The sequence below is a fragment of the Corynebacterium sp. LK33 genome (genome assembly GCF_014334955.1).
Taxonomy (GTDB): domain Bacteria; phylum Actinomycetota; class Actinomycetes; order Mycobacteriales; family Mycobacteriaceae; genus Corynebacterium; species Corynebacterium jeikeium_D.
The window spans coordinates 113,866-171,536 of sequence record NZ_PDGU01000011.1 but is presented as its reverse complement, the minus strand read 5'-3'; the positions used below and the strand labels follow the sequence as shown (position 1 = coordinate 171,536).

The window sequence follows — 57,671 nt, the reverse complement described above, 5'->3', positions numbered from 1 at the left end:
GGGAAGTCACCGGTGGCCTCCAGGATTGTGCGCGAGTAGGGATCGTCGGCAAGCGAATCGGTCGCGCAGGCACTGACGGTGAGCCCGGCGATGGCGAGTGCACCAAGGACGGCCCTGCGCCGCCAACCGGCGAGACTGTGGAGCGACGGGGAGAACGAAACAATCATAGGTACTCCAGAAGCCGGTGTCGGAAGCCGAAAACAACCAGAACTGCCGCGATGACGGTCAGCGTAACCGTGGCGAGGGACAGTGCCGCGATAGCGCGACGGGATTGGTCGAGGTTCTCACGGGCGGTCAGGCGGGACTCGGCGATGGAATTCTGTAGCGACTCATCGACCTGGTTGAACGCAGTCGCCGACGAGCTGGCATTATCCACATCGGTCGCGATGCGAACCGCACCGGCGTAGTCGCCTGAACTCAAGTGCTCCATCATCAGGTTGTGGCCGGACTCCCAGCTGTAGATACCGTGGATGGCGGCTCTGACATCGTCGTCCGGCGCGTTGGCGTCCACTCTTTCCAGCTCGCCGACCAGGGTGCGCACCGACTGCGAGAAGGACTCCGCATCCGCGGGCTGACGGCGCACTAAGCCGAGGGTTTCGCTGGCGCGTAGCTGCTGGGCATCAATGCGTACTTGGGTTAGGGCATGAACGTCCGGGCGCTGCTCTCCGAAGAGGGAGTTAGACTGCCACGGCTGAGTGGTGGCGATTCCCACACCGACAAGTGCGATGGCCATCAGCATGGTTGCACCAAACAGGCCGACGTTGAATAGTCGACCGGTGCGGCGAGTCAGCCACCACTGTGTGATTAGCAGCATCAAAATTGCCGCTGCCAGGCCTGACATCGGGAAAAGAGGTGGCTTCGATAGTTCGCGCTGCTCCTCATTAGTCGTGGTACTGGTGCGTTCGTAGAGCGATTTTGCAGCTGGCAGAATCTGGACCTGCATCAAGTTTGAGGCAGAGGCGAGGTACGCGACACTGACGGGGTTGCCCTGGCGCGCATTCGCGCGAGCTGTCTCGACCATGCCGGTGTAGACCGGCAACAGTCGCTGTACAGTCGCGACATCCTTCATCTCTGGATCATCGACGTTTTCAATGCCCGTAGCTGCGCGGGTAGCGGACATGGATGCTTGTGCGATGACATCGTCGAAGTTGCTGACCAAGTCCTGGCTGCTGTTGAGTGTGCCGCGGGAAAAAGCGGTGTTGGCGGACGCATCGGCAATCGTCAGCGAGGCATAGAGATTCTGCGAGGCATTGGCCATCGGCTCGCTCAGCTGCGAAATGCGGGTGAGCTGCTGCTGGCGTTGCGAGGTTGTTTGCCACATGGATAGGCCGGCGGCCAGGATTGCGACGATGAGGATGAGGGCGACTATGGTCAATCGGCCCGGCGACGTTATCAAAAATGACGCTGACCGGCGCACATACGTGGCCGACGGGCCGAGCTTGTCGTAGAGGCGCTCACCGAGAAAACGTGTCAATCTCCGGTTGCGCGGGCCAATCTCCAGGGCATCCACGCGCAAGTCTGTATCGCGCGGAGAGTCTGCCAGGGCTGTTGGGGTTGCGGCCGTTGCTGGGGCATTAGCCGAGGACTCTGTAGTGTCCAGAGCAGTTGATGGTGCCGCGCTCTCGGGAGCCGGGGCGGAGGCGGGAGTATCTTTCGATTCCTTTGCCGCCTGAGCCGCAGTGTGTGTGTCTAAGCTTTCGCCACCGGGAGTGGTGCGACCGCTGAAACGAGTTCGGCGTGGAGCGCGATTCTTGCGGTGGAATGGGTTTCGGTTTTTGTCGTGGGCGCGGGAATGAGGCGCACTTGAAGTGGTTTCACCCATGTGCACGTGTCCTTCCGACGTGACCGAAGTCGCCTGCGACAATCTCTCCGCTCAGAGCAACGTTAGTTCCCTGCAAATCTTAGTCGCTCGAGCTTGTGACGGAAAACACAAGGGTATCTGGCGTAGGGTGGAGACATGCTTCAGGATGGAAATGGTTGGGCGGCCGGCCCCAACGGTACGCGCTGCTGGGGACGCTTCGGAGCTGCAGGACTGCTGATTGTGAGCCCTCAGCGCACTGTGCTTATGCAGTATCGAGCTGACTGGACATCGTTCCCCCTAACGTGGGGTGTTCCTGGTGGGGCTTGTGATTCTCATGAGACTCCTGAGGCGACCGCGCTGCGTGAAACGGCTGAGGAAACTGGGCTGCTTGAGCATCAGCTTCGCATCCTCGACACGCAGGTCACCACTGGCCCCTTCCCGGCCGATCCGGACCGCCCCGAGCTCGCCGGCGGCTGGAAGTACCACACGGTTTACGCACTAGCTGCCGAAGAGCTGGAGACGCATCCGAACGAAGAGTCCCTGGAGCTGCGCTGGATTCCGCTTGGCGACGTCGACAGCCTCGATCTGCTGCCGCCTTTCGTGGAATCGTGGCCCCGGGTGCGCGCGCACCTCGAGAAATTGCTGGAGGGCCTTGACTAGGTGGCTAAGGCCTGAGGTTTACACCGCCCATTGAGGCTGCACGCTGAGATTGGCACACCAAAGCCGCTCCCCGGCGCGACTTTTAAGTCGGGAGAGCGGCTTGCCTACTTGTTGCTTACTTGGAGTCGGCAACTGCTGCTGCGCCAGCAGCCAGCGCGGTGACGGTCAGGACGGACGGCCATGCGCCAATCTTCTTAGCCAGCGGGTGTGAGAGGCCGAAAGCGCCGAGGTAGGCGGCCACCAGACCAGTGGCTCCCAGGGCGCCGGTCTTTGCGTTCCAGGTGCGTGCTGCATATGCGCCGGCGGCGCCCAAGATGACGCCACCGAGCGGGCGAATGCCTGTTTCGCGAGCGGTGAGCCAGCCGCCGATGAGGCCGGTGGCCACCAATGGAGCGGTCTTTACGTCTTTTGCCTTCTTCAAAGTAATAGCCATGAGCATCATCGTACCTAGTAAGAAGGGTTTAGCGGCGCGCTTTTAGAACGGCTCCTGGCGGCGCTGGTGCTCCTCAACATAGCTTTCCGAGTGTTCCGCCAGCTTCAGCAGCGAAGGCAGTGCCTTAATTAGCGCACGCACGTCCTTTTGCGACATTGTCCGCACAATTTCGTACACCAGCGCACCCCAGTGGTCGATAAGCTGCTCCAGCAGGGTCTCGCCATCGCTGGAGACATAGAGGTTCTGCGCACGGCGATCCTTTGCATTGTTCTCGCGTTCAATTAGCCCGTTGTCGAGTAGACGGCGGACTGTTGCCGAAACGTTGGACGGGCGCAGGAAACGCAGGCGTGCAATGTCGGATACGCCGCAGCCCGGGTGGGTCGAAATAAAGTGCAGTACTTCCATTTCCGACTGGGAAATGTCCATCCTGGCATTCGGGCGCTCACCGAGGCGGCGAGTCGACGCAAGGAAGTCATACAGGCCGATGGAAATCTTCTGCACGCTTTCGCGCAGGGATTCATCGGACTCAGTTGAGTCATCCGCGGTGGGGAAGCCGCTCGCTGGCTCCGGGGTGGTGGTGCGCTGAGGGGAGCGTGCAGAAGTCATGATCTTCCTTCCCGACGTAATGAATTGATGTTCTGAATAAACACCTTATATCGTCGAAATAACTTTCTGTGGTGAAAATTTGTAGATTGAACAAAAAGTTAGACTCATAAGTGTTGTGCGGGTGCTTTATCGCACATTTCTGCCCCTGATTTTAGGGGCTGGCAGCAAGGACTCCGCTTTACGACGGCCCCAGCGACACCCCCTAGTAGGAACTAGGCCTACGCGCTTTTCCGCCGCGTTTATCTACACTTCGTAATCCACAATCACCGGAGCATGGTCGGATGCGCCTTTGCCCTGACGCTCTTCGATGTCGATGAATCCGGCGGACGCCTTTGCCGCGAGGGCGGGGGAGGCGAGCTGGAAGTCGATGCGCATGCCCTCATCTTTGAAAAAGCGGCCAGCTTTGTAATCCCAGTAGGTCCACTGGTTTGGGGTGAATTGGCGAGTTACCTCCTTCATGCCCGCCTGCTCCAGCGCATAGAAGGCTGCGCGTTCAGGTGGTGTGACATGTGTTTTCCCCGCGAAGGCTGCCATTGACCAGACATCGCTGTCGGTCGGGGCGATGTTGAAGTCGCCGCCCATCATGAAGGTGGCCTCCGGGTCGTCGTCAAGCGTGGCGATGATGTGCTGACGGAGCTGCTCCAGAATTTCGAGCTTGTACTCGAAGTGCGGGTCGGTGATGTCGCGGCCATTTGGGATGTAGAGGCTGTGGACGCGCACGCCACCGCAGGTAGCGGCGATATGGCGGGCCTCCAATGCGGGAGTTGCGTCGGGGTCCTTGTTGAAACCGGGCTGACCGGGGAACCCTGCCTGGATATCGTCGAGGCCGACGCGGGAGATGATGGCAACGCCATTCCACTGATTCAGGCCGTGGTGGGCGACTTGGTATCCCAGCTCTTCAAAAGCAGCGGTGGGGAACTGGTCGTCCTTGCACTTGGTTTCCTGGACAGCCAGGATATCAATGTCATTCCGGCGCAGCATTTCCACCATTCGGTCGAGGCGGGTTCGAGCCGAATTGACGTTCCAGACACAGATTCGCATATCAACGATTGTAAAAGGGGAACGAAACGGCGGCCTCATGCGTTGAATAAAGCAGTGACAAAATAGGCGGACAAAAGCGGACTAGGTGGGCGGAAGCCCGGTAGGAAAGGGAGTTTCGAGGTTGGCTAACTGGGACGATCGCCGTTACGGCGGCGAGTACAGTCCGGCGGATTACCTGAGTAGTAGTGGCAGGAATGCTTATCGGGAGCACGACACATATGCGGCGTACGGTGCGGCAATGCCGTATCAGGATGTGCCATATCCGGTAGAAAACTTTCCGGTCGGCTACGAGAGCGGGTACCCCGCTAGCTACGGGGTGTCTTCCTTCGGTGAGCTCAGCACTAACCCCAAAGTTGCACCGCTGACCGCTCAAATGGCAGTACACCTGGGCTTCGACCCCAATCTGGCCAATGCCCCTGTGGTGCGTCGTGGTGGTGCGCTGCTGGTGGATTCTGTCATCTACACTGCGTTGATTGCCTCTATTGCAGTTCTCGCTAGCATCGTGGGGACATCGGACAGCGGCGTAATGGTGATGCTGATCAGCCTCTTCCTCGGTCCCGGTGGTTTTTACCTCTACCGCGTGGCGGGGGACTCCATCTTCGACGGGTCGCCGGGTAAGCACGCCATGGGCATGAAAATTGAAGGTGCACACGGGATGCCAGTTTCAGCCCGCGATGGTTTTGTGCGCAATGCCTGGATTCTGCCGTCGATGATTCCGGTCGCCGGTTGGTTTGTCTCTGCGGGCCTGGCTGGCTGGATTGCGATGGCTGCCTCACGCGATCCGCTGGGGAGAGGTCGTCATGAACTCTCGGTTCGCACTCGAGTGGTGGAAAAGCCGGAGACGCGCGAGCTGCAGCGCGGACAGCGCCGCATGGACAATCGCATGGGCAGCAAAGAGCAGCAGGGCAACCAGCTGAAGCGGACTAAACGGGTTAAGCGCGGGAAGTAGGGCGATTAGGGCGAGCAGGGCAGGGCCGAAACGTAAGCCCCCGGCCCCTAAGCCCCTGTCAGCTCCGCGTAGCGGTGCCGGTGGTGCTCGGTGAAACCGAGCGTCCGGTACAGCGCGATGCCAGCCTCATTCGAGCCCAATACCTGCAGATATGCAGAATCCGCCCCGTGCTGCGCACCCCAGTGCATCATCTGAATTCCCAGTAGGGTGCCAAGTCCTCGGCGGCGCATATCGGCTGCGACTTCCACGGCGGAGAATCCGAGCCACACGCGGCCGTCCTCCGATTCGGTCAGTGTGCCGCGCGTAATAGCTACTGTGCGCATGCCCTCAGGTGCACTGTCATCAGGGACTTGGAGCCGCCCGAAACACATGCGGCCGTCAATTTCATTGCGCAGGAACTGCAGCGCATGCTCGGGCAGTGTAGTGCCGCGGAAGTGGTAGAGCTCCAGCCAGTCGTCGTCAGGCTGATCAGCGATGTCCACCTGCACGTCTGCCAACTCGGTGGTGTTGGATTCAGCTGCCAATTCAGCAGGCGGCAAGTCCCCATCGAGCGAGCGCGTCATAACCACAATGTCCGGCCCGACCGTCCACTCTGGCCCTGCGACCAGTGCCTGTGCAGGCTTGGCGATCCGGTCCGGAACCGCAATCCGTACCGGCAAATCGTGGGAATTGTAAAACGACTTAATCTTCTCCAACGGCACCGGCTGAGTGCTGGCTCCGGGTTCGAGCGGCAGCGCGGAGTTGGAACGCTCCGTGATGCCATCGCCCGCACGCAGTAGCCAGCCCGACTCCACCACGTGCGCGATACCCGGGAAGGCCTTTGCGGTCGCAGTTTCCACGGCGCGAATATCCGAATTGCGCACCGGATGATCCGGCAGGGCCTTCACAATCAAAATGTGCTTATCGCTAAAGTCCACCGCTGCCACGGACTCGTCGGCACGCACGCCAGCACGAACCTGTGGACGCACGACGAACGGATCCATGCTGAGCACATGCCCAATGACATCCGTAGTCTTCTTGCCGCTGGCCAGCGCCTCTTCATCGGTTAGCGCGCGCCGCACAATGACACGACGTCCCACCGCCACTTCACCGACGCCCCAGCGGGAAATCGGGAGCTTCTGTGCTGCATTTTCGCTTGCCGACGACTCCAATTGCCTATCCGCCACGATCTAATCCTCGTGGCCGAACGGATCCGGATCCACGCCCGGCATCCAGGTCAGGCCGCCCTCGGTCCAACCGGCGCGCTTGATTTCCTTCTTGGCCATGCGCTTCCAACGACCGGTGAGGCAATCGGTGTAGAGGAACCCATCCAGGTGGCCGACCTCGTGCTGCATGCAGCGGGCGAAGAAACCGGTGGCCTCGATGCGGACCTCTTCGCCGTTTTCATCCAGGCCGGTGACAACAGCCTTCTCCGCACGGTTGGTGGGGAAGGACAGGCCGGGCACAGAGAGGCAACCTTCGTCATCGGAGCCGTCGTCGTTAGGCATGGTCTTCGGGATTTCACTGGTGGTCAGCACCGGATTGATGACGCAGCCGCGGTGCCAGACATCGTCGTCATCGGGGCAGTTGTAGACGAACAGACGCTTGCCGACACCCACCTGGTTGGCAGCCAGCCCCACACCGTGGGCGCGGTCCATGGTTTCGTACATGTCCTCGATGAGCTCGCGCAGCTCGGAGACGTCCTCGGTTACCGGCTGGGTAGGAGTGTGGAGAACGGGGTCTCCGGCAATCACAATGGGACGGATAGTCATGCCGCTGATTCTACTCGGCGTCCATGTTTTCTAAATCGCCTGGTGATGTCTGAGTTGTGTCAGGGAGTTGTAGGTGGGGCGTAGGTGAGGTGGGGGCTGGGCCTTACTATGTATCTTCACTAAGTATCTGCATAGGCAGTGTCGTGCAGAATAGAGGATCAGCGCGAGTGAGAAGGAAAGCGGGGTGCGGAAAGTGGTGAGCAAGAAGCCCATAGGTGGCAGCCACGAACCTGAGGCCGAGCGGCGGCTTGACTCATCCGAACATCTCGGACTCGTGGGTGATACCAGCGGCATTGAACCCGTTTTGGCTCAGAAAATGCTGGATTTTGAGAAAGAATGGCTGAAAGTTGCCCGCCGCGGACCGCGTATGGCCGGTACGCGGCAGGAGGCAATTCGGCGTCGCTTTGCCGAGGACTTTGGAAACAACACAATCCGCTACCACCAGGTACTTTCGCGACTTCTCGACTCTCCGGCAGCCGAAGCTGCCGAACCCGTGTTGGTTCATCGGCTGCGCGCCGTGCGGGACAACCAAGACGCGTAAGGTTCAAGTTTCACTTCACGGTTCGGCGGCAGAACATATAGGATGTGGGATGTGTCTGACCAACTAAACCCTCAGAATTCGCCGCGTCCGGGCCGTCATCGACTCGATGACGACTACGACGACTTCGATGAGTACAGCGATTACGCGGAGGCTCCCGCCGCTGGCGGCGCTCACGCGTACTCCGAGCCGTCGGATGCTCAACACGCAGCTCCCAGATCTGCGGCCCCGGCCGCCGGCGCAGCCGCTGCTGGTGCCGCCGCTGCCGCCACTACCGGTGCTGGCACTCGGGCTGCTGCTAGCAATTCCGCAGCTGCTGATGGTGCTGATGACGGCGACATCGGCGACGGTGCCGGTGATGGCCGCTACATGCGCGTTCTCGCTATCGTGCTGCTCGCTATCGGCGTGTGCCTGGTCGCCTACGGTGCTTACGCACTCAGCACGCGTGGCGACGATGCTGAGAACACCAGCCAGAATGACACCTCTGCATCCGCTCCGGCTGACTCTGGTGCGCCTGCTGAATCGGCCAACGGCAGTGATCCGGCAAAGGATGGTGCTGCTGGAGATGCTGACGGCGAGGTCCTGCCGCCACCGGCAAATGAGCCAGGCAAACCGGTTCCTCCCGCGGAGAATCCGCCGGAACAGGATGAGGCCAACGAAGCGCCACAGATTGACCGCAAGACTGTCAAGGTCAGTGTCCTGAACAACTCTGAGGTCGTGGGCCTTGCCGATGACCTGTCCAAGCAGATGGGCGAGCAGGGCTGGGGCGCCGGCGAGACCGGCAACGCTCCTGAAGAGAAGATGGGTGTGTGGGAGAAGACCACCGTCTACTTCGACCCGCAGAACGAAGAGGAAAAGGCCGCCGCTGAGCAGATCGCGCACGACAACGGTTGGGAAGCCGCACCGCGCGATGACCGTCTCCGGGACGCTCCGGCGGGAATCGTCGTGGTCGCCACTGACCCGGCTCACTAGACTCCCGGCCCACCGGACTTCGGTCTCTCACTAAGGTCTGCGGCCTAAGCGTCAAGACCTGCCGTCGTGGTATGAAGCCTCCCCATAGCTTCCCAAGCCCCGCGTAAGCCACACATTTCATGGCTTACGCGGGGCTTTTGCATATTTTGCAGTCTCAAACAGATCACGGCTGAAAAAGGGGTACTAGTATTCTGCTAGTAGCCAGTGAGGTCTGTGAGGTTTTTATGTTCGCCGTAATGCGTCGTCGCGTTGCTGTCGCCACCGCGTTGGGTTGTGCTGCAACACTGTTGGTTTCCTGCTCAGGGGTTGAATCCAGCAGTGACAAAGACGGGAACGCGGACGCGTCGTCAAGCACTGCGCCAGTGAGCGTAGATCCGGCTGCACCGAAGCTGACCGAGCGAGTCAGCGCCTATAACTTCATCCGCACAAACGACGACGGATCAATGAAAATGCTGGCAACTGTCCAGGTTATGAGCGCCAAGGGGTGGATGGGCCTTTCCGACGAAAAAGGTCAGTTCACTACCTTGGATAAGGGCAAGTACACAGTGCAGGCGCGCGGTGCATCTGGCTGCAGTGGCATCGGAAGCCCCGCAGCTGAGGGGTTAGGTGTCATCGGCGAAGTGCACGTCGATGACAAACGGAATGCAGATGTCTGGAACGTGCCGTCCAAGGTGGATGAAGACAGTTTCACCACAGTTGCGCTTGTCGATTCCAACGGTGACCTTGCCTCCTGCGCAAAAACCGTCACCTGGACGGAGCCCACTGAGGAAAACGACTCCTAGTGTGAAAAAATAGCGGTATGACTGAGCAATTTTCCGGATCGGCGCAGCCATCTCTGGGAGTGGAATGGGAAGTGGCGTTCGTTGACCGACGAACGCGCGACACCGCCCCCGCTGCCGCCGAGGTGCTCGACATCATCGATGCGGAGCATCCCGGACATGGGCTCCAGCGCGAGTTCCTCGCCAACACCGTGGAGCTCGTCACCGGTGTGCACATGAACGTGCCCGATGCCGTAGCGGAGCTCCAAAGCCAGCTGGATATGGTTCTCGACGCCGCTGACCGCGTTGGGGTGGATGTGTGGTCATCGGGCTCGCATCCGTTCGCCCGCGGTACTGCTCAGCAGGTCAGTGCCAAGGGGCACTACTCCGAAATCATCAACCGCACTCAGTGGTGGGGGAACCAGATGATTATCTGGGGAGTCCACGTCCACGTAGGCATTAAAGACTCCGAACGCGTTTGGCCAATCATTCAGGCCCTGGCAACGAAGCTGCCGCACATGTTGGCGCTGTCTGCCTCCTCACCGGCCTGGAACGGCGAGGACATGGGTTACGCTTCCAACCGAAGCCTGCTCTACCAGCAGCTTCCCACCGCGGGTCAGCCGCCGGCGATTTACACCTGGCCCGAGTGGGAGTCCTACATGCACGACCAGTCCCGCTCCGGCGTCATCAACCACACCGGCTCGATGCACTTGGACATCCGCCCGGCATCAAAGTACGGCACCATTGAGATTCGTGTCGCCGACGCCACCTCTAACCTGCAGGAACTCGCCGCTATCGTGGCATTGACGCACTGCCTGACGGTTTACTACGACCGCATGTGGGAGGCTGGCGAGGAACTACCGTCACTGCAGTCCTGGCACATCGCCGAAAACAAGTGGCGCGCCGCCCGCTACGGGATGGACGCGTTGGTCATCGTCAATCGCGATACCGACGAGCGGTGGGTTCGCGATGAACTCCGTGAGCTTGTGGTTCAGCTCGCCCCGCTTGCCGACGAACTGGGCTGCCGAGCCGAACTGGAATTCGTCAACAACATCGTGGAAATGGGCGCGGCATACGAGCGTCAGCGCACTGTGGCGGATGCGGCCGGGGCGCTGCCTTCGATGGCTACCGAGGACGACGTACGAGCGAACGAAGAGCGCATTGGCCACACCCCGTGGCGGGCCGCTGTGGATCTTGCAGTGCAGGAACTGCGCGCCGGGCATCCGATAGCGCCTGCAGATTTCCACGAGCAGGTGAGCGACTAGCCGTCGTTAAGCGGTGTGTGCCTAGACCCGCGGTTCCCGGCTGTCATCGCGGGCCAGGCTGTCCTCGTCGACGAGCCTCTCCTTGAACGCCTCGTGGCCAACGCGGTTACTAACAATCGGCGATGTACCCAGAGCAAACAGGATAATCAGGGTCAACAGAGCCAAGTCACTGCTAGTAGTTGTGTGAGCTGACGCGTGCGTGGCGACGTGCACAAGCGAGCCCGACAGCGTCAAAATTAGCCCCAGTGTTTGTGGCTTGGAGGATGCGTGCATCCGACTGATGGTGTCGCGGAAGCGTATCAATCCCACGGACGCTGCAACGCACAGTAGCATTCCGGTGAGAATCAGTGTGATGGCGATAATGTCTGCCACGAGAATCATTTGGATTCTCCCTTCGCTGTTTTCGGAGCCGTTGTCGGTGTTGCCTTAGGCGCCGCTTTCTGTGCGGTTTTCTTTGTGGCGACCTTTCCGGTTGCTTTCGTCGCACCCTTCCGGGAGCTCTTTGCGGGCTGCTTTCCGTCATCTGGAACACGGAACTTGGCGACCGCCAGCGAAGACAGGAAACCGAGCAGCGCAATGATGAGCATTGGGTAGACCACCGAAGTGTCCAAGCTCCAGGCCATGAACGCAGCGAGCATGCCCTGCAGCATTGCAGTCGTCGACTCCAGCGCCACCAGGCGGTCCAGCGAGTTTGGACCGGCAATCATGTGCCCGAGGGTAATCATCACCGCAATGAAATAGCCTGCGGCAGCCACTCCGAGCAGAGTGTTAAAAACTTCCGGGTTCATCGGCTACTCCTTTCGCTGCTCTTGTCACTGCTCTTCTCGCTGCTCACCTGGTTGTCACTTGGCACCGACTTGGTCGGTTGCTCGTTGACATCGCGGTTTTCAAACGCCCGAATAACCCGACGCTCGATTCGAGTCAGCTGGTTGATTTGCTCGGCTACCTTGCTCGTCGACGACGCGTCGAGAATGTGCATGGTCAGCGTCTTTTCCCGCTTGTCGATGTCCACGATGATTCCGCCCGGCTGCAAGTTAATCAGTGCCATTGCAGTCGTGAGCGAAATATCGTCATTGGTGCGCATAGGGACCTTGATGATGGCCGTCGGTGGTGGATCAGCTCGTCGGATGGCCAGCCAGGAGACACTGATTGAGGCCTTCACAAAGTCGATTGTCCAGGAACCGAACAGTCGCACCATGCCACCGAAGTTGATGTCCAGCGCGCTGTTTGGCGGGATAGGCATGGCGAGGTTGAGCAACGTGGCTACCAGGATTCCCGAAAGCACATTGGCAAATGTCACTTCGCCCCACAGCATGACCCAAATAATCAGCGTGAACAGGAACAACAGGATTGAAATACGCGGTGGTCGTTTTGCGGCCACCCTGGCGCGAGCTTTACTCATGAGCTTTCACCTGCTCCTTCCAACGTGCTGGTGGCATGTTCGGTCACCGGGTCCGACTCCCACGGGCTCTTGGTGCGGCCTGGGTTCTTCAGCTGCTCCAGTCCCTTGTCATCGGCCGATTCGATACCGAGAACTGCCGCGCGGTAGTCATCAACATTCGCGACGTTGCTCGCCGCTTCGGTAGCCACATTAGACAGCGGTCCGGCCAGAAGAGTCACGCCCACAGAGGCAATCACCAGTAGGGCCGTCGGCATCACCATGCCGAGTGGCATCCGGCCGACGTCGTCACGTTCTGCGATAGCGACCATCTGCGTCCTTTCCCGGAGTGCAGCTGGTTGCGCCAGCACGGTGTCACCCTCGGGGGCATCGGAACGGTCACGCCAGAAGGCTTTCGACCAGACGAGAATCATGGTGTAGAGGGTCAGCAGGCTAGTGATAATCGAACCCGCAACCAGAATCCACGCGGTGGCGGAGCCGTCTTGGGCACCCGCCTCAATCAGCATGACCTTGCCCAGGAAGCCCGAGAACGGTGGGATACCACCGAGGTTGAGCGCGGGCACGAGGTATAGCAGCGCCAGCAGCGGCGAGGATTTGGCCAGGCCACCGAGACTGCGCAGGGAGGAGGAGCCCGCCTGGCGTTCGATAAGTCCGACCACCAGGAACAACGCCGTCTGCACCAGAATGTGGTGGACGATGTAGAAGATTGCGCCGCCGAGCCCCAGCGTATTGCCGACGGCAATACCGAAGATCATGTATCCGATGTGGGACACCAGCGTAAATGACAAGAGACGTTTGATGTCATTTTGGGCCATGGCGCCGAGAATGCCCATGAGCATTGTCGCTAGGCCGGCCCACATCAGGACGTCGTCAAGCCTGCCGTCGGGGAAGACGACACTGCGCGTGCGGATGATCGCGTAGACACCCACCTTCGTCAGCAGACCCGCGAAGACCGCGGTGACCATCGACGGTGCGGTGGGGTAGGAGTCTGGCAACCACGCCGACAGCGGGAACACCGCTGCCTTCACTGCGAAGGCGACGAGCAGCACGGCGAAGATCGCGGTGCGGGTGCCATCGGGGATGTCCTCCATACGCAGGGAAATATGCGCGAAGTTCACCGTGCCGACCGCTTGATAAACCAGGCCGATCGCCAGCAGGAACACCATCGAGGACAGCATGTTGACCATCACATACGACACGCCTGCGCGAGTGCGTGACGACGATGCCCCCAGCGTGAGCAGCACGTAGGAGGCTACGAGCAGAACCTCGAAACCGACATACATGTTGAACAGGTCGCCAGCCAGGAAGGCCATCGAGACACCCATGTTGAGCAACATGTACGTCGGAACGAAGACGGAGATCGGTTCATCTTCGTCACCATCGCTAATACCCTGGCCGATGCCGAACCACATCACGGCAAAGAGGACCAGCTGAGAGACGGTAATCATCAGCACTGCGAGGTTGTCGGCTACGAGTGTGATGCCGATTGGTGCGTCCCAGCCGCCCACCTGGACCGTGTGGATGCCGTGTGCGTAGATGAGGTACACCAGTGCGCTGGCGACTCCCAGCAGGCTGCCGAGTGAAAACAGCGCGATCGCTTGCTGTGCTTTAGGGAAACGTGCCAGCAGCAGAGCAATTGCGGCGGTGGCGGCGGGGACGATGATAGGCAGCGGGATTAGCGCCAGGATTAGTTGCTCAGTCGTCATCGTCGTCACCTCCTGGGGTGTTGGATGGTGGGGTAACTGGTTTTTCGAAACAGACCGGACCGAAGTTATCTCCGGCCTCCGTGGGGCGACCGGTGGTGGGGTCGTCGGATTTGTCGTGATCCGGAGCAGCTGATGGGTCGCTGGCGCGACGCTGTGCCAGGCTGCGGTCCTCGTGGTCATCCTGCACGTGATCGCCGATGTGGTAGCGGTGCTGGCGATAGAGCAGAGCCAACAGGAAGGCGGTCATGCCCATAGAGATAACAATCGCGGTGAGGATGAAGGCCTGAGGTAGCGAGTCGGCCTGGGCATCGCTGACTAGCGATTCTCTATCCCAGATTGGTGGTTGCCCCGGTGCACCAGAGCCAAGCAGGATGAGCAGGTTGATACCGTTGCCCATCAGCAACAGTCCCATGAGCATCCTGGTCAACGAACGATCGAGGAAGAGGTACACCCCGGCGGCAATCAGAGTGCCGACAGTAGCTAGCAGAACAAAATTGAGAATCACTGGTGAGTGTCCTTTCCTTCGGTCCTAGCTGGGGCTGTCGGTTCTGAGGCCTCCGAGGTGGCCGTGTTGGCAGTGCCTGCGGGTTTAATGCCTGCAGGTTTAACGCCTGCGGGCTTGACACCTGCGGGGTTAGCGCCTGCGGACTTAACACCTGCGGGCTTAGCCGCCGCCAACTTGCTACGCAGCTGGCGGGACTGGCCGAGTGCGGCTCGATTCACACGACGTGAACGATCACGCTCAGCGCGAAGGTTTATCTGAGCATCGATGCCGCCGCCCAAACTGCGCAGGATGTAGACAATCGTGCCAACGACAATCATGTACACACCCAGGTCAAAGAGCATAGGGGAGACAACGGTGACGTCGCCGAGCAGCGGAATTTCCCGCGAGCCGTACCAGGAAGTCAGCGGAGCCCAACCCACGAACAGTGGCCATACGGCGCTAAGAGCCGACACCAGCAGACCGCCGCCGAGAAGTACCTCGGTAGGAATTGGCAGAGTTGCTGCCAGTTCACGATGCCCACCGATGAGATAACGCATGGTCAGTGCCAGCGCAGCCACGAGGCCACCTGCGAAGCCACCACCGACATCGTTGTGGCCGGCGAAGAAGAGGTAGATGGAAACCACCATCATGGCGGGGAAGAGCGCGCGCGATGCCACCAGAACCATGATTGGGTAGCGCAACCGCTCGGCTTCACCGGACTCATCGATGGTGTTCAACCAGCGGGTGTTGCGGCGAGCACGATTCCGCTGTGGCTTAATCTTTGAGCGCATGTGCATCGTGTGCGTGCGGAATACCAGCGAGGTAATCCCCAGCGCCACCATCACCAGCACGGTGATTTCACCGAAGGTATCCCAGGCGCGGATATCGACAAGAAGTACGTTGACCGCATTCTGGCCGTGCCCAATGTCGTGAGCCAGCGGCGGAATGTCGCCGGAGATTGGCTCAGTACGACGGGAGCCCATAGCGTAGGCGGCCAACACTGGGACAGTGACACCGACTGCGATGGCCAGCCATGCACGGTGTCGTATCCACCTCGGATTTGATGCCGGTGCCCGCGGCGAGAGCGTGCGCAGCACCAACACGAAAACAATCATTGAGACCGTCTCAACCAGCAGCTGCGTCAGAGCCAAATCAGGTGCACCGTACATGGCGAAGATAATGGCCAAGCCGTAGCCGGTCACACCTACCAGGATGACACCGGAGAGCCTGTTTTTCTGTTGGGTGGCGGCCAGAGCCGCGATGATCATAATCAACGCGACCGCGCCCTGCGGTGCAGAGTCCCACAGTTCCATTCGGAGCTCATCACGCTCACCGAGCAACAAGGCACCGATGGACAGCACGATGAGGGTCAGCAAAATGACCGCCTCATTCAACGGAAGGGAACCACGCTGGGTCGCAGCAGTGGCACGGAGAGAAAGACGGCGGGCCAAGTCCAGGATGCCGTCGTAAAGCGCATCGGCACTACCGAGAGCCGGCTGTTCAAACTGTAGCTGACGCACCAGTTTGCGCTGCCAGTGCATGATGCCACCTGTGATCAGAATTGTGGCTGTCAGCGCCAGAGGAAGGGTGAAACCGTGCCAGAGAGCCAGGTGCGATTCTGCTTCCGCATTCGGGTAGGCATTGGTGAGGTAGGGCGAGATAGTCGAGTCGAGGACCCGCGGAATCAGACCGAAAACCAGACCTACCAGCGCCAGCAGCCATGCCGGGCCAATCTGATCCCAGGTCGGGGAATCCATCTCGGCGACAGCGGGGGAAGTGCCACCGCCGCTGGCGTGCGTGCTGGGCTTGGTCGCAAATGCGGCACGTAGCAGGTAGAGCGAGTACGCCACGGTCAGAATCGAGCCTACGACCAGGCCAATAGTGGTGAACACCGCCGGCATACCGTGCAGTGGTTCAGCATTGAGCGTGGCCTCGAGCGCCGCTTCCTTGGCGACAAAGCCGAAGAACGGCGGCACACCCATCATCGAGGCGGCAGCGAGAATCGAAATCACCAGCAACTGTGGCGACTTCTTGCCCAGGCCAGAGAGCTTACGGATATCGCGCGTACCAGTCAGCCTGTCAATCGTTCCCGCCGTCATAAACAGCGTGGCCTTGAACATGGCGTGGCCAAGAGTCAGCGCCAGGGCCGCCAGCATCGTCGCACGCGTGCCTATCGACGCTACCGTGATGATGAATCCCAACTGGCTGACAGTGCCATACGCCATGATCAGCTTGAGATCCTTCTGGCGCAGAGCCATCCAACCGCCCATAATCATGGTCAAAAGGCCGAGCGGGATGATGATTGGTTGCCACGCGTTGGTGGCATTGAAAGTTGGCGCAAGTCGGGCGACCAGGAACACACCGGCTTTGACCATCGCTGCCGAATGCAGGAAGGAAGAAACCGGGGTAGGGGCGGCCATTGCGCCGGGCAGCCAGAAGTGGAAGGGCGCGATAGCGGATTTAGAAAGTGCGCCGATGACCAGCAGGATTGCGGCGGTGGAGATTGCTGTGGAGTTCAGCTGTGACGTGGTCAGCGCGCCAGGTGCTGTGAGGTCGGAGAAGTTCCAGAACCCGGTGGTCACTCCCATCAGGACGATACCGACCAGCATGATTAGCCCGCCCAGTGTCGTGACCAGGAGTGCCTGGCCTGCTGCGCGACGGGAGGAAGCTCGCTCGGCGTAGTAGCCCACCAGGAGGAAGGAAAGAACCGAGGTAATTTCCCAGAAGACAAACATCAGCATGATGTTGTCGCTGATGACCAGCCCGTACATAGCCGCGGCGAAGGCAACCATTTGGGCTGCGAAGGAGCCTATTCGACGACGTTTTCCGGGCGGCGGATTGACGAAGTATCCGGAGCAATACACCAGTACGAGAAAGCCGATGGTCAAAACCAGTGTGCCGAAGAGCGATTCAATAGGACCTAATCGCAGGTTTACATCCAAGTGGATAATGGGCATCCACGAAAAATGCGTGACGGCGGGTTGCGTGGTGGCGGAAGTTTCCCCGTTTCCATTCGCTAGAGCTAAGCGAACCAGATGGGCGCCGGTGTAGATAGCGCCACCTGCCAGAGGGAGGCTGAGAACGAGGAACCCGCGGGTTCCGAGCCACTTAATCGTCCATGGTGCAATCGCTGCCGTAAGGAACAGGATGCACAGGAGAGAAGTCACCATTCCATAATGAATGGAACACACCGGTTCATGCAACCCCGTTTTAGGGACTTAAGTATTCAAAACGGGGTTAACCGAGTGTGAGAAAACGGGAAATTTTTTCCGGTGTGGTGAAAATTTGGGGGTGAGGATTTGGGCATTTTTTAGGGCTTGGCAATCGACTGCCAAGCCCCAAGATTGGCGCATTTATTACTCGTGCGCTACTCGAATGTCAGCTGCACATTAGCCATGCAAGCGGTTAGCAGCACAGACCAAAGCGGAGAGCACGGAAGCTTCCGGAGTCTGGCCAAAGCCCATGGTCCACACATGGTCATTGTTGTGACCTGCGTAGACAAAGGTAGCTGTAGCCTCGAAAATCTCGAACTGGTGGAACTCCACGATTTCAACGCGGCAACCTGCATCAGCCAGCAAGTTGGTGCAAGCCGACACCGGCCCCATAGCGGTGATTTCCTGGGTGAAGGTACGGGTACGGCCGTCCTTGTCGGTCAGCGACAAATCAGCGTTGAAGTTCCAGCGGCCCAGGGTGCCACGAGTTGCCTCGAAATTCTTGATTTGAACCGGGCCGTTCGTGGGGGAGTAAATGTCCTTGAACTTCTGCCAGTTCATGCCACGAGCTTCCTGCCTCAAGCCACGAGGCAGGCGATGTCCGAAGCGAGCCCTAAACGGATCGTCGGAATAAGTTCGCACATTTCCGTTGTCCTGGTGCTCCAACGAAGGGCGCTTGCCCGTGAAGGTCGTCGAAGTGGACATGTTCTTCTGGGTGCGAGTGGAAAACATTCTTTTCTGGTCCTTTGCTTAATCGCTTTGTTGTGAGTGGCGGACCAACCAAGTGCTTCGAGAAGTTGCGGCCAGAGACCCCGCGTGGAGGGGTCAGTCCTGTCGGCCTCCACCGGGGTTCGTAGCCTTCGCTACTCGAATAAGAATGTTCTGCTGCATGGGTCGAACCTTACTACAGAAAAAAGATGTGACACAAGTCATTCATCTAATAATCTGGCAGATTTTTTGATGTGCCCGTTAAATTCCGTTGACGGAAGCTAGGAAAACCGCCTCGCCAATAGCGATGTCGCGAATCTCGTTCGGGTCCACCGATTCGTCAGCCGAGTGAATGCGGGCCTGTGGCTCTTCCACACCGTAGAGTGCGATGTCAGCACCTGGTACGGCCTCCAGCAAAGTGGCGCACAGCGGAATCGAGGCTCCCTCGCCCATGCTTGCCGTCTCCTTGCCGTAGGCGGCCGACAGGCTGTCGGCAACCAGCTGCACAACCTTGCCCTCAACATTGGCCCGGAATGGGTTCGCTAGCTCGTCGCGCTCGACCGTCACCTTCACGCCCCACGGAGCATGCGCGCGCAGGTGATTCTCCAGTGCCTCCTGTGCTTCGGCCGGGTCGACGCCGCCTGGGATACGGAAGTTGATGTGCGCCATAGCAGTCGATGAAATTGCGTTGACAGCATTGGTCGCTGGTGGGCAGTCGATTCCGGTCACAATCACAGACGGGCGAGCCCAGGTCAGGTCAGAGACGGAAGCGTCCTCGTTGCTAATTAGGTCCACGCCGTCGAGTACACCTGCGTCGGCGCGGAAAGTCTCTGGCGCGTAGTCCAGCCCCTCCCAGCGCTGCGAGCAGTCCAGGCCGTCAATAGAGGTAAAGCCATTTTCATCGCGCAGGCTGTCGAGCATACGAATCAACGCCGCCAGTGCATCCGGAGCTGCGCCGCCGAACATGCCCGAGTGCACCGGCTGCTCCAGCGCATCGACGCGAACTTCCACATCGGCGGTGCCGCGCAGGGTGGTCACGAGTGTCGGCTGGCCAACCTCGGCATTGCCGACATCCGCAATGAGGATGACGTCGGCGTCGAAAAGCTCCGGCTGCGTGGCGATGAGGTTGTTCAGGCCCGCCGATCCGCGCTCCTCGGAACCTTCCACGATGAGCTTGATGTTTGGCATGTCGACGCGGCCCGCAAGCGCGTCGTCACGCAGCGCGCGCAGCGCAGCTAGGTGCATGACCACGTTGCCCTTGCAGTCGGCGGTGCCACGGCCGTACCAGCGACCGTCGCGCTCGTCGAGCGTCCACGGATCTGCGGTCCAAGCGGATTCGTCGCCCGCCGGCTGAACGTCGTAATGGGAGTAGAGCAGTACGGTCTTCGCGCTTTCCGACGACCCGGGGACGAAACCCGACAGTGCAATCGAGCCGTCGACGGTGTGGTACGCCTCCAGTTCGATGCCCAGCTCTGCGTACATCTCAGTAACCGCCTGAGCTGCGTCAATGCAGGCCTGCTTGGTTTCTTCGGTGCCGTGTACGGAGGGGAAAGCCACCAGCTCGGTCAGCTGGGTGCGGATGGTCTCGCGTTGGCTGGAGATGTGGTCTCGCAGGGTCTCCGTGAGTTCCTTATTAATAATGCTCATGTGCGACAGTGTAGGCGCACAACCATGATGGCGTTGGAAGTGGCATAAGGAGTGACGCCAGGAGTGACATTGCTTAACCTTGCACTCGATGGGGTTGAGTGCTAGAAAAGTGAATTAGCACTTGCTCTAATTGAGTGCTAATAGAAACAACTTCACACCTTGTGTATGCGTGTGCTGAAACAAGTGTTGAAAAGTCGTTAAAAAGTACAGTGTTGACTCCGGTGATGGAGAGGGCGGCGCTTCCCTCGAATCACATGCCGTCGCGGGCGCCTGGGTCAACTTCCAATGTAAGTGCCACATAAATAGACGGAGGATTCTTCAAACCTCATGGCTAAGATGATTGCATTTGACGAGGAGGCCCGCCGCGGTCTCGAAACGGGTCTGAATACCCTGGCAGACGCTGTCAAGGTCACGCTGGGCCCGAAGGGTCGCAACGTAGTCCTCGAGCGCAAGTGGGGCGCACCGCTGATCACCAACGACGGTGTCTCCATTGCACGTGAAATCGAACTTGAGGATCCTTACGAGAAGATCGGCGCTGAGCTGGTCAAGGAAGTTGCCAAGAAGACCGACGACGTCGCTGGTGACGGTACTACTACCGCTACCGTTCTGGCTCAGGCTCTGGTTTCCGAGGGGCTGCGCAACGTTGCTGCTGGCTCCAACCCGATGGGCATCAAGCGCGGCATCGAGAAGGCTGTCGCGGCTGTTACCGAGAAGCTGCTGGAGTCCGCTAAGGACATCGAGACCAAGGAGCAGATTGCTGCTACCGCTGGTATCTCCGCTGCTGACCCGGCTATCGGTGAGCTGATTGCCACCGCTATGGACAAGGTCGGCAAGGAAGGCGTCATTACCGTGGAAGAGGCCAACACCTTTGGTCTCGACCTGGAGCTGACCGAGGGTATGCGCTTCGACAAGGGCTACATCTCCGGTTACTTCGCCACCGACATGGAGCGCCAGGAGGCCGTTCTGGAGGATCCGTACATCCTCCTGGTTTCCGGCAAGATCTCCAACATCAAGGACCTGCTGCCGTTGCTTGAGAAGGTCATGCAGTCCGGCAAGCCGCTGCTGATTATTGCTGAGGACGTCGAGGGTGAGGCTCTGTCCACCCTGGTCGTCAACAAGATCCGCGGCACCTTCAAGTCTGTCGCTGTGAAGGCTCCGGGCTTCGGCGACCGCCGTAAGGCAATGCTGCAGGACATGGCTATCCTGACCGATGGCCAGGTCATCTCTGAGGAGGTCGGCCTGTCGCTCGAGACCGCTGACCTGCCGCTGCTGGGTCGCGCTCGCAAGGTCGTCGTCACCAAGGACGAGACCACCATCGTCGAGGGCGCTGGCGAACAGTCCGCTATCGAGGGCCGCGTCAACCAGATTCGCGCTGAGATCGAGAACTCCGACTCCGATTACGACAAGGAGAAGCTGCAGGAGCGCCTGGCTAAGCTCGCCGGCGGTGTCGCAGTCATCAAGGCTGGCGCCGCAACCGAGGTCGAGCTCAAGGAGCGCAAGCACCGCATCGAGGATGCCGTCCGCAACGCAAAGGCTGCTGTGGAAGAGGGCATCGTCGCTGGTGGCGGTTCCGCACTGCTGCAGGTTTCGCACGTGCTTGACGACGAGCTGGGTCTGACCGGCGACGAGGCAACTGGTGTCCGCATCGTGCGTGCGGCTCTCGCAGCTCCGCTGCGCCAGATTGCTCTGAACGCTGGTCTCGAGGCTGGCGTCGTCACCGAGAAGGTTGCTTCCCTGCCGCAGGGCGAGGGTCTGAACGCTGCTACCGGTGAGTACATCGACCTGATGGAAGCCGGAATCAACGACCCGGTGAAGGTTACCCGCTCCGCACTGCAGAACGCTGCTTCCATTGCGGCTCTGTTCCTGACCACCGAGGCTGTTGTCGCTGACAAGCCGGAACCGGCTATGCCGGCAATGCCGGGTGGCGACGAGATGGGCGGCATGGGCTTCTAAAAGAGGTCCCAACTGCTTGAGTTAGCCTTAAAAATCGCCGCTGAGGGGTGTCCCTCAGCGGCGATTTTGCTCTGTAACTTGAGAAAGTTTAAGTCCCCGAACCCACCCTCGTCGCATCAGATGCCTCAGCGCTTGGTAGTGAAAAATAACCGATGATCTGTACCCATGTACGCAATGCCGAGGACTGTCTGTTATTAATCCTGCTGCCTCAGTACAGGTGAGATCTTTAGGTGTCCCTTTAAGGCCAGAGACAGGCCGTCGCGCTCGCCGACAATCTGGATGCAACTACCGACTTATCAAAGTGTGAAATTCTTCTGGTCTCGCTACCGAACCCTGCTTGCTATTCGGCCGGCTTATCCGCGGCCTCGATAAGCTCGGTTGACCAGTTCGCCTGCTGAATACGGGTATCCAAGTCCCGGTATTCCTTCGCCGCCTTGTCGGCTTTCTGGCGCAGCGACCGGATATCCACAGTGGCGACATAGCGAATCTCCGAAGCTGAGTATCGATCCCGCCGACCCGAGCCCTGATCGGCTGCGGAGGTGTAGAACCGCCGCCGTGTTAGCAGGTGGTCGCGCTTCGCAAGTGCGTCGCTAAGCGTTCCGTCCTCGAAGGCAGTAGCGGAATTCGTTGCGTTAATCGAGCGCACCAGCCATTCGAAGCGCGCCATCAGACGCTCGGCTTCGGCAATAAGCGCTTGCGGATCTTCATCAGGCGTATCGCCTTCCTGCACCTGCGCTACTAGCGAAAGACGGCGATTAATCTCAGCCAGCCGGTCGGAAACTTCGGATCGTGCGGCAAGAGCTTCGGATAACAACATGGCATTTATTGTACGCGCAGTGCTTATCGACGGTCGATGCGTGCAGTCCCACCCCTCAATTTCGGTAAGACGGAACGTTAACTACTGGGAAATTGCAGGTAAGGGCACCCGCATGGGGGACGCGTGGCAGAGAAATTCAGTAGGATAAGGGGTATGGCTGACAAGAATGAAGAGGAATTCCACATCGTCGATTTGGCGAAGACCGAAGGTTACGTCGTCGATGATTCTGATGAGGACGATCCGGTACTGGTCACTCCAGACGGTGAGCGGGTTGATACCTGGCGCGATGGCTACCCGTACGAGGAGCGCATGACTCGTAAGGAATATGAGTCTATTAAGAGGAAGCTGCAGATTGAGCTTCTGAAGTGGCAGAACTGGACCAAGGAAACTGGTCAGAAGCACATCATCCTCTTCGAAGGCCGTGACGCCGCTGGTAAGGGCGGTACCATTAAGCGTTTTAACGAGCACCTGAATCCGCGTGGTGCTCGTACTGTGGCTCTGGAAAAGCCGTCTCCGCGTGAGTCCACATCGTGGTACTTCCAGCGCTACATTGAGCACTTCCCGTGCGCTGGTGAAATCGTCTTCTTCGACCGTTCTTGGTACAACCGTTCGGGCGTTGAGCGCGTGATGGGTTTCTGTACTGAGTCGCAGCACGCAGAGTTCCTGCGTGAGGTCCCGATGCTGGAGAACATGATTCTGGGCTCCGGTATTTCGCTGACCAAGCTGTGGTTCTCTGTGACCCAGAAGGAGCAGCGCACTCGCTTCGCTATTCGCCAGGTTGACCCGGTACGTCAGTGGAAGCTCTCTCCGATGGACCTCGCATCGCTGGACCGTTGGGGTGACTATACCCGCGCAAAGGAAGAGCAGTTCCGCTACACGGATACGGATGAGTCCCCGTGGATTACCATTAAGTCCAACGACAAGAAGCGTGCCCGCATCAACGCAATGCGTTATGTGCTGAGCAAGTTCGAGTACACGGAGAAGGACCACGAGCTGGTTGGTACTCCGGACCCGAAGATTGTTAAGCGTGGCCGTGACCAGATTGGTGACTAGTTCGGTGGTCCGTGACTGACAAAGTTCTTGTCTAGAAGAAACGCCCGCAGGAGTGCTCAGGCACTCGGCGGGCGTTTTCTTATGGCTGGCGGCGGTGTGTGACGACGCCGGGGCGATGCCCTTATGGCTGACGACGGCGGGCCAGTGCGAGTTAGTGACTGAGTTTATGACAAAAACGGCCAGAAATTTTGCCCGAAAGTGTCATAAACTAGGACAGTTTCACATTTGCAGCCCGCCAGGTTTTAGTCCGCCAGCTTGCAGCCTCTACCCCTCAATCAACTCCTGACCCCAGTAGGAATCCGGGGTAGTGCCAGGGGCGATCCAATACACAGCGGAGCCGATGTGACGGTTCCACTCATTGAGCAAATCGCCGCGATCCAAACGGGCCTGGATTGCGCTGAACTGGTTGTCCGGGTTCTTCTGGAATGCAACCCAGACCAGGCCAACGTTCGGTCCTTCGAACGGGAAGGCCGGCTCACCGGGTTGGTCTTCGTAGGCATAGGCGCGGCGACGCAGGGCGTCGTCAGGCTGACCATCCTGCTCACGGGAAAGCGCCAAGTGAGACTGGCGGTGGATGAGATACTCGCCCTGGTCATCGACGGCGTCCATGTCCTCTTCATCGAACTCGTCATTGCCGCCGGAAAGAGGAGCGCCGGTGTGGAAGTCACGACCGATAACGATGGAGCGTTCGTCGGTGCTGAGCTCATCCCAATTGTTCAAGTCGAGCGCAATACGGCGAACAACCATCATGCAGGAGTTGTTAATCGCCTTGTCCTTGGAGTCAATCCACACCTGTTCGGACCATTCCTCCGGAGTGGACGGGTTGACGGTGCCGTCGAGCTGACCCAGCGGGTTGCGTGGGGTAGCGCCGTGAGGCTGCGAACCCCAGGCGTAGGAAAAGCCCTTCTGGAACCACTTCACGCGAGCCCACGGAGCCGCCTTCTTTTCCAGTAGACGGGACGCGGCCGAAACGGTGACGAGATCATCACCGCACAACTGCAGAGCGAAGTCAGACTGACCCCACTCAGGGCGGAGCATGTCATGCTGGAATGACGGGATATCGTGCAGACCAGCCGGCTTGCGCTCTGGCTTGCCGAGCACATCGAAGATGCGCTCACCGAAACCTGCGGTAATGGTCAGGTTTGCAGTGGCTGCAACCATTTCCGGTTCCAGATACCCCTCGATGTCCTGGCCTTGGGTGAGGCGGCGGGCAACGTCGGTAAGTGAGGAGAACAGTGCCTTCAGATCTGCTGCGTCGACGCCGTCCTTCAAATCGAATGCGACGAGGCGGAGATGTGCTTGGCCGGGCTGTTCAACGCCTGACTGGACCGGGCCATCGAACGGAATCTTGGCGCCCCTCAGGGAAGTTTCGGAAGCCTGTGTCACTCGAGGTCACTCCTTGAAAAGAGGTGGGATAGATAGCTTTTATGACTACGAGCTTAATCGCATTCGACTGGCTATGAGTTCCAAAGTAGAAGCTCCGCAGGAGCAATGACCTCGACCCTCTGTTACCCCTTAATGCGCGTCTTTTCGCTTGCCCAGGCTAGGTCGCGCAGCTCATTCTTGCGCACCTTGCCGGTGGAGGTTCGCGGCAACTCATCAATTACGACAACATCGCGTGGAATCTTGTAACCGGCGATATGAGCGCGACAGTGGGCAATGACAACTTCGGCCACGTTCTTATGGTGCTCGGCAACTTCTTCCGCGGTGCCCTGGCAGCGAGCCTCCGGGCGCAATACAACGTAGGCGCGTGGACGCTCGCCCCACTTGTCATCCGGCACGCCGATGACAGCACAGTCGGATACATCTGGGTAGCTGACCACAGCCTGTTCGACTTCAATAGTAGAGATGTTCTCACCGCCGGAGACGATAACGTCTTTTGCGCGGTCGAGCAGCTGAATATAGCCATCCGGATGCATAACACCAAGGTCGCCGGTGTGGAACCAGCCGCCGCGGAACGCGTGTTCGGTGGCCTCGGGGTCCTTGAAATAACCATTCATGACACCGTTGCCAGTCATAATAATTTCGCCGATGGTGGCACCGTCGTTAGGTACGTCAATCAGAGGTGTATCGAGTGCGTCGGATTGTTCGACGATGCGAACGTCCTGGTTAGTTACGGTAGCGACACCCTGGCGAGCCTTGAGGACGGCGCGGCGACGCACGGTCATGTCCTTCCAATCGGGTTGGGACTCGCAGACCGTGAAGGGGCCGTAAGACTCAGTGAGACCATACACGTGCGTGATTTCGACGCCAATATTTTCACAGCGCGTGATGATTGTCGGACTCGGCGGTGCGCCTGCAGTCATAATGCGCAGGTTGGTGACGCGACGCTTGTTATCGTCATCGACGAGTGTGGTCAGCACAGCAGGCGCACCGCACATTGAGGTAACACCCTCCTCTACAATAAGGCGCCACATTTCCGGCCCGCGGACGGCGCGAATCGCAACTTGGCGAGCACTGGTCGACATCGCTGCCCACCCGGTACACCAGCCGGAACAGTGAAACATCGGCAGAGTCCACAGGTAAACGGTGTAGTGATTGAAGTGCATAGTCTGCACCTGGCCAAGCGCATTCAGATATGCGCCGCGATGCGTGTACACCACACCTTTCGGTTTTCCCGTCGTGCCCGAGGTGTAATTGATGGCAATGGGGTCGTGCTCGTCATCGACGCTGTAGGGCAGGTTCGGACGATTCTTCCCACGCTTGACGACGTCGTCCCCAGCCAAGTACTGGCTAAAGGTAACAGCGGCCGTATTCTCAGCCTGGTATGCCGAGGTGCCAACAATCTCGGGTTCGTTGCCTTCGCCGTCTGCGATGTAGATGACCTGCTTAAGTAGGTGCCCGACTGTCGGAAGCGCTTGGTCAATCAAAGCTTGTTCACCGAGCAGCGTGGTGATTTCAGAATGCTCGAGGATGTATTCGATTTCCTTCGCAGCCAGGCGAGTATTAATAGCGACAACGACGCCACCTGCCAATGGAATAGCGAACTGTGCGAGGAGTGCCTCGTAACTATTTGCCGCGAGCACGCCGACCCGGTCGTTTTTCTGCAGGCCATCGTCGATAAGTGCATGTGCGAAGGCCTGCGCGTCGGCGGCCATTTCGGCGAAGGTGATGCGACGTGGGCCGTCGACGAAGCCAACTTTGTTCGGGTGGACGCGGGCACTGCGCTCTAGAAATCGCAGTGGGGTAATTGGCTGATCCAAACCATTTTTGTCAGGGAAAATAGTCATAGGAATTAGGGTAAATGGTTGGATTGCAATACGAAAGGATTTCACAAAATAGGGGAAGAGTTTTCGCGGGTGGCTTTCACTCCACCCGCGCAGCCCTACTTCTTCTTGGCCACTACTGGCTCAATTGGGTTACCTCGCCAGGAGGTGTGCGCAGGAACGTGGTCACCGCGCATGACGAGAGAACCGGGCTCGACGCGGCAGCCGTCGTCAAGCACAGATGCCGGCAGTGCGACTGAGTGCGGTCCCAGCACGGAGCCGTGTCCGATGTGGACGGTGTCGAGCGTCATTACACGGTCGGTGAACAGGTGCGTCTGAACGACACAACCGCGGCCGACAGAGGCACCCCGCTCGATGGTGACCAGGTCGGTCTCGGGCAGCCAGTACGTCTCCAGCCACACGCCGTGGCCGACGTTCGCGCCGAGCAGACGCATTGCGCGTGCGATACCGCCGGTGGCCATCGCCGGGTTCAGGTACCACGGCGCGGCGACCATTTCGACGAATGCATCCTGCAGCTCGTTGAGCCAGACGAACTTGCTCCACAGCGGGTGATCACCGGGCTTGTGCTTGCCGACGCACACCCACTTGGCCACGACCGTGACCAACAGCCCCAGCACACCAACAATCAGCAGCACGGCAGGGGAGAGCAGCCACGCGACCACCAGGCCGAGCAGGGCAGCGTTGACGCCACCTGCAGTGACCAACTCCGCGGTGAACATGCCAATTCCCTGCAGACTAAACAGCGTGATCGTCGCCAGCATGAGAGAGACCATCGGCGCCAGGACGCGCAGCGTTTCCACAATGCTGCGGGCGACCTTCAATCCCGTAGTTGGACGGTAGGTCTGCGCCGACTCATCGCTGGAGACGGTGCCCACGCGGCGCATGCGCTCCGGCGGCGAACCCCACCAGTTGGAGCCGGACTTGGTCTTCTTCGGGGTAGAGGACAGCACGGCCACCAGCGAGTTCTTCGCCAGCTTGCGTTCTGGAAGCGTGATGCCGGAGTTGCCCAGGAAGGCGCGCTTGCCGATGCGGGAGTCGCCCACCAGCAACCAACCACCGCCGAGCTCGTAGCTGCCGACCATGGTGTCGTCAGCCAAGAAGGACTCGTCCTTGACGTGCAAGAACTTCGGAATACCAATCGCGGTGGAGACTTCGCTGTCGTGACCAATTTGGGCGCCCAGTGCACGCAGCCACAGCGGCGTCAGCATGGAGGCGTAGATGAAGAACAGGTCGTGACGGGCAGCGTCCATCAGGCGAATTGTCGCCCAGGACTGCCAACCCACGCGCGAACGCACCGGGAACACTCCCGGCTTCAGACCGATGCTGAACAGGCGCACGAGAATCAGCGTCAGCAGGGCATACACCGCAACACCGACGAAGGTGGCGGGAATAGTCCACAGCACGGCATTGCCCAGCGTTGACCAGAGATTCGAGGTGGCTAGCTCGGTGGTGCCGTCGATAAGCCCCGTGCCCCAACCGATGACAGCAGCCATCGCGACCGCAGCGGACAGCGGCACCAATGTCAGCAAGACAGCGGTAAGACCGTAGATAGCCACCCAGTGGCGGCGAGCCGGCGGAACTTCCTCCGGGAAGCGGTGCTTGGACCGACCGACCTTGCGAGCCGGGGAACCCGACCAGCGCGCGCCAGCCTTGACCTTCTTCTCACCGGTGACGGTGGAACCCGCCTCGATGTGAGCGTCATTGCCAATACGCGCGCCGGGCAGCAGCGTTGAACGGGCACCGATGCGGGCGTGCTTGCCAATAGTGACCTCGCCGACGTGGACGACATCGCCATCGACCCAGTATCCGGACAGGTCTACCTCCGGCTCGATCGAGCAGTAATCATCCAGTTTGACCAGACCCGTCACCGGCGGCAGCGCGTGCAGATTCACACCCTTACCAATGCGGGCACCCAGCATGCGGGCGTACCACAGCACGAACGGAGCGCCCGCCACAGAGTGGGCGCCAGAGCTCTCCGCCAGGCGTTCGGCCGCCCATAGCCGCAGGTGTACCGAACCGCCTCGCGGGTAATCACCCGGGGTGATGTTGCGCGTGAGCAGGCGTGTCGTCGCCGCGTTGATGGGCATGACCCCCAGCGGGGTCAGGAACAGCACGGCCAGTACGGCCACCAACCAGCCTGGTAGCGCCAGCGGTCCGCCGATAACCCAGTTGATAATCGCAAGCCACGTTACCCAGCGCATGCCACGTGCCCACTGCAATGGCACCATGAGGCCCACCTGGGCCCAACGGGTCTTACGGGAGACAGGCGTCGGCTCGGGTACCTTTTCTAGGTGCGCGGTGGGGTCGCTGGCGTCGTCGGCAAGCATGTCGTCGCTGATGAAACCGCGCGCGACCAGCTCTTCGGCGAGATTGCCCAGGCGCGGGTGGTCGTAGAGATCGCGCACGGCGACCTGCGGGGCGCGCTGGCGAATGCGCGCAATGACGCTCGCCGCCGCCAAGGACGTGCCGCCCAGGGCGAAGAAGTCCGAGGCCGCGCCGGGCGCAGGTACGGACAGCACGTCCGCCCAGATGTCGGACAGCCACTTCTCTACAGGGCTCAGCTTGTCGACGTCGCCCTCACCCGCACGCGCAGGCAGTGGCCACGGCAACGCCGCCTTGTCGACCTTGCCGGAGGTACGAACCGGCAGCTCATCCATGATGTGCAGGCGTGGCACCATCGCGGCTGGCATGGCATCGCGGAGAGTATCCATGCACTTGTCGTAGTCCATGGCTGCGGCGTCGCCACCGGCGCCGACGTAGCCGACCAGGATGGAATCGCCAGCACCGGTCTTCTGCACCACGACAGTCGCCTGAGTAGCGCCGGGGAGGGCAGCCAGGTGCGCCTCGACCTCGCCGAGCTCTATACGGCGCCCGCCGATTTTCACCTGATCGTCGACGCGGCCGGTGAAGTACAGTCCGTCCTCATCCATGATGACGTGGTCGCCGGTGCGGTACGCACGCTCCCAGCCGAGGGCTGGCAGCGGCGCGTACTTCTCGGCGTCCTTCTCCGGATCCAGATAGCGTGCGAGTCCCACGCCGCCGATGACCAGCTCGCCCTTGGTGCCCGGTGGGACGGGGTTGCCCTCTTCGTCGATGACGGTGAGGTCCCAGCCGTCCAGAGGAAAACCGATGGTTACGGGCTTGCCGGGCTTCAGCTCGATGCCGGAGGCCACGACGGTGGCCTCGGTGGGGCCGTAGGTGTTCCACATTTCGCGCTCTGGGGTGGACAGACGCTCGACCAGCTCTTGCGGGCAGGCCTCGCCGCCGACGATGAGCAGGCGCACGCTGTCGAGCGCCTCGGCGGGCCACAGGCCGGCCAGCGTCGGAACTGTGGAAACAGCGGTGATGTGGCGGGAAATCAGCCATGGGCCCAGGTCCACGCCGGAGCGCACCAGCGAACGCGGAGCCGGCACCAGGCAGGCACCATTTCGCCAGGCCAGCCACATTTCCTCACAGGAGGCGTCGAAGGCGACGGATAAGCCGGCGAGAACGCGGTCATCCGGGCCGAGCGGTCCTTCCGGGTGGTTGGCCAAGAACCAGCGGGCCTCCGCATCGACAAAAGCGGCGGCGCTGCGGTGGGTGACCGCCACGCCCTTGGGCTTGCCGGTGGAGCCAGAGGTGAAAATAATCCAGCAGTCATCGTCAGGAGTGGGCTCCTGCGAGATGATCTCGCGTGCGCTCGGCGGCGTCGGTTCCGTCTCTTCCTCGTCGGAGTCGGCGTCGGAGTCCAGCGGGCGGGGGCGATTACGTGCCGTGGAGCCAGCCAAATGCAGGCCTTCAGCATCGAAGTAACCGGCAATCCCGGCCTCGCCGAAGACCATTTCTGCACGCTCGTCGGGGTCATCCGCATCCACCGGAACGTAGGCGGCACCGGCGGCCATGATGGACAAAATTGCCAGGTAGAGCTCGCGGCTTCCCGACGGCATCCGCACACCAATGCGGTCGCCGCGACGGATGCCCTGTTCGTAGAGCCACGTAGCTGTGGAATCAATCTCGTTAATCAACTCCGCATACGTGACGACAACCTCGCCGTCATCGATGGCCTCAGCCTCGGGGAACCTTCGCGCGGTCGCCCGGACAATGTCAATGAGTGTGCGCTCAAGCGGCTGTTCCGTAGCGCGTAGGAACTTCGCTTCAGTGGTTGTCACTTAGAAGACCCCTTCTTATTCTTCTTCTTGCGCTTTTTCTTCTTCGACTTCTTACGTTTAGGACGTGGGGCATCGCTTGACGACGTCGCCTGCGTCTTATTCTCCGCCATGTCCTTGGTGTCTGTCTCAGCGGCCGTGACCTCTGGGGTAGCGGTCTCGGGGTTCTTTGCGCCGGCATTGTCAGAAAGCGGAGTGCCGGAGTCAGTTTCGGGGCTTGCAGCGGAGTCGTCGGCAAGCGATGCAAGCAGCGCGCGTACCTCGGGTGCGCATTCGGCGACGGCGGCGCGTTCGGCTCTGCGGAGTGAGCGTCGCAGAGATGCGCGGGTGGTGTTGCCCGTTTCTGTCAGCGCGATGAGCTGGCGGCGTCGATCCTTGGAGTCTCGGGTGCGTTCGACTAGATTTGCCGACTCCAGAGAGTCAATCAGGCGAACCATGTCAGAGCGGTCCATGCCGAGCAGCGCGCTCAGCTCGGTTTGAGCCATGTCGCCGCCATCGGCGATGGCCTCCAGAACCCAATACCCGCGGTTGGAAATCGACTCAATCTGAGTGCGGCCCAGAGCCGCGTTGACACTGGCGCGGACAGCCACATCGAGCTGTGCCAGGCACCAGGACGCGGATTTGCGCAGGGCGGCCGGTGTGACGGCGAGTTCGCTTGCGGAGCCGGGCTTGCACTTGGACTTAGTGCTGGACTTAGCGCTGGCCTTGTTTTTGGCTTTCGCCCCCTTGCGAGCCTTCTTCGCCTTGGTGCCGCTCTGTGCGTCGACAGTAGGCACCTTCGCGTCTACGTCGGCTGCCACGCCACCGCTGGTGTCGGCTGAGTCCGCCGAGGAAAGTACGGATGAATCAGACATACTTCCCATACTAGACAATCTGGGGAACCATCAATAATGGGACATGGCCAACTAATAATGCCCATGTTTGCCTGCGGATTGTTAGAAGGTCGGTGCTTTGGGGTGGGTAAATAAATGAAAAACTGCCCTGCAGGTAGGCAGGGCAGTTGTAGTTGATTTAGTTGGCCTTCTCCATTGGGCGGCCGAAGTGCTCCCAGTCGATCATGCCGCCGGTGATGACGATGGTGTCGATACCGTTCTTCTCCAACCAGGAAGAAACCTGAGCGGCACGTCCACCGGAGCGGCACATCAGGTAAATGTCGGAATCCAAATCTAGCTCGCCGTAGCGGGACGGAATCTCTTCCATGGGGATGTGAACGGCGCCGGTGGCGTGGCCGTCATCCCACTCCATCTGTGAGCGGACGTCAATGATCTGTGCGTCTTCGGGTACTTCGGATACGTTTACGGTTTCCATAGTGCGCACTATACGCAATCTGGCCTTATCGCCGGAAGCACAAAGGCCGCCGGAGGAAAACTCCGACGGCCGTAGCGCTGAATCACAGGAATTGCGTCAAAGGTGTGAGCCCCAGGAAGGGGGATTGGCTAGCGCAATTCTTAATTGTGGCTCTTACTTGTGGCGCTCGATAGCCTCAGCCAGGATGCGCTCAGCCTCAGCCTTGTCGCCCCAGCCCGAACCGGAAACTTCCTTGCCCGGCTCCAGGTCCTTGTAGTGGACGAAGAAGTGCTCGATCTCGTCCTTGGTGAACTGGGAAACATCGTCGATGTCCTGGTAGTGATCGAAGCGGACATCATCCAGGACGCACAGCAGCTTGTCGTCGCCGCCGGCCTCGTCGGTCATCTTGAAAACGCCGAGCGGACGAGCCTTGACAATAACGCCCGGGAAAACCGGCTCCGGCAGAATCACGAGAGCGTCCAACGGATCGCCATCCTCGCCGAGGGTTTCATCGATGAAGCCGTAGTCGGCCGGGTAGGCCATTGGGGTGAACAGGTAACGGTCGAGGTAGACCTTGCCGGTCTCGTGATCGACTTCGTACTTGTTGCGCTGACCCTTCGGGATCTCAATAGTGACCTCAACGCTCACGGCGATGACTCCTTATAATCGGTGTACACTTCTCTGACGGCTATCTTATGCGAAACCCGCTCAAAACCGTTTATTTGTGCACCTTAAGTGAGGTTTTGTTTCCAGGAAGAAGGTGTTTGTGACCGTGGGTAGTACCGACTCTGACAGCTCCAAAACCGCCGCTAAGGGCACGCAAAAATCGCCCAGTTCCGTAAAATCCGGCAAGTCCAAGAAGTCGCGTGGACTGAAAATCGGCGGTGCCATCGCCGGTGTTCTCGTTATCGCAGCGGGCAGCGGCGTAGCGGTTGTCGTCAATAACAATCGTCAGATTGTGGTCGATGCGCCGCCCGCCGTCAGTCATGCTTCTGTTCCCGTGACGGCTGCGCAGTCTTCGCTTGACGACGGCACTCTGGCCCAAAAAGTCAGCGCCATCATGGACGCTGCTGCGGCTGATCCAGCCTTCGGTGAGCTGCATGGAATTGTCAGCGATGCTTCGACCGGCCAGAAACTGTGGGGGATCAATGACACCGCGGTGGCCTTGCCGGCGTCCAGCATGAAGATTCTCACCGCGTCTGCCGCACTGTTGGACTTAGGTGAAGATCATCGGGTTTCCACCCGCGTCTCCCGGGTTACGGGGACTAATGACATCGTTTTGCACGGCGGGGGCGACCCTACCTTAAGCAAGGACGGGGAAGGGTTCTTCCAGGACTCGGCTTCAATCGCTGAGTTGGCGAAAAAGATTTCCGTGGTCATTCCGGAGGGGGTCGGCAAGGTTTATCTCGACAACTCTCTATTCACCGAGAGTTTCCACGAGACCTGGGAGCGCGAGGGGTTGGAGGACGGCTACATCGCACCGGTGGAGTCGGTGATGATGGATGCCGGTCGTATCGATCCGACGAATGAAGAATCGCAGCGCAGCGCCACGCCCGCTGCGGATGCAGCTGATGCGCTGGCCAAGGCGCTTGGTGCGGAAAACGGAGGCAGCCTGAGGGATGCAGCCAAGGATGGTCAGTCACTACCTCTGGACCCAGACATTGTTGCGCTCGTGCAGTCGGCTCCGCTAGTTACCCGTGTGCACGAGATGATGATTTACAGCGACAACGTGCTCGCAGAGTCCATTGCCCGTGAGGTGGCTATCTCTCGCGGTCTGCCGCCGACCTTTGAGGGGGCCGCACGTGCCGTGCGTGACACTCTCGCGGAGCACGGTTTTCCTCTCGATGGTGCGGTGCTGTCGGACTCCAGCGGCCTGAGCACGGATAACCGTATTTCTCCGCAGCATCTCTCCGAGGTGCTCAATTCCGCCGCGGGGCCGGTGGAATCGGCTGAGCAGGGAGGACTGGCGGAGTCGCAGGAGTCGTCGGAAAGCACGTCGTTGCGCCCACTGCTGGATAGCCTGCCGGTGGCGGCGGTGTCCGGCACTCTGGCGACGCGCTTTGCTGGCCAGCCCGGAGCGGGCATCGTACGTGCGAAAACCGGCACACTGAATAAGGCCTCGGCGCTGGCGGGGTATGTGGTGACGAAGTCGGGGCAGGTGCTGACGTTCGCATTTATTTCCAATGAAGCGAGCCTGTTGCCAGCAAGAGCTGCGGCGGATAAAGCAGCGAGCGCACTGGCAGATATCTAAACTGAGATTCATTTACCACTGAAAATAATTTGAGGAGATGAATCCGCAATGGCCTCTCACACTTCCGCGATTAGGAACTTGCCAACCGTTCACGAGGTTGCCGCACAGGTTCGTGAGGGAAAGCTAAGCCCGGTGGACAGCGTGCAGCGCAGTCTCGACGCTATCGCCAGACTGGATGGAGGGATTCATGCCTTCCGTGAAGTGTGGGCGGATAGGGCTCTGCAGGCTGCGCGGGAACTCGAGCACAGCGAGAACCTCTCGGAGTTGCCGCTCGCAGGTGTGCCATTCGCGCTGAAGGAAAACACTGCTCTAGAGAACCCGTTTGTCCAGCAGTTGACTAGCGCCGGTGCAATCGCAGTGGGAACTACGGTGAATCCGCAGTTCTGTACGTGGGGGACGACGACGCTGCCGGGGCTGGCCGTCGACAATCCGATTCTGCCGGGGCACACTCCGGGTGGGTCCTCCGGCGGATCCGCAGCGGCTGTCGCCGCTGGGATGGTTCCGTTTGCGCAGGGCAACGACGGCATGGGGTCACTGCGTATCCCTGCAGCGTGCTGCGGGCTTTCGACCCTGAAGGCGACCCCGGGAACAATGCCGGGGCGCGTGGGCGGCAATGACTGGTACGGAATGTCTGTCCAAGGGGTGCTCACAGTCAACAACGAGGACTTGCGCCTGATTACCAAGATCCTCACAAATGGCATGGTGGATGCGGAGGATCCGGCGAAGACCCTGCCTGAAAACTTCGCCGTCAGCGTGGACACCACTGCGCCCGTATTCGGGTTAAAGGCTGCACCGGAGTACGTCGATGCGGCGCAACAGGCAGCGAGAGTATTCGCGGACAAGGGCTTTGCCGTCACGGAAAAGAACATGCCGTACCCGCTGAACCCACTGCCGATGCTCGCGCGCTGGACTGCGGGGGTGGCGGATCAGCTTCGCGACGAGCCGCGCCCTGATCACCTGGAGTGGCGCAACCGAGTCCACGCTGGCATTGGGCGCTTGCTGCGTTTCACAATCAATGGCCGCCAAGTGGCACGCGATGGCGCCCGCATCGAGCGTGAGCTGCCGGGTGACACCATCTTGATTACTCCGGCTCTGGCCAAGAATCCACCGCGGATCCGCGCATGGCATCGCATGCCCTGGATTGTGAACCTGTTGTCCAATCTGCGCTTCACCCCTTACGTTTCGACGTGGAATTACCTGGGATTCCCGGCCGGCATCGTTGTGGAGCCGACTTCTGGATTGCCGGTGCAGCTGATTGCGCGCCCGACTCAGGAGCGAATTCTGCTCACGGCGATGGAAACCATCGCAAGTGGTGGGCGCGTTGGCTAGACCTTTTTGGCCGGACCGCAGCCCTCATTTCCTCATCATTCGCCAAGCTGTCCGCGCGATAGTGCAGCAGGTGGGGCAGGAGTTGGGCAGCGGTATCGTCATTGGGCTTTCCGGCGGTGCGGATTCGCTCGCCCTGACCGCCGGGGCCTGTGCGGAAGCTTTCGGGCCCAAGGGGGCACTGGCCGGCCGCAACGTTCACGCCGTCGTCGTTGATCATCAGCTTCAGCAGGGCTCTGCAGAAGTCGCTGAGCGCGCCGCCCACATAGCTCGGGGGATGGGGGCTACGGCCGAGGTTATCGCGGTCGATATCAATAACGATTCCGACCGCGGTCCCGAATACGAGGCGCGTTTGGCTCGACACCGAGTTCTACGGCAGATCGCCCAATCTCGAGGTGCGGCACTGATGCTCGCCCACACGTTGGACGACCAGGCGGAAACAGTTTTGCTGCGACTGGCCAGAGGGGGCGGCCCGCAAGCGCTGTCCGCTATCCGAGACAATCTCACGTGGTCGGACGGGACTCGGATTCTGCGTCCGCTGCTCGGTGTGCGACGCACCGACACTCAGCGCTGCTGTGAAGAGCTGGGCCTAAAAGTCTGGCATGACCCACACAACCAGGACGACCATTACGCCCGCGTCCGGGTTCGAAAGACGATTTTGCCGCTGCTGGAGCAGGAGCTGGGTCCGGGAGTTGCGGAAAACCTTGCTAAGACCGCGGGGATTGCAGCAGTCGACAATGACTTTTTGGACGCTCACGCTGAGTCGGCTCTGGATGCGCTGCTGGGGGAGGAAGTGGCGTCGGCAAGCGGGAGCCTGTCTGTGCGAGGGGTCGCTGAGCTTGACGACGCCATCGCGGTGCGCGTCCTCGCTCGTTGGTTGAGGCAAGCGGGTGCCGAGCCCAGCAGTAAACAGATCGACATGGTTATGGCGCTCGTGCACCGCTATCACGGCCAGGGGGAAGTGCCGGTGACCCGCGGGCGCGATGGTGCTGACAGAAATGCCAGGTTGGTCGTTGAGCGAAAAGATGGCACTCTACAATTGGTAATGAATCGTCCCGCGGTGTCTTAAGAAAAGGTGCCGCAATCCAACTTTCGGCGGCTGAGAACAATCGGTTGCCTTAACCCTGAACTTGCACTGGGGCAGTTACGCTCCATCGACACGCCGCCATAGAAGTGCGGAAAGGAAATGCGATGCATGATGTGAAGGATTTCAACGTCCCCGCAAACCCCTACGGCGATGAGGTAGAGGCAGTTCTCATTGGCGAAGAGGAGCTGCATGCTCGCATTGCCGAGATGGCGCATCGTGTGAATGAGAAGTACAAGGATGCCGACAGCGATCTGATTCTGGTCGCAGTGCTCAAGGGCGCGGTGTTCTTCCTGACTGACTTCGCCCGTCAGCTCAGCATTCCCAGCCAGATGGAGTTTATGGCGGTTTCCAGTTACGGAAACTCCAGCTCGTCGTCAGGCGTGGTGCGTATTTTGAAGGATCTGGATCGCGATATTGAGGGACGCGATGTCGTGATCGTTGAGGACATCATTGACTCCGGTCTGACCCTGTCCTGGTTGATGAAGAACCTGCGCAACCGTAATCCGCGCTCGCTGGAGGTCATTACGCTGCTGCGTAAGCCAGAGGCCGTGCGCACCAATCTGGATGTTGCGGATGTTGGATTCGACATTCCGAACGAGTTTGTCATCGGTTACGGCCTGGATTACGCCGAGCGCTACCGCGATTTGCCGTACGTCGGCACGCTTCACCCGCGCGTTTACCAGAACTAGGCCAGTCTTCGGCGTTTCCTGCACGGTGCCGATGCTTTACGACGGGCATTGCGCGCGCACCCTCCCGCTGTTCTAGCTGTGTTCTAGCTATGAACAGTAGGAGTTGGAAACTTTTTTCGGTTGCGATGCGTTATGCTTACTGTGGGGTCAGGTGCCATGAGCCCTGGCCCCACGTTGTGTCATTGATGTGTCTTCGAGAAGTACTCGTTGATGCGTACAATTAATAAAAGCAACTAATAGATGTAGAGAGCGAAAAGCGAACCCACTGTATGGACAAGAAAAAGGTGTTCCGGTTTGCCGCCGTTGCCGGCATCATCCTGATTATCCTCTTTGCTATTACCCAGCTGGCGGATGATTCCCGGGAATACCGCGAGGTGGATACGTCCGTTGCCCTGACCCAGTTGGATAAGGGCAATGTCACGGAAGCTCAGATTGACGATCGCGAACAGCGAATTCGCCTCACCCTGAAGAAGGGCGTGGAGGTCGAGGGTACTGAGGACGTCACGAAGGTGATGACCAAGTATCCAGCGCGTGCGACCGACCAGGTCTTTGACAAGGTCGCTGCCGCCAAGGGCATGGAGAAGTTCGATACCAAGGTCACGCAGGATTCCTTCCTGATGTCCACCTTGAGCTTCCTGCTGCCGATGGTGATCTTCTTCTTCGTCATCATGTACTTCTTCAGCCGCATGCAAGGCGGCAAGAACGGCATGTTCGGCTTTGGTGGCAACCGCGCCAAGCTGCTGAACAAGGAGACCCCGACCAATACGTTCGAGGATGTTGCTGGTGCCGATGAGGCCGTCCAAGAGCTCGACGAGATTAGGGATTTCCTGCAGCACCCAGCTCGCTACGAGGAGCTCGGCGCGAAGATTCCGCGTGGTGTTCTGCTCTACGGTCCTCCCGGTACCGGTAAGACCTTGCTGGCCCGCGCCGTCGCTGGTGAGGCAGGAGTGCCTTTCTACACCATCTCGGGTTCGGACTTCGTCGAAATGTTCGTCGGTGTCGGTGCCTCTCGTGTCCGTGACCTGTTTAATCAGGCCAAGGAAAACAGCCCGTGCATTATCTTCATCGACGAGATTGACGCCGTCGGTCGCCAGCGTGGTGCCGGTATGGGCGGCGGCCATGATGAGCGTGAGCAAACCCTGAACCAGCTGCTGGTGGAAATGGATGGTTTTGGTGATCGTCAGGGCGTAATCATCATGGCGGCGACCAACCGCCCGGATATTCTCGACCCGGCGCTGCTGCGCCCGGGCCGTTTTGACCGACAGATTCCGGTGGGTGCACCAGACCTGAAGGGCCGCGAGGCAATTCTGAAGGTCCACGCTCGGAACAAGCCGCTGGGCCCGGATGCAGACCTGAAGTCGCTGGCCAAGCGCACTGCCGGTATGAGCGGTGCCGATTTGCAGAACGTGCTGAACGAAGCCGCGCTGCTGACCGCTCGCGTCAATGGCAACATCATTACTGCGGATGCGCTGGAAGAGGCGGTCGACCGTGTTATTGGTGGTCCGCGCCGTACCTCCAAGGTGATTTCCGAGCAGGAGAAGAAGGTCACCGCCTACCACGAGGGTGGCCACACCCTGGCTGCGTGGGCGCTGAAGGACATCGAGCGTGTTTACAAGGTCACCATCCTCGCTCGTGGTCGCACCGGCGGTCATGCGCTGACTGTCCCCGAGGATGACAAGGGCATGTACAACTTGCCAGAGCTCTTCGCTCGCCTGGTCTTCGCCATGGGCGGTCGCGCTGCCGAGGAGCTGGTCTTCGGGCTGCCGACTACCGGTGCTTCTGCCGATATTGAACAGGCCACCAAAATTGCTCGCGCCATGGTGACCGAGTACGGCATGTCGCCAGAGCTCGGCCCGGTGAAGTACGGCGAGGAGCAGGGCGATCCGTTCGTAGGCCGTGGTGGCAGCGGCACTCTGGACTACTCGCCAGATGTGGCGGCGAAAATTGATCAGCAGGTTCGTTTGCTGATCAATAAGGCTCATGACGAGGCCTACGCCATCTTGAAGGAAAACCGCGACACTCTCGATGTTCTGGCTGAGAAACTGCTGGAGAAGGAGACCCTGCGTCGTCCGGATCTGGAAGTTATCTTCACCGATGTCGTTCCGCGTGAGCGTCTGAACTTCTTCGATAGGGACACCAAACACCCGGCCGATGGCCGCGAGCCGGTGAAGACACCGGTGGAGTTGGCAATCGAGCGCGGTGAGGAACCGCCGAAGCGTGTCAACATCTTCGTGCCGGTGCGTCGCCGCGAACCGGAGAACCAGGACGCGGGCAACAACGGCAATGGTCAGGGGCCAGCAGGCTCCGCTGGTGCCGGTAATGCTAGTGCTCCGGGTCTGCCGGGCGCCCAGCAGGACCGACCGAGTGTTCCGGTTTACGGTGGCACCCCACCGCCGGCTGGTTGGACCGCACCAGGTTGGCCGCCGAAGGATACCGGCAGCACGCACGGTTCGACTGCCGCACCGGCCCCGGCGCCGGCTCCTCGCCCGGAGGGGCAGAGCCAGCCGGGTTCGCAGGATGGCCAGGGCAACGCGCGTGGCCAGCACCCGGGCACTGCTAACTACCCGGCAGGCTCCCCGGACTTCGGCTCGAAGGCAACCGGTATTGGTAGCAACGGTGGCAACGGCCCCGCGAATATCCCTGCCCCTCCGAAGATGCCGTGGGACAGGCAGGGGGGATGTCACCGCCAGGAAAACTCTGGCAGCGATGACACCCCGACTACGGTGATGCCGTCGGCGGGGCAGCAGCAGGAACTGCGCGGATTCCGCCTGCCGGATAACGAGCAGCCGGAATATACAGAACGTTCGGAAAACGCGAAGAACGCCGACAACTCCGATGACAAGGGTGCACAGATGCACGATTCGGATAAAGACGGCGTCGTCAAGCGAAACGAAGACAACAGCGCCTGGCAGGACAAGCCGGACACCAACGAGGAGCGATAAGTACACATCATGGAGCGCGAATTCGATCAGGGGCGAGCCGAGGCTGCGGTTCGTGAACTGTTGATTGCCGTCGGTGAGGATCCCGACAGGGAAGGCCTGAAGGAGACACCGGCGCGAGTGGCGCGAGCCTACCGTGAGGTTTTCGCGGGCCTGTTTGAAGATCCGTCTGAGGTGCTGGCTAAGACCTTCAACGAGGATCACCAGGAACTCGTTTTGGTCAAGGACATCCCGATTTACTCCACCTGTGAGCATCACTTGGTGCCGTTCTTCGGCGTTGCCCACATTGGTTACATTCCGGGCAAGGACGGTCGTGTGACGGGCCTGTCCAAGCTCGCTCGTCTGGTCGATGGCTATGCGAAGCGCCCGCAGGTGCAGGAGCGGCTGACCAGTCAGGTTGCGGATGCCTTGGTGGAGCGGCTGGATCCGGCCTCGGCGATTGTCGTTATTGAAGCGGAGCATCTCTGCATGGCCATGCGCGGTATCCGCAAGCCGGGCGCGCGCACGGTGACGTCAGCCGTTCGCGGTGGCTTCAAGACGGATGCCCGTTCGCGCGCAGAGGCAATGGCGCTGATCCGCAAGAGCTAACGCAACAGTTAAATGGTCGATTGGAAAGGCTGGACAACAAGGTGACTGAACCCCCCTTGCAAGCGCAGGCAGGACAGCAGGCGGAGATGGGTGTCGAGAATCAGCTCTGCAAGGTGATGGGCATTGTCAACGTCACCGAGGACAGCTTTTCCGATGGCGGCCTGTACAAGACCTTCGACGCGGCGATTGCCCATGCGCACGAGCTGCTCGCTGAAGGCGCACATATTCTCGACATCGGTGGCGAGTCCACTCGCCCTGGCGCACACCGCGTTTCCGAGGATGCCGAGGATGAGGAAATTGCCCGGGTCGTGCCGGTGGTCCGTGAGCTCGCGGCAGACGGGCACCTGATCAGCGTCGATACAAAGCGCGCAAGTGTCGCAGAGGCAGCAATCGCCGAGGGTGCGGTATTCATCAACGATGTCTCCGGCGGTCTCGCAGACCCCAACATGTACGCAGTCTGCGCCGATGCCGATGTGCCCATCTGTCTGATGCACTGGAAGACCGATCGCTTCGGCTCCGCTTCTGGGCGCGCCGAAACTCACCCGGACGGCATTGTCGCCGATGTCCGTGAGCACCTGCTTCAGCTTGTCGACGGTGCCATGGGCGCCGGAATCGTCGAGGAAAATATTGTCCTCGACCCAGGCCTGGGCTTTGCCAAAAACGCCGATGACAATTGGGCGCTCCTCCACGACCTGCCGGAGCTTATTGACCTCGGTTTCCCCCTGTTGGTCGGTGCTTCCCGCAAGCGTTTCGTCGCCGCCGTTGGCAGTGAGGTACGAGCACCAAAGCAGGCTGATGCCGCGACTACCGCAATTTCCGCGCTGTCCGCAGCGGCGGGCGCATGGGCGGTTCGAGTTCACAATGTGGCCGACAACCTCGACGCAGTGCGTGTGGCGCAGGCATGGAACCTTGGACGTTCACTGACCGGTTACACAGCGGCCGGCGACTATCCGGAAGGTGGGTCTAACCGCGCTGCGCAGCACGACGAGTCGGCTGCGGAATCGCCAGCCGAGTCGACTCTGGAAGGAGACGCGTAAACACAGTGGCTGATCGCATTGAACTCAAAGGTCTGAAAGCCCACGGCTACCACGGTTGTCTCGACTTCGAGCGCCGGGATGGTCAGGACTTCATCTGTGATGTCACCCTGTGGCTGGATTTCTCCGGTGCCGCTGCCAGCGACGAGCTGGACGACACGGTCAACTACGCCGACATTGCAGCCACAGCGCACGGAATTTTAACCGGCACCCCTCGCAACCTCATCGAAACAGTCGCGACCGAGATCGCCGAAGCAGTGCTTGCCGACGACGACGCCCGCGCCGAACGCGGATTGTCCCCACTGTTGCATGCGGTGGAAGTGACCATTCACAAACCACATGCGCCCATTCCGCTCGACTTCGATGACGCTGCGGTGACAGCCCGCCGTTCGCGGAAGAAGCGGTTGGCATGATTCGCGCAGTTATTTCTATCGGCGCGAACATGGATCGCGCGCGAGAAAACCTCACAGGTGTGCAGGACTTCTTCGCCGATGAATTGGTCGCAGCCTCAAAAATTTATGCCACCCCGCCTTGGGGCGGGGTAGAGCAGGGCGACTTCCTCAACGCCGTACTCATTGTTGACACGCGCCGGACACCAATGGAGCTACTGAAAGCTGGTTGGAAACTGGAAAATGACGCTGGTCGAGTGCGTGAAATTCACTGGGGGCCGCGTGCGCTCGACGTGGACATTGTGCAGGTCATCGACAAAGACACCGGCGAGGAGATCATCTCTGACGATTCGACTCTGACCCTGCCACATCCGTGGGCAACCGAGCGTGCCTTTGTACTGGTGCCGTGGCTCGATGCCGATCCGGATGCCGAATTGGAGGGAGTTCGGGTCTCGGAACTCGTCGATAAGCTGGCGCCTGAAGACGTAAACGCGGTGCGCCTAGCAGACAGCGCGGATGGAGAAGAGGCCTAGAGATGAAACCGACCTCACCGATTACGTTGGCAGCATCTGCGCTGGTCCTCGCGCTGGCGTCATGGATGATCCTGGCACAGTTTTTCGGTGCGCTCGGGCCGCGAAGTTGGTGGGACCTGGGGTTTCCTTGGTTGCTCACAGCCGTCTGTGTGGCAGCAGCGCGGTGGATCAGGTCGGTGCTGAAAGAGGGGAAGGTCGGGCAGGATCGCAGTCAGGTGCAGCCGTTAACGTTGTCGCGATGGCTGGTGGTCGGTACGGCATCCGCGTGGTTGGGTGCGATTCTCGGAGGACTGTACGCCGGTGGCGTGCTGTGGGCCTTGCCGAAGTGGACGGAACTTGCGGCCGCACAGGCCGACGGACCGATCATGATTGTCGGCACAGTATCCGGAATTTTGCTCGCTGCGGCGGGGCTGTGGCTGGAAAAAGTTTGCCAATTGCCAACTGATGGCGAAAATTCTTCGCCTCCTAGCGGGGAAATGGGAACTAACTCGGTAGGGTGGGAGTTATGACTGACCTCTCCAACGCCGGTAATGATCCGAAGCGCTCGGGTGATGCCGCATATTTTCAGAGCGACGCGGCAGCTACTTCGTCGGATATGGCTGAGTCTCCGTCTCCGTCGCCTTCTTCAGCTTTCGAAAGCTACTCCGCTGGGGCTAACTCCGGGGCTGATGCGGCATATGCAGATGAGCAGAGCAATAATGTGACGAAATTTAGTTCTTCCGATGGTATGACGGAGAAATCCGCCGTCATTCTCATGGTTGTGCTGCTGGTGCTTGCGGTGATTGCCAGTATCGTCATGCTCTTTGCCAGCTCTGCCGGCTGGATGAAGGTTGCCGTGCTGCTGGCGTTGTGGTCGGCAGTTATCGGAGCTGTGCTGGTGACTCGATACCGCAAGACCATTGCGCTGGAGCGCAAGCGGTTGGAGACTATCGAAGAGTTGCACAAGGTGGAGCTTGACCGCGAACTGGCCACTCACCGTGAACAGGAACTGATTCTCGAGCAGAACTACTTGGATTCGCTTGAGGGCAACAATGATGACAACATTGCGGCGCTACGCGCTGAGGTCTTTGCACTGCGCGCCCAGCTTGCTGAGTTCATGGGGGAGGATTTCGACGACGAGCAGGTTGCTCTTCGCGCCCAGGCTGAGCGTCTGCGTGAGCTCGACTCGCCACAGCAGGCCTCACCGATGAAGGATCCGACCGGTCACGACCGGCCGACACCACGCGCAACTTCCCACCGCGCTGAGATGACCGCTAACGGCACTGTCGGCGCTCATACCCAGCACGGCGGCACAGGCTCCGCTTCCTCCGCTTCGCCGGTTGAAGATGCCGAGGCCACCGACATGCGCCGTACATTCTCGCCGTCTGGTCAGCCTGTTGACGTCCACGAAGTCGCCGATTCCAAGGATGACGAAACCGTTGCCAAGGAGAAGTTCTCCACTAACTCTTTCCGCGCCATCAACTGGCAGGAAACCCCGGCCGAGGACACCGCAGAGGATGATTCTCAGGGCGGTGCTCACGAGGCACACGGTGCACGGCACCCATTCGCTGCGCCGGAATCGGACGACGCCTCGGACTCTCCGACTCGCCAGCTGCAGGCCATTCGCGATGAGGACCTCGCAAAAGAGCCAGCTCAAGCTCCGGCGCAGGAGCCTGCAAGCCATGGTCGGCGTCGTGCTGAGGACAACAAGGGCAGCCTGACGGTTGCCGAGCTGATGGCGCAGATGCGCAAGAAGAGGGAGCAGCGCGAGGACGAAGAAGCCTAGTCGCTTACCGAGTGTGCGCGGCCTACTCACCGCGCACAGCTGGTTTGGTCTAACCTAGTCAGTCATGACGCAAAGCCAGCCTGATTCCCATCCCCATCGGACAACCGCTCCGCGGTTGACGGTGGGGATTATTTCTGCCGGAAAAGTCGGGGTTGCGCTCGGCCAAGCGTTAGAGCGCTGTGGGCATCGTGTCACCCACGTGGTCGCGCGCTCACCAGAATCGGTCACACGAGCACATCTACGCCTCCCGAACGCACAGGTCAGTAGCATTGCCGACACAGCTTCCACTTGCGAGCTCATCGTCATCGCTGTGCCGGATCGCGCCATCGCTGAGGTCGCCGAGGACGTTGCCCGCCACGTCGGCCCCGGACGCATCGTCATGCATACTTCTGGTTCCCTCGGACGTGCCGTGCTCGATCCGGTCGCACTCACCGGCGCGCTGACCATCGCCGCCCATCCCGCAATGACATTCGCAGGGCTTGACGACGACTCGGAGCTCCTGACCGGTTGCCCATGGGGTATCACGGTCGGGGATGAGCTCGCGAAAACAGTCAGTGAACTGCTCATTGGTGAACTCGGCGGTCGTCCGGTGTTCATCAACGAACGGCACCGCGGCCTCTATCACGCGGCTATGGCCCACGGCTCAAACGGTCTGGGCGCAGTTGTGGTCGATGCAGTAGAAATGCTGGCAACCACTATCGGCGGAGATGCAGCAGCCGAAGACACCGACCTAGCTGAGCTGCGTCGAGGCCAGGCCGCCGAACTGCTCCGACCACTGCTGGAAGCTTCATTGGACAATGCCTTGAGGTGGGGTTCCCGGGGGCTGACTGGCCCGGTGACGCGGGACGACCTTGGGACCGTCGTCAAGCACGAACGTGAAATTGAAGCGGTGGCGCCGGAAATGGGAACCGCCTACCTGGCCCTGGCCGAGCGTATCGCCGAGCTGCGTGGCGCCAACGAGGTTTTGCGGTACCTACGCCGATGAGCTGAGCAGGCTGGCTGTTCTGGTGATCCGGGATGTGGCGTAAGGTATTGCCGTCGGGCGAAAAGTTTGGTCCGGTAGATCTGAACGCGGAGGAAACATGACGGGGTATACCGCCGGAGAGACAACTGTTCACAAGACTATTGCGGGAATCGCGCAGGTCACCCGTGCGTTGCGGAAGACTGGGCGGCCGGTGGTGCTCGTACCTACTATGGGTGCGCTACACCAGGGGCACCTTGAACTAGTACAGGCCGCGAAGACGCTGCCGCGCGCTGTTGTGGTGGTGTCGATTTTCGTCAATCCGCTGCAGTTCGGTGAGGGGGAGGACTTTGATGCCTACCCGCGCACTCTGGACGAAGACGTAGAGAAGCTCCGCGCTGTCGGTGCTGAGCTGGTCTTTGCTCCGAACGCGAAGGAGATGTACCCCAACGGTTTCCGCACGACGGTGCAGCCGGGGCCGCTGGCTTCGGAGCTCGAAGGTGCTACTCGCCCGGGGCACCTTGCCGGTGCGTTGACGGTGGTCAACAAGCTTTTCAACATCACCAACTGCACTGATGCCGTTTTTGGTGAGAAGGACTACCAGCAGCTGTGCCTGATGCAGCAGATGGTCACTGACCTGAATATGCCGGTGCAGCTGCACGGTGTACCGGTGATACGCGAGGCCGACGGTCTGGCTATGAGCTCTCGCAACCGCTATCTGTCCGAGGAGCAGCGCAATCTCGCAGTAACCCTGTCCGCCGCGCTGACTGCTGGTGCTTTCGTCGCGGACCGTGGTGCGGATGCTGTGCTGGGAACCGCGCGTGGTGTGCTCGCCAGCCAGCCTGAAGTCGAGTTGGATTACTTGGAGCTGCGTGACGCTGCGCTCGCCCCGCTTTCCGACGAGGCGTTGCGCGGCGACGGCCAGGAGACTGAAGCTCGCCTGCTGGTTGCTGCGAAGGTCGGCACTACTCGTCTCATTGATAATGTTGGCTTGATTCTGGGTGCGCCGCGCCCGGATTCGGCAAACGGTTTCGGTCAGCTCGGCCAGAAGGACGCCGAAATTGCGTCGGCGGCTCTGTCGGCTGCGGGGCTGGACGGCGAGCTGACTGAGGAAGAGGCCGCTGAGCTGGCTGAGCTGCAGGAAAAGGTTCGTGCTGCTCGAGATGCTCGTCTGAAAGATGAGTCCAGCAGAGAAACTCTGAAGAACGCTGGCTTTGGCGTTGAGCAGGACAGCGAGTAGGACGGCTTTTAGAAGTAGTTTCTCGTGGCTGGGAAGTTGTCGTATTATAGTGTGCCGACTAATAACCTGCCACGCTAAGGGGTGCCGCGGTAGGCAAGCATCCAGGGGACGAATCCAGGAAGGGACCTACCTTTTTCATGTTTCGCACTATGTTGAAGTCCAAGATTCACCGCGCCACGGTGACTCAGGCTGATCTTCACTACGTTGGATCGTGCACGATTGACGCTGATTTGATGGAAGCGGCCGACCTGCTTGAAGGTGAAGCCGTCGACATCGTCGATATCAATAATGGCAACCGGCTTACTACTTACTGCATTACCGGAGAGCGCGGCTCGGGCATCATTTCTATCAATGGTGCCGCCGCTCGTCTGATATCGCCGGGTGATCTGGTTATTATCATCGGCTACGGAATGATGGATGACGCTGAGGCGCGTACGTACAAGCCGAATGTCATCTTCGTCGATGAGGACAACAAGATTCTGGAAAGTGGCAATGACCCGGCGGATGTGCCGGAGGGTTCTGATTTGAAGAATCCGCGTAGCCCGGAGAACCAGGGCTAGTCCACGTAGCCCGCAGAGCTGGGGCTCGACTGCGTAGTTGGAGTGAAGAGTCGAGCCGGAGAACCACAACACCAGGGTGTTCACTTTGCGTTAAAGCGCAAGTCATTAGACCGTCAGCTAAAGCTCATTGGCGAGTTGATTTTTAGAAACCGAAAGGTAACGTAACGTCCTTAGCTTCTTAGAGGATCTAAAAGTTTTAGTTTTCCATTTCCTCACCTAGTCGAAGCTATACAAAGGCGGTCTCCCCGTGGTTCGTATTGGCAAGAATCTGCTGACAAATCCTTTTGCTACCTCTCGCAGCTCTCTGACCTGCACTTACAAGTGTGGTAATGCCTGTGCTGACGATGCTCCGAACGAGTTCTCGGACAACCAGTACTTCGGTGATGTTGCGAAGGAGGCGTTCTCCCAGCGCGCATTCTCCCGTCGCGCGGCACTGAAGGTCACTGGTGCTAGTGCTCTTGCGGTCGGCGGTGGCGCCGTGCTGGCCGCTTGCTCCTCTGATGATTCGGGCAGCGCCGCAGGTGGCTCCGACGCCTCCGGTACCGCTGCTGCCGGTGACGGTAGCAAGGGCGAATCGCCGGAGGGTATGCGTTTCGACGCCGTCAAGCCGAACACGGAAGACGCAGTCGTTATCCCGGACGGCTACGAGCAGAATGTTCTGATTCGCTGGGGCGACCCAATCCACGAGGGTGGCCCGGAGTTCGACTTTGACAAGCAGACTCCGGAAAACCAGCTGAAGCAGTTCGGCTTCAACAATGACTTCGCTGGCCTGATTAAGGCTGAAGACGGCACACTGCTGTACGTTTGCTCGCACGAGTACACCACCGAGCCGATGATGTTCCGTGCCTACAAGAAAGAAGATGCCACTAAGGAGCAGGTCGACATCGGACTGGCTGCCCACGGCCAGACCATCCTTGCTGTGGAAGAGGATGACAAGGGATTCCTGAAGCCAATTCTCAGCGACAAGCGTAACCGTCGCATCACTGGCTTCACCGAATTCACAGTTGACGGCCCGGCTGCTGGTCACGATCTGCTGAAGACCAAGGCTGACCCGACCGGTATGAAGGTCGAGGGAACTTTGAACAACTGCTCCGGTGGTGTTACTCCGTGGGGTACCTATCTGTCCGGTGAGGAGAACGTTGACCAGTACTTCGGCAACGTTGGCAAGCTCAAGGACGAGGACGCAGTTAAGAAGCTCAAGCGCTACTCGGTCAAGAATGAAGAGCTGTCCGACCGCGCGTGGGAGAAGTACTACGACCGCTTCGATGTCTCCAAGGAGCCGAATGAGCCGAACCGCTTCTTCTGGCTGGTAGAGATTGACCCATCTGACCCGAACTCCACCCCGGTCAAGCACACCGCAGTGGGCCGTTTCAAGCATGAAGCCGGTCAGATTTACGTCACCGACGACGGCACGGTCGTGTGCTACTCCGGCGACGACGAGCGTTTCGAATACATCTACAAGTTCGTCTCCTCCCGCAAGATTAAGGAAGGGGACCTCAAGCACAACATGGGCATTCTGTCCGAGGGCACGCTCTACGTCGGTAAGTTCAACGGTAATTCCGAGTCCGAGATTGACGGCTCCGGTGAGCTGCCGAAGGACGGCCGTTTCGACGGTGACATTGAGTGGCTTCCGCTGATGACCGCCAAGGCAGACGGCAAGCACGAGTCCCACGTTGATGGCATGACCGCTGAAGAGGTCTGCATCTACACTCGCATCGCCGGTGACAAGGTCGGTGCGACCCGCATGGACCGCCCGGAGGATATCGAGCCGTCTCCGAAGACCGGTAAGATCTACGCGGCGCTGACCAACAACAAGTACCGCGGTAAGGCTGGCGCGAAGGACGACAAGGGCAAGGAACGCAAGGATGGTGCAGGGCGCCCGCTCGCCGACGCCGTCGAGGTCGCACCGATTACCGAGAACAAGAATGGCCTTGTTCTGGAGATGGAAGATGACCACGCCGGTACCAAGGGCAAGTGGAACCTCCTGCTGGTCTGTGGTGACCCGAACGAGGCTTACACCTACTTCGGTGGCTTCGACAAGGAATCGGTCTCGCCAATTTCCTGCCCGGACAACGTCGCCTTTGACGAGTACGGCAACCTGTGGGTTTCCACCGACGGCAACGCCCTGGACTCCAACGACGGCCTTTTCGCCGTTGCCGTCGAAGGCGAGCGTCGTGGTGAGACCAAGTGCTTCCTGACTGTTCCGGTTGCTGCAGAGACCTGTGGTCCGCAGATCTTCTCCAACCGCGTGATGGTCAACGTCCAGCACCCGGGCGAAATCGAGACGGATCAGGGTCATCCAGTCGGCGACAACCCGGACCCGACCACCAACCCGACCTCGCACTGGCCGGACGGTGGCAAGGAGCAGCCACGCCCGGCCGTCGTTCAGGTTGTACGCACTGATGGCAAGAAGATTGGTGTGTAGGTTGCCCTTGGCAAGGAGCTAAGCAGAAACGCGCGGATTAGCGCGTAGACCTATCGCGGCGCGTCTCGAACGAAAATAATGTTCGACGGCGCGCCGCGACTGTATTCGGTAGAAAGTTAGTAATCGGGCGTTTACTTAGCGCCACCACACTATCGATGGGATTAATCCTAGTGAACAGCATTGTCATAATCGGCATCATCCTCGTTGTCATCGGGGTCATCGTCGTTGTTGTAGCGCGTCGGAATACTCAGGTTCCGGGTTCTGATCGGGAGCGCTTCGTCGATCCGCTGATGACTGATGAGTACCGTAAGTACGGTCCAACCTCTGTCGCGCCGGGCGCAATCCTGAATTACGGTGGTGCCTCCCATGTTGTGCGCGGATCCCTTGAGCTCTCTCAGGGGCCGTTCCGCTGGTGGGAACATCTCGTCGATGGTGGGGCGGATGGTTCTTGGTTTGGCGTTGAGGAAGATGAAGGTGAAGTCATCCTCACCTGGTGGCGCAAGCTTCCAGGCAGCTTCGAACCAACTAATCCCATCGTTGTCGACGGTGTGGAGTACTGGGAGGAGGAGCGGGGAACCGCCCGCTACACCGCGATTGGCACCACTGGGCTGCCGCCGGAGGGGGCTACGGACTTCGTCGACTACAAATCCGGTGACGGTCGCTTGCTCGGACTGGAACGCTACGGTGACTCGATGTGGGAAGCATCCACCGGTATTAGGATTCTCCCCGGTGAGATTGATGTCATGGCAGCGCCGGACCATAATCCGGACGCGGACAATCGCTAGTGGCGGTCGCTATGTCGCTGGCAATTCTAGATGTGCCGTTCAAAGACACTGCTGCGGAGCAACTCCGCATTGCTTTTGACGGCCAAGTCCCGGACACCCTCTGCGAGGCGGTTATCTCTCACCCCGACGGCACAACACCGCCGCTGACGCTCGGAGTCCTCGGAGCGTCGCATGTGGTTTTCGTCGGTAAGCGGGAGAACCCGTGCTTTACCGAGGAGATTTCCTGTACCGCGGCACACGGCGTGCCCCTGAGTGAGGCGGGAGTGATGGTGAAAGCTCGTGTGGAGAACCTCTCGCCAGAAGCCTTCGTTCAGCGCGCAGATGCTTTACGACGCGAGTTCGGTACAGGGCATCCTCATTCGGTTGTCGCAGAGTTCCCCGGTTCGCCCGGCGCGCTGACTGTGTTGGCTGCAGAGCCGATTGAGCAGGGGTATCGCTGGGATACGTGGCACGGCTACCCGCCGGGGCAGCTCGTGTGGACGTCGAATACTTGGACTGCCGTCGCTGGTAACCGTGGGGCCGAGGCAGACCGCGTAAAGGGAGGTTCCTGAGTCTATGGGACGCGGAAGTATTGGTTACGCACTGATCGTTGTCGGCATTGTGGTCACTCTGGCCGGTTTCTTCGTCGGCGGGAAATCTGCGGAAGAGAGGATTAGCGAGCGCTATCAGTCCGCGCCCGGCGCAGCATCTGCGACGCAGGTCAGCAGCGGAATTGATCGACGTTGGACCTGTGGCGACCGCGACCCCATTGAGGTGGGGCGTGAGCTGAAAGAAGAGATTAAGCCACAGGCTTACAACGAAGATGGCGGGGCAGCGTACCTGAGGACGAAGAAGCACCTGTTCATCGTTTCGCGTCAGACCCCTGAGGCAGGGTCAAAGGACACGTGCCTGATAACCAGAGAATCACTTAGTGGCCGCTATTCGGGTGGGCACTTCATCTATCTCGGCCCCGGTTTCGGTCCCTCCGCCCCCTCCGGCGGTTCGGGTGGATCGGCCGGATCATTCGGAGGAGCGAAATAAACATGGGACCAGTAACGTACATGGACACCACCGGGACGGCTATCCTCACGGCGCAGTCGGAGACATCGGAGCCAGCGCAGTCGGTCGTGGCCTCAACTGTGGGCGAGCATCTGGCCGTCGGAGTGCCGGCCACCGTCGGTTACTTCCTTGCGGGTGCCCTAGTGCTCGTAGTTGGATTCATTGTCCTTGATCTGATTACTCCTGGGAAACTGCGCGACCTGGTGTTTCTTGAAAACCGTGCGGGTGCCGCGATGATAGCGGGCTCACAGCAGATTGCGCTGGCCTGCATTGTCGTTTCGGTAATCCGCGCATCCGACGACGCTCTGATGATTGGTCTGGGGGAGACCCTCGTTTACGGTGCACTCGGCATTGTGTTGCAGGCAGCATCGCTGCTGGTGCTGGAAGCTCTGATTCCGGGGCGCTTCCGCGATGTCGTGATGGACGCGAAGGTACGCCCCCGAGCGGTGTTGGCCGCGACCACCTTCATTGTTATCGGTGTGATTAACGCGGTGGCGCTGTCATAAATGGAGACCACCACGACTTCCCGGCGCTGGCGGGCTCTCCTGCTGGGCTCTGTGGCGGCCTGTGCTGCCTGCGGCCTGGTCTATGAGCTGGCACTACTGGCGCTGTCGGCTTCTCTTGGCCGCGGCGACGTCGTTGCGAATTCCCTGATTGTGGCCGGTTATGTCGCAGCGCTGGGTTTTGGCGCCGTGGCGGCGAAGCCGTTTGTGCGCCGTGCCGCGGTGTCTTTCCTCGGTATCGAGTGTGCTTTGGGTTTGCTCGGCGGTGTGTCCGCAACCGCCCTGTACTGGATATTTTCGGTTACAGGTGAGAGCCTCGGAGCATTGGTCGCCGCCACTTTCATAATCGGAACGCTGGTTGGTGCCGAGGTGCCATTACTCATGACACTTCTGCAGACCGGCCGGACGTCCTCCGCCGAGGACACCGGTCGCGTGCTGGCGAATCTCAACGCTGCGGACTACTTCGGAGCCTTGGTCGGCGGTTTAATCTGGCCGTTTGTGCTCCTGCCTACGGTGGGCATGCTGAAGGCCACTGCCATCGCTGGACTGATTAACGTCACCGCGGCATTGATAATCGCCGCGCTGCTACTGAAGCAGATGTTGACCCGCCGGGCACTAGCCGCATCTGTCGCCGCCCTCGTCGCGGCACTGGTTGGGTTGGTAGCGTTACTGGCCGGAATCCGGGACATCGAGGCGACCGCCCGGCAGTCGCTCTACGCCCAGCCCATTGTTTTCGCCAAGCACTCGAAGTATCAGGACATCGTCGTCACTCGATTTGGCGGGGACCGGCGGCTTTATCTCGACGGGGGATTGCAGTACTCCAGTCGTGACGAGTACCGCTACACCGAGTCGCTGGTCTACCCGGCGGTGGATAAAGAAACGAAGTCGGCTTTGATCCTCGGCGGAGGCGATGGGTTGGCTGCCCGGGAGCTGCTGCGGATGCCCAACATCGAGCGCATTGTTCAGGTCGATTTGGATCCGGACGTCATCGAGGTCGCCCGCACTGTGCTGCGGGAGGACAACCGCGGCAGCCTGGACAATCCCCGAGTGGAGAAGATTGCTGCGGATGCATTCGCATGGCTCCACGAGCAGGCACGTGGTAAGGCGCAGGTGCAGAAGTTCGACGCCATCTATGCAGACCTTCCCGATCCCGACAACGCAGTGCTAGCCAAGCTCTACTCTCAGGAGTTCTACGAGTTGATCCGCACGGTGGCCGCGCCAGGCGCGAAGCTGGTGGTGCAGTCGGGTTCGCCGTTTTCGACGCCGCAGGCCTTCTGGCGCACCGACAGCTCGATTCGCGCCGCAGGCTGGTCGACCACTCCGTACCACGTGCATGTTCCCACCTTCGGGGACTGGGGGTTTGTACTCGCGCAGGCCGAGCCTGAGCCTCCTACGCTCGAGCTTTACGACGACGCCCCGCCGCTGAAATTCCTCACTCCTGATGTGGCCCGGGCTGCGACCGTGTTCGGTGCCGATAACGGTCCGCAACAATTGGAACCGTCGACACTTGCTCATCCTCGAATTGTGGAGGATATTCGTCGAGGTTGGCGGCAGGCAGGGGAGTAGCCCGCCGAGTATTTCGCAAAGGGGCGGGCGAGTAGCAGGTCGGCGGTGTAGTCGGCTAACCTTTATAGCCGTGACTGACGCGAAGAAGACCCCTGAAAACACCGCCACCGTTCCTGAGCAGCTGCGCATTCGCCGCGAGAAGCGTGACCGCCTGCTCGAGGCTGGAATTCAGCCGTACCCGGTTGAGGTTCCCCGTACTCACTCTCTCAAGGATGTCCGTGAAGAGTGGGGCCACCTCGAGGCTGGCGAGGAGACTCAGGATGTCGTGACCGTCATTGGTCGTGTCATGTTTATTCGTAACACCGGCAAGCTCTGCTTTGCCGCTCTGCAGGAGGGTGACGGCACGACCCTGCAGGCCATGCTCTCCAAGGCTGAGGTCGGCGAGGACGCCCTGGCTGCTTGGAAGTCGGACGTAGATATGGGCGACTTCGTCCTCATTACTGGCCGCGTAATTTCTTCGCGCCGCGGCGAGTTGTCTGTGATGGCTACCGAGTGGCAGATGGCCTCGAAGGCTCTGCGTCCGCTGCCGGTGTCGTTCGCTGATCTCTCCGAGGACAGCCGCGTGCGTCACCGCTACACGGACCTGATTATGCGTGAGCAGGCTCGTACTAACGCACTGACTCGCATCAAGGTCATCCGCGAGCTGCGCCACGCACTTGAGCGTCGCGGTTTCCTCGAGGTCGAAACCCCGATGCTGCAGACTCTGCACGGCGGTGCAGCTGCACGTCCGTTCGTGACTCATTCCAACGCTTTGGACATCGATCTCTACCTGCGTATCGCGCCGGAGCTTTTCCTCAAGCGCTGCGTCGTCGGCGGTATGGAGCGCGTTTTCGAGATCAATCGCAACTTCCGCAACGAGGGCATCGACTCCTCGCACAGCCCGGAGTTCGCGATGCTGGAGTACTACGAGGCATTCGGCACCTACGATGACTCCGCCCGCACCGTCCGCGAGGTCATTCAGGAAATCTGCGTCGCGGTCTTCGGTTCGACGACCGTCACGCTTGCCGACGGTACGGAGTTCGACTTCGGCGGCGAGTGGAAGCAGATTGAGATGTACCCGTCGCTGAACGAGGCACTTGCTCGCAAGTTCCCTGGTCAGCCGGAAGTCACTATTGGCTCGACCGTCGAGGAGCTAAAGGCAATCGCCGATGTGATTGGCCTTGAGGTTCCGGAGAAGGGCGGCTGGGGCCACGGCAAGCTGGTTGAGGAAATCTGGGAGCTGCTCTGTGAAGACCAGCTCGACGGTCCTATCTTTGTCCGCGACTTCCCGGTCGAGACCTCTCCGCTGACTCGTCAGCACCGCTCCAAGCCTGGCGTGACCGAGAAGTGGGATCTTTACGTCCGTGGCTTCGAGCTGGCTACCGGCTACTCCGAGCTGGTTGACCCGGTTGTCCAGCGTGAGCGCTTTGAGGATCAGGCGCGACTGGCCGCTGGCGGCGACGACGAGGCCATGGTTCTGGATGAGGACTTCCTGCACGCAATGGAGCAGGGCATGCCGCCGACGACCGGTGTGGGCATGGGCATTGACCGCCTGCTGATGGCCCTGACCGGCCTTGGCATTCGCGAAACCGTGCTGTTCCCGATCGTGAAGCCGGAAGCGTAAGCGACTGAATTCATGTGTAGTTATCCCGGTGTTATCACCGGGATTATTTTTATCCCGTAATTTCTTCACCCGTGAATTCGGTAAATGGGAATAAGAAAATTGATCGGCGATCCGTATTGCGCTTGGGAGCAGTAGCGGGTGCGGGGGCTGTAGCGGTTGCCGTCAATAGCGTCGGGACGCGAGCAGTTGCATCGGCGGCCCCGAACCAGTCGCCGTTTCCATTCACCGGGTTGACCAGCGGCCTTGTTGTGACGGACCTGGAAGTCGTGACCGTGACCGATACGTCGGTGACATTTTCGTGGGCGACGTATGCAGGCCCACATCCAGCGTGGGGGAAGCTGGCTCCACTGGCGCCGGCCGACACTGAAGTTGCGCTAGTGCCAGTCGATGCCGATGAGGGCGGCGAGCTACCCGTGGTACATAAGGACGAGACGCAGGTTGGCTTCCACTTTGTGACCGTCGATAAGCTGCGCCCTGGAACCACGTACCGTTTCGAATGCCGATCGAATGGGCTGGTCGCCGAGCCGGGATTAATTACCCGAAACCTCCCCAATACACCCGAGCAAACTGGACAGTTCACGACGTTGGTCGCTCCGGAAGGGGAGTACCTGACCACGATTGCCATCCTCAATGACACGCATATTGGCGAAAATGGGCATGGTATTATCACCGGCAATTTCCCCGCGCCTATCTTTTCTGAACCGGGTGCCGGACCGTACCCCGAGGTCATGCTGACAGCTGCTCTCGCCGAGCTGCGCGGGATGGGGATTGAAAAGGTTTTCGTCAACGGTGATGCCACGTCGGAAGCACGTCCGGCGGAGGTGCGTCGATTTGCCGAGATTATGAATACTTTTGGTGCTCAGGAGCGGCAGTGGTTTGTCACCCGCGGCAATCATGATCGTCCGCATAAGCCGGATGCCGATCCATCTGCTGGCTACGACGAATTCCCGGTTTTGGAGGGTACCGAGAATCATCGCGATCCCTTCGGTGTTCTCCTGGGGCGTCCGCGGCAGGAACTGTGGGTCACTCAGCAGGGGCCGATTCGGGTCATCGGTCTGGATTCATCGAAGTTGGATGAGTCCGGCGGCGAAATTAGCCCGGAACAGTTCGATGCACTGGAGCGGGAATTGCAGCGTGACCCCAGTAAGCCGACAGTTGTGCTGGCTCATCATCCAATTACCTCCGAGGCTGGTTGGACACATGCTGCCGGGCCCACCTTCATTCTCAACAGCGCTGATGCACGACGCTTGCAGCAGATGCTTAACGACGCTCCGGGTGTATTCTTCGCGGGGGCAGGTCACACCCACCGTGCAAAGCGTACTCGCGGTGATGTTGGGGCCGGCGTTGATTATTTGGAGACCGGCGCGTGCAAAGCATACCCCGGTGGCTACACACTGCTGCATGTCTACTCCGGTGGCTACCAGGTTAACTTTCACCGTTTGAGCAGCGAAGATGCGCTTGCGTGGACTGCGCGTGCCCGTTGGGCGATGTACGGTTTCGAGCCCGAGGCTCTGCTTGGTGAGCTCTCTGATCGCAACTACGTTGTTAACCGCGTTATCGCCTGACAAGTTAGAAGCCTGAAAGTTTTCTGTTACTTGGCAATGTTTTTTCAATTCTTGTGACAACGGTCACGTGATTGTTTTATTGTTATGCCAGTAATAGTTCTGACTCGAAAGGCCATGATCACATGAGCGAGAAGAAGAACCGCGAAGATTCGACTGTCGGCCGCAATAACCCTGGTCGCGACGCTATCGGAGCGGCAATGCGGTTCATCACGTCGATTACTGGTTCGGACTTCGCCCAGAAGTACGACCTTCAGCCAAAGATCGACCGCGTGGTGTACCAGTCCACCAAGTCTGGTTTTAAGACCCTTGGTGCCGCGAACCGTCAGTTTAAGAAGATTTCCGGTTCCGGTAAGCCGGAGCGTCCGGCTGAGGAAGCCCAGGCTGCACAGGAGGCCGCAGCCGAGGAGAAGGC

Annotated in this window: 52 protein-coding genes and 1 pseudogene (2 of these 53 only partly in view); 31 read left to right on the top strand and 22 right to left on the bottom strand. The window is 59.9% G+C overall.

Annotation, left to right across the window (positions count from 1 at the left end; translation table 11 throughout):
* Both CRD20_RS04120 and CRD20_RS04115 read right to left on the bottom strand, forming a co-directional pair.
* Positions 1-167 carry the 5' portion of a glutamate ABC transporter substrate-binding protein gene (locus tag CRD20_RS04120; RefSeq protein WP_101687923.1) on the bottom strand. Its footprint begins 913 nt before the window's first position, so the window shows 167 of its 1,080 coding nt (coding positions 1-167); it begins with the start codon at positions 165-167; the stop codon falls past the left edge of the window.
* Complete coding sequence (locus CRD20_RS04115; RefSeq protein ID WP_187404880.1) at positions 164-1,822, bottom strand: hypothetical protein; 1,659 nt, start codon at positions 1,820-1,822, stop codon at positions 164-166. The genes CRD20_RS04120 and CRD20_RS04115 overlap by 4 nt, the downstream gene beginning before the upstream one ends.
* 135 nt (positions 1,823-1,957) lie before the next feature.
* Here CRD20_RS04115 and CRD20_RS04110 point away from each other — a divergent pair, with 135 nt between their 5' ends.
* The gene (locus CRD20_RS04110; RefSeq protein ID WP_076772345.1) at positions 1,958-2,461 is read left to right on the top strand and encodes an NUDIX hydrolase; all 504 of its coding nucleotides are present in this window, start codon (positions 1,958-1,960) and stop codon (positions 2,459-2,461) included.
* A gap of 115 nt (positions 2,462-2,576) precedes the next feature.
* Here the strand turns inward: CRD20_RS04110 and CRD20_RS04105 are convergent, their stop codons facing one another.
* From CRD20_RS04105 to CRD20_RS04095, 3 genes are all read right to left on the bottom strand, one after another.
* Positions 2,577-2,894, bottom strand: a complete 318-nt coding sequence (locus CRD20_RS04105; protein WP_172620224.1) for a hypothetical protein — start codon at positions 2,892-2,894, stop codon at positions 2,577-2,579.
* Between the two features lie 42 nt (positions 2,895-2,936).
* On the bottom strand, positions 2,937-3,500 hold the full coding sequence (locus CRD20_RS04100) for a MarR family winged helix-turn-helix transcriptional regulator (RefSeq protein ID WP_016421518.1): 564 nt from the start codon (positions 3,498-3,500) through the stop codon (positions 2,937-2,939).
* Positions 3,501-3,743: 243 nt separating this feature from the next.
* The gene (locus CRD20_RS04095) at positions 3,744-4,541 is read right to left on the bottom strand and encodes an exodeoxyribonuclease III (RefSeq protein ID WP_187404879.1); all 798 of its coding nucleotides are present in this window, start codon (positions 4,539-4,541) and stop codon (positions 3,744-3,746) included.
* A 121-nt stretch (positions 4,542-4,662) separates the two neighbouring features.
* Here CRD20_RS04095 and CRD20_RS04090 point away from each other — a divergent pair, with 121 nt between their 5' ends.
* Entirely contained in the window at positions 4,663-5,490 is an 828-nt protein-coding gene (locus tag CRD20_RS04090) for an RDD family protein (RefSeq protein ID WP_222866182.1), read from the top strand.
* Positions 5,491-5,537: 47 nt separating this feature from the next.
* Here CRD20_RS04090 and CRD20_RS04085 read toward each other — a convergent pair whose 3' ends face one another.
* On the bottom strand, positions 5,538-6,656 hold the full coding sequence (locus tag CRD20_RS04085) for a GNAT family N-acetyltransferase (RefSeq protein ID WP_083706840.1): 1,119 nt from the start codon (positions 6,654-6,656) through the stop codon (positions 5,538-5,540).
* Positions 6,657-6,659: 3 nt separating this feature from the next.
* Positions 6,660-7,241 (bottom strand): peptide deformylase, encoded by a 582-nt coding sequence (locus CRD20_RS04080; protein ID WP_069358948.1) that lies wholly within the window; start codon positions 7,239-7,241, stop codon positions 6,660-6,662.
* Positions 7,242-7,437: 196 nt separating this feature from the next.
* Here CRD20_RS04080 and CRD20_RS11135 point away from each other — a divergent pair, with 196 nt between their 5' ends.
* The 4 genes from CRD20_RS11135 (at position 7,438) to CRD20_RS04060 (ending at position 10,774) form a co-directional block, all read left to right on the top strand.
* On the top strand, positions 7,438-7,782 hold the full coding sequence (locus CRD20_RS11135) for a DUF3263 domain-containing protein (protein ID WP_256700320.1): 345 nt from the start codon (positions 7,438-7,440) through the stop codon (positions 7,780-7,782).
* Positions 7,783-7,833: 51 nt separating this feature from the next.
* Positions 7,834-8,751 (top strand): LytR C-terminal domain-containing protein, encoded by a 918-nt coding sequence (locus CRD20_RS04070; protein ID WP_187404878.1) that lies wholly within the window; start codon positions 7,834-7,836, stop codon positions 8,749-8,751.
* A 224-nt stretch (positions 8,752-8,975) separates the two neighbouring features.
* Entirely contained in the window at positions 8,976-9,533 is a 558-nt protein-coding gene (locus tag CRD20_RS04065; protein WP_070549995.1) for a hypothetical protein, read from the top strand.
* A 17-nt stretch (positions 9,534-9,550) separates the two neighbouring features.
* A complete protein-coding gene (locus CRD20_RS04060) occupies positions 9,551-10,774 on the top strand; it encodes a glutamate--cysteine ligase (RefSeq protein ID WP_069358946.1) in 1,224 nt (407 codons plus the stop codon).
* Positions 10,775-10,795: 21 nt separating this feature from the next.
* On the opposite strand, the gene CRD20_RS04055 is transcribed toward CRD20_RS04060, so the two are convergent.
* From CRD20_RS04055 to CRD20_RS04020, 8 genes are all read right to left on the bottom strand, one after another.
* Complete coding sequence (locus tag CRD20_RS04055) at positions 10,796-11,155, bottom strand: monovalent cation/H(+) antiporter subunit G (protein ID WP_076772337.1); 360 nt, start codon at positions 11,153-11,155, stop codon at positions 10,796-10,798.
* Positions 11,152-11,562, bottom strand: coding sequence for a monovalent cation/H+ antiporter complex subunit F (locus tag CRD20_RS04050; protein ID WP_069358944.1), 411 nt, complete (start codon positions 11,560-11,562; stop codon positions 11,152-11,154). Before CRD20_RS04050 ends, CRD20_RS04055 begins: the two co-directional genes overlap by 4 nt.
* Positions 11,559-12,176, bottom strand: coding sequence for a Na+/H+ antiporter subunit E (locus CRD20_RS04045; RefSeq protein ID WP_076772336.1), 618 nt, complete (start codon positions 12,174-12,176; stop codon positions 11,559-11,561). Before CRD20_RS04045 ends, CRD20_RS04050 begins: the two co-directional genes overlap by 4 nt.
* On the bottom strand, positions 12,173-13,879 hold the full coding sequence (locus CRD20_RS04040) for a Na+/H+ antiporter subunit D (RefSeq protein WP_070858964.1): 1,707 nt from the start codon (positions 13,877-13,879) through the stop codon (positions 12,173-12,175). The genes CRD20_RS04045 and CRD20_RS04040 overlap by 4 nt, the downstream gene beginning before the upstream one ends.
* A complete protein-coding gene (locus tag CRD20_RS04035; RefSeq protein ID WP_076772334.1) occupies positions 13,869-14,384 on the bottom strand; it encodes a Na(+)/H(+) antiporter subunit C in 516 nt (171 codons plus the stop codon). Before CRD20_RS04035 ends, CRD20_RS04040 begins: the two co-directional genes overlap by 11 nt.
* A complete protein-coding gene (locus CRD20_RS04030) occupies positions 14,381-17,533 on the bottom strand; it encodes a Na+/H+ antiporter subunit A (RefSeq protein ID WP_076772331.1) in 3,153 nt (1,050 codons plus the stop codon). Before CRD20_RS04030 ends, CRD20_RS04035 begins: the two co-directional genes overlap by 4 nt.
* 219 nt (positions 17,534-17,752) lie before the next feature.
* Positions 17,753-18,307, bottom strand: coding sequence for a hypothetical protein (locus tag CRD20_RS04025; RefSeq protein ID WP_076772329.1), 555 nt, complete (start codon positions 18,305-18,307; stop codon positions 17,753-17,755).
* A gap of 237 nt (positions 18,308-18,544) precedes the next feature.
* On the bottom strand, positions 18,545-19,930 hold the full coding sequence (locus CRD20_RS04020) for a dipeptidase (protein WP_187404877.1): 1,386 nt from the start codon (positions 19,928-19,930) through the stop codon (positions 18,545-18,547).
* Positions 19,931-20,257: 327 nt separating this feature from the next.
* Between CRD20_RS04020 and groL the strand changes: the two genes are divergently transcribed.
* The gene (groL, locus tag CRD20_RS04015; RefSeq protein ID WP_016421501.1) at positions 20,258-21,883 is read left to right on the top strand and encodes a chaperonin GroEL; all 1,626 of its coding nucleotides are present in this window, start codon (positions 20,258-20,260) and stop codon (positions 21,881-21,883) included.
* A 340-nt stretch (positions 21,884-22,223) separates the two neighbouring features.
* On the opposite strand, the gene CRD20_RS04010 is transcribed toward groL, so the two are convergent.
* On the bottom strand, positions 22,224-22,700 hold the full coding sequence (locus tag CRD20_RS04010) for a DIP1984 family protein (RefSeq protein WP_070437789.1): 477 nt from the start codon (positions 22,698-22,700) through the stop codon (positions 22,224-22,226).
* Between the two features lie 153 nt (positions 22,701-22,853).
* Here CRD20_RS04010 and ppk2 point away from each other — a divergent pair, with 153 nt between their 5' ends.
* Positions 22,854-23,753, top strand: coding sequence for a polyphosphate kinase 2 (gene ppk2 / locus CRD20_RS04005; RefSeq protein WP_005510168.1), 900 nt, complete (start codon positions 22,854-22,856; stop codon positions 23,751-23,753).
* 264 nt (positions 23,754-24,017) lie between these two features.
* On the opposite strand, the gene CRD20_RS04000 is transcribed toward ppk2, so the two are convergent.
* The 6 genes from CRD20_RS04000 to CRD20_RS03975 all read right to left on the bottom strand — a co-directional run bounded on the left by CRD20_RS04000 (position 24,018) and on the right by CRD20_RS03975 (position 33,060).
* Entirely contained in the window at positions 24,018-25,139 is a 1,122-nt protein-coding gene (locus CRD20_RS04000; protein ID WP_187404876.1) for a Dyp-type peroxidase, read from the bottom strand.
* A 122-nt stretch (positions 25,140-25,261) separates the two neighbouring features.
* On the bottom strand, positions 25,262-26,983 hold the full coding sequence (locus CRD20_RS03995; RefSeq protein ID WP_187404875.1) for an AMP-binding protein: 1,722 nt from the start codon (positions 26,981-26,983) through the stop codon (positions 25,262-25,264).
* 95 nt (positions 26,984-27,078) lie between these two features.
* Positions 27,079-31,128 (bottom strand): Pls/PosA family non-ribosomal peptide synthetase, encoded by a 4,050-nt coding sequence (locus tag CRD20_RS03990; RefSeq protein ID WP_187404874.1) that lies wholly within the window; start codon positions 31,126-31,128, stop codon positions 27,079-27,081.
* Entirely contained in the window at positions 31,125-31,979 is an 855-nt protein-coding gene (locus tag CRD20_RS03985) for a MarR family winged helix-turn-helix transcriptional regulator (RefSeq protein WP_187404873.1), read from the bottom strand. Before CRD20_RS03985 ends, CRD20_RS03990 begins: the two co-directional genes overlap by 4 nt.
* Before the next feature lie 157 nt (positions 31,980-32,136).
* Positions 32,137-32,433 (bottom strand): rhodanese-like domain-containing protein, encoded by a 297-nt coding sequence (locus tag CRD20_RS03980; RefSeq protein ID WP_016421494.1) that lies wholly within the window; start codon positions 32,431-32,433, stop codon positions 32,137-32,139.
* Positions 32,434-32,586: 153 nt separating this feature from the next.
* Positions 32,587-33,060, bottom strand: coding sequence for an inorganic diphosphatase (locus CRD20_RS03975; protein WP_005510088.1), 474 nt, complete (start codon positions 33,058-33,060; stop codon positions 32,587-32,589).
* A 124-nt stretch (positions 33,061-33,184) separates the two neighbouring features.
* Here CRD20_RS03975 and dacB point away from each other — a divergent pair, with 124 nt between their 5' ends.
* The 23 genes and pseudogenes from dacB to CRD20_RS03860 all read left to right on the top strand — a co-directional run.
* Positions 33,185-34,663 (top strand): D-alanyl-D-alanine carboxypeptidase/D-alanyl-D-alanine-endopeptidase, encoded by a 1,479-nt coding sequence (dacB, locus tag CRD20_RS03970; protein ID WP_370545858.1) that lies wholly within the window; start codon positions 33,185-33,187, stop codon positions 34,661-34,663.
* A 48-nt stretch (positions 34,664-34,711) separates the two neighbouring features.
* On the top strand, positions 34,712-35,992 hold the full coding sequence (locus CRD20_RS03965) for an amidase family protein (RefSeq protein WP_076772682.1): 1,281 nt from the start codon (positions 34,712-34,714) through the stop codon (positions 35,990-35,992).
* The gene (tilS, locus tag CRD20_RS03960) at positions 35,985-37,058 is read left to right on the top strand and encodes a tRNA lysidine(34) synthetase TilS (protein ID WP_246816242.1); all 1,074 of its coding nucleotides are present in this window, start codon (positions 35,985-35,987) and stop codon (positions 37,056-37,058) included. Before CRD20_RS03965 ends, tilS begins: the two co-directional genes overlap by 8 nt.
* Positions 37,059-37,180: 122 nt before the next feature.
* A complete protein-coding gene (gene hpt / locus CRD20_RS03955) occupies positions 37,181-37,765 on the top strand; it encodes a hypoxanthine phosphoribosyltransferase (RefSeq protein ID WP_048760398.1) in 585 nt (194 codons plus the stop codon).
* A gap of 269 nt (positions 37,766-38,034) precedes the next feature.
* On the top strand, positions 38,035-40,707 hold the full coding sequence (gene ftsH, locus CRD20_RS03950; protein ID WP_187404871.1) for an ATP-dependent zinc metalloprotease FtsH: 2,673 nt from the start codon (positions 38,035-38,037) through the stop codon (positions 40,705-40,707).
* Between the two features lie 9 nt (positions 40,708-40,716).
* A complete protein-coding gene (gene folE / locus CRD20_RS03945) occupies positions 40,717-41,292 on the top strand; it encodes a GTP cyclohydrolase I FolE (RefSeq protein WP_016421488.1) in 576 nt (191 codons plus the stop codon).
* An 86-nt stretch (positions 41,293-41,378) separates the two neighbouring features.
* Complete coding sequence (gene folP / locus CRD20_RS03940) at positions 41,379-42,329, top strand: dihydropteroate synthase (RefSeq protein WP_187404945.1); 951 nt, start codon at positions 41,379-41,381, stop codon at positions 42,327-42,329.
* Positions 42,330-42,334: 5 nt separating this feature from the next.
* Positions 42,335-42,739 carry a dihydroneopterin aldolase gene (gene folB / locus CRD20_RS03935; protein WP_005510214.1) on the top strand — a complete coding sequence of 135 codons (405 nt, stop codon included), beginning with the start codon at positions 42,335-42,337 and terminating at the stop codon, positions 42,737-42,739.
* Positions 42,736-43,248, top strand: a complete 513-nt coding sequence (folK, locus tag CRD20_RS03930; RefSeq protein WP_187404870.1) for a 2-amino-4-hydroxy-6-hydroxymethyldihydropteridine diphosphokinase — start codon at positions 42,736-42,738, stop codon at positions 43,246-43,248. Before folB ends, folK begins: the two co-directional genes overlap by 4 nt.
* Before the next feature lie 2 nt (positions 43,249-43,250).
* Complete coding sequence (locus CRD20_RS03925) at positions 43,251-43,757, top strand: DUF3180 domain-containing protein (protein WP_187404869.1); 507 nt, start codon at positions 43,251-43,253, stop codon at positions 43,755-43,757.
* Positions 43,754-45,013, top strand: coding sequence for a DUF6779 domain-containing protein (locus tag CRD20_RS03920; protein WP_187404868.1), 1,260 nt, complete (start codon positions 43,754-43,756; stop codon positions 45,011-45,013). Before CRD20_RS03925 ends, CRD20_RS03920 begins: the two co-directional genes overlap by 4 nt.
* Before the next feature lie 64 nt (positions 45,014-45,077).
* A complete protein-coding gene (locus tag CRD20_RS03915) occupies positions 45,078-45,998 on the top strand; it encodes a Rossmann-like and DUF2520 domain-containing protein (RefSeq protein ID WP_187404867.1) in 921 nt (306 codons plus the stop codon).
* 97 nt (positions 45,999-46,095) lie between these two features.
* Positions 46,096-47,037: pseudogene (gene panC, locus CRD20_RS03910) on the top strand (pantoate--beta-alanine ligase); the annotation flags it as partial.
* Between the two features lie 314 nt (positions 47,038-47,351).
* Entirely contained in the window at positions 47,352-47,774 is a 423-nt protein-coding gene (gene panD, locus CRD20_RS03905; protein ID WP_016421480.1) for an aspartate 1-decarboxylase, read from the top strand.
* A 247-nt stretch (positions 47,775-48,021) separates the two neighbouring features.
* Positions 48,022-50,199, top strand: coding sequence for a PhoX family phosphatase (locus CRD20_RS03900; protein WP_187404865.1), 2,178 nt, complete (start codon positions 48,022-48,024; stop codon positions 50,197-50,199).
* Positions 50,200-50,369: 170 nt separating this feature from the next.
* Positions 50,370-50,984 (top strand): DUF4178 domain-containing protein, encoded by a 615-nt coding sequence (locus CRD20_RS03895; RefSeq protein WP_168157921.1) that lies wholly within the window; start codon positions 50,370-50,372, stop codon positions 50,982-50,984.
* A gap of 11 nt (positions 50,985-50,995) precedes the next feature.
* Positions 50,996-51,535: a DUF2617 family protein gene (locus CRD20_RS03890; protein ID WP_083276370.1), complete on the top strand. Its 540-nt coding sequence runs from the start codon at positions 50,996-50,998 to the stop codon at positions 51,533-51,535.
* A gap of 4 nt (positions 51,536-51,539) precedes the next feature.
* Positions 51,540-52,004, top strand: coding sequence for a DUF4247 domain-containing protein (locus CRD20_RS03885; RefSeq protein WP_069358987.1), 465 nt, complete (start codon positions 51,540-51,542; stop codon positions 52,002-52,004).
* Positions 52,005-52,006: 2 nt separating this feature from the next.
* Positions 52,007-52,528, top strand: a complete 522-nt coding sequence (locus CRD20_RS03880) for a DUF350 domain-containing protein (RefSeq protein ID WP_083276369.1) — start codon at positions 52,007-52,009, stop codon at positions 52,526-52,528.
* The gene (locus CRD20_RS03875; protein ID WP_187404864.1) at positions 52,529-54,091 is read left to right on the top strand and encodes a polyamine aminopropyltransferase; all 1,563 of its coding nucleotides are present in this window, start codon (positions 52,529-52,531) and stop codon (positions 54,089-54,091) included.
* A 70-nt stretch (positions 54,092-54,161) separates the two neighbouring features.
* On the top strand, positions 54,162-55,694 hold the full coding sequence (gene lysS, locus CRD20_RS03870) for a lysine--tRNA ligase (RefSeq protein ID WP_187404863.1): 1,533 nt from the start codon (positions 54,162-54,164) through the stop codon (positions 55,692-55,694).
* Between the two features lie 71 nt (positions 55,695-55,765).
* The gene (locus tag CRD20_RS03865) at positions 55,766-57,259 is read left to right on the top strand and encodes a metallophosphoesterase (protein ID WP_187404862.1); all 1,494 of its coding nucleotides are present in this window, start codon (positions 55,766-55,768) and stop codon (positions 57,257-57,259) included.
* Positions 57,260-57,381: 122 nt separating this feature from the next.
* A protein-coding gene (locus CRD20_RS03860) for an acyl-CoA dehydrogenase family protein (RefSeq protein ID WP_048731769.1) crosses the window boundary here: on the top strand, positions 57,382-57,671 show its 5' portion. Its footprint extends 1,117 nt past the window's final position; only the first 290 of its 1,407 coding nucleotides appear in the window; its start codon is at positions 57,382-57,384; its stop codon lies off the right edge, out of view.

What these genes read in the sequence shown, in the direction of transcription:
- CRD20_RS03885 (WP_069358987.1), top strand. Translation starts at nt 51,540, where the DNA reads ATGGGACGCGGAAGTATTGGTTACGCACTGATCGTTGTCGGCATTGTG.
- groL (WP_016421501.1), top strand. Translation starts at nt 20,258, where the DNA reads ATGGCTAAGATGATTGCATTTGACGAGGAGGCCCGCCGCGGTCTCGAA.
- CRD20_RS04100 (WP_016421518.1), bottom strand. Translation starts at nt 3,500, where the DNA reads ATGACTTCTGCACGCTCCCCTCAGCGCACCACCACCCCGGAGCCAGCG.
- CRD20_RS04115 (WP_187404880.1), bottom strand. Translation starts at nt 1,822, where the DNA reads ATGGGTGAAACCACTTCAAGTGCGCCTCATTCCCGCGCCCACGACAAA.
- folE (WP_016421488.1), top strand. Translation starts at nt 40,717, where the DNA reads ATGGAGCGCGAATTCGATCAGGGGCGAGCCGAGGCTGCGGTTCGTGAA.
- CRD20_RS03965 (WP_076772682.1), top strand. Translation starts at nt 34,712, where the DNA reads ATGGCCTCTCACACTTCCGCGATTAGGAACTTGCCAACCGTTCACGAG.
- CRD20_RS03890 (WP_083276370.1), top strand. Translation starts at nt 50,996, where the DNA reads ATGTCGCTGGCAATTCTAGATGTGCCGTTCAAAGACACTGCTGCGGAG.
- CRD20_RS04105 (WP_172620224.1), bottom strand. Translation starts at nt 2,894, where the DNA reads ATGGCTATTACTTTGAAGAAGGCAAAAGACGTAAAGACCGCTCCATTG.
- CRD20_RS04030 (WP_076772331.1), bottom strand. Translation starts at nt 17,533, where the DNA reads ATGGTGACTTCTCTCCTGTGCATCCTGTTCCTTACGGCAGCGATTGCA.
- CRD20_RS04020 (WP_187404877.1), bottom strand. Translation starts at nt 19,930, where the DNA reads ATGAGCATTATTAATAAGGAACTCACGGAGACCCTGCGAGACCACATC.
- folK (WP_187404870.1), top strand. Translation starts at nt 42,736, where the DNA reads ATGATTCGCGCAGTTATTTCTATCGGCGCGAACATGGATCGCGCGCGA.
- CRD20_RS04060 (WP_069358946.1), top strand. Translation starts at nt 9,551, where the DNA reads ATGACTGAGCAATTTTCCGGATCGGCGCAGCCATCTCTGGGAGTGGAA.
- hpt (WP_048760398.1), top strand. Translation starts at nt 37,181, where the DNA reads ATGCATGATGTGAAGGATTTCAACGTCCCCGCAAACCCCTACGGCGAT.
- CRD20_RS03875 (WP_187404864.1), top strand. Translation starts at nt 52,529, where the DNA reads ATGGAGACCACCACGACTTCCCGGCGCTGGCGGGCTCTCCTGCTGGGC.
- CRD20_RS04110 (WP_076772345.1), top strand. Translation starts at nt 1,958, where the DNA reads ATGCTTCAGGATGGAAATGGTTGGGCGGCCGGCCCCAACGGTACGCGC.
- CRD20_RS03925 (WP_187404869.1), top strand. Translation starts at nt 43,251, where the DNA reads ATGAAACCGACCTCACCGATTACGTTGGCAGCATCTGCGCTGGTCCTC.
- CRD20_RS03915 (WP_187404867.1), top strand. Translation starts at nt 45,078, where the DNA reads ATGACGCAAAGCCAGCCTGATTCCCATCCCCATCGGACAACCGCTCCG.
- CRD20_RS04050 (WP_069358944.1), bottom strand. Translation starts at nt 11,562, where the DNA reads ATGAACCCGGAAGTTTTTAACACTCTGCTCGGAGTGGCTGCCGCAGGC.
- CRD20_RS03985 (WP_187404873.1), bottom strand. Translation starts at nt 31,979, where the DNA reads ATGTCTGATTCATCCGTACTTTCCTCGGCGGACTCAGCCGACACCAGC.
- CRD20_RS03920 (WP_187404868.1), top strand. Translation starts at nt 43,754, where the DNA reads ATGACTGACCTCTCCAACGCCGGTAATGATCCGAAGCGCTCGGGTGAT.
- CRD20_RS04095 (WP_187404879.1), bottom strand. Translation starts at nt 4,541, where the DNA reads ATGCGAATCTGTGTCTGGAACGTCAATTCGGCTCGAACCCGCCTCGAC.
- CRD20_RS03980 (WP_016421494.1), bottom strand. Translation starts at nt 32,433, where the DNA reads ATGGAAACCGTAAACGTATCCGAAGTACCCGAAGACGCACAGATCATT.
- panD (WP_016421480.1), top strand. Translation starts at nt 47,352, where the DNA reads ATGTTTCGCACTATGTTGAAGTCCAAGATTCACCGCGCCACGGTGACT.
- CRD20_RS04025 (WP_076772329.1), bottom strand. Translation starts at nt 18,307, where the DNA reads ATGTTTTCCACTCGCACCCAGAAGAACATGTCCACTTCGACGACCTTC.
- CRD20_RS04010 (WP_070437789.1), bottom strand. Translation starts at nt 22,700, where the DNA reads ATGTTGTTATCCGAAGCTCTTGCCGCACGATCCGAAGTTTCCGACCGG.
- ftsH (WP_187404871.1), top strand. Translation starts at nt 38,035, where the DNA reads ATGGACAAGAAAAAGGTGTTCCGGTTTGCCGCCGTTGCCGGCATCATC.
- CRD20_RS04065 (WP_070549995.1), top strand. Translation starts at nt 8,976, where the DNA reads ATGTTCGCCGTAATGCGTCGTCGCGTTGCTGTCGCCACCGCGTTGGGT.
- ppk2 (WP_005510168.1), top strand. Translation starts at nt 22,854, where the DNA reads ATGGCTGACAAGAATGAAGAGGAATTCCACATCGTCGATTTGGCGAAG.
- CRD20_RS04055 (WP_076772337.1), bottom strand. Translation starts at nt 11,155, where the DNA reads ATGATTCTCGTGGCAGACATTATCGCCATCACACTGATTCTCACCGGA.
- folP (WP_187404945.1), top strand. Translation starts at nt 41,379, where the DNA reads ATGGGTGTCGAGAATCAGCTCTGCAAGGTGATGGGCATTGTCAACGTC.
- CRD20_RS04045 (WP_076772336.1), bottom strand. Translation starts at nt 12,176, where the DNA reads ATGAGTAAAGCTCGCGCCAGGGTGGCCGCAAAACGACCACCGCGTATT.
- CRD20_RS04040 (WP_070858964.1), bottom strand. Translation starts at nt 13,879, where the DNA reads ATGACGACTGAGCAACTAATCCTGGCGCTAATCCCGCTGCCTATCATC.
- CRD20_RS04080 (WP_069358948.1), bottom strand. Translation starts at nt 7,241, where the DNA reads ATGACTATCCGTCCCATTGTGATTGCCGGAGACCCCGTTCTCCACACT.
- CRD20_RS03995 (WP_187404875.1), bottom strand. Translation starts at nt 26,983, where the DNA reads ATGACTATTTTCCCTGACAAAAATGGTTTGGATCAGCCAATTACCCCA.
- CRD20_RS03880 (WP_083276369.1), top strand. Translation starts at nt 52,007, where the DNA reads ATGGGACCAGTAACGTACATGGACACCACCGGGACGGCTATCCTCACG.